Annotated in this window: 53 protein-coding genes and 2 pseudogenes (1 of these 55 cut by a window edge); 36 read left to right on the top strand and 19 right to left on the bottom strand. The window is 63.4% G+C overall.

Annotated elements, in window-relative coordinates; translation table 11 throughout:
• Window positions 1-135: the beginning of an efflux RND transporter periplasmic adaptor subunit gene (locus FXV83_RS20470; protein ID WP_148741204.1), read on the bottom strand. It extends 1,038 nt beyond the left edge of the window; only the first 135 of its 1,173 coding nucleotides appear in the window; it begins with the start codon at window positions 133-135; the stop codon falls past the left edge of the window.
• Window positions 136-535: 400 nt separating this feature from the next.
• On the opposite strand from FXV83_RS20470, the gene FXV83_RS20465 reads away from it, so the two are divergent.
• From FXV83_RS20465 to FXV83_RS20440, 6 genes are all read left to right on the top strand, one after another.
• Window positions 536-775: a hypothetical protein gene (locus FXV83_RS20465; RefSeq protein ID WP_148741203.1), complete on the top strand. Its 240-nt coding sequence runs from the start codon at window positions 536-538 to the stop codon at window positions 773-775.
• Between the two features lie 227 nt (window positions 776-1,002).
• On the top strand, window positions 1,003-3,549 hold the full coding sequence (locus FXV83_RS20460; RefSeq protein ID WP_148741240.1) for a TonB-dependent receptor: 2,547 nt from the start codon (window positions 1,003-1,005) through the stop codon (window positions 3,547-3,549).
• Window positions 3,550-3,568: 19 nt separating this feature from the next.
• A complete protein-coding gene (locus FXV83_RS20455; RefSeq protein ID WP_148741239.1) occupies window positions 3,569-4,258 on the top strand; it encodes a Fe2+-dependent dioxygenase in 690 nt (229 codons plus the stop codon).
• Window positions 4,255-5,277, top strand: coding sequence for a tonB-system energizer ExbB (gene exbB, locus FXV83_RS20450; protein ID WP_148741202.1), 1,023 nt, complete (start codon window positions 4,255-4,257; stop codon window positions 5,275-5,277). The genes FXV83_RS20455 and exbB overlap by 4 nt, the downstream gene beginning before the upstream one ends.
• Window positions 5,278-5,280: 3 nt before the next feature.
• Entirely contained in the window at window positions 5,281-5,754 is a 474-nt protein-coding gene (exbD, locus tag FXV83_RS20445) for a TonB system transport protein ExbD (protein ID WP_148741201.1), read from the top strand.
• A gap of 16 nt (window positions 5,755-5,770) precedes the next feature.
• Window positions 5,771-6,535, top strand: a complete 765-nt coding sequence (locus FXV83_RS20440) for a TonB family protein (RefSeq protein WP_148741200.1) — start codon at window positions 5,771-5,773, stop codon at window positions 6,533-6,535.
• Between the two features lie 24 nt (window positions 6,536-6,559).
• Here the strand turns inward: FXV83_RS20440 and FXV83_RS20435 are convergent, their stop codons facing one another.
• The 8 genes from FXV83_RS20435 to gntR all read right to left on the bottom strand — a co-directional run bounded on the left by FXV83_RS20435 (window position 6,560) and on the right by gntR (window position 14,277).
• Complete coding sequence (locus FXV83_RS20435; RefSeq protein ID WP_148741238.1) at window positions 6,560-6,982, bottom strand: hypothetical protein; 423 nt, start codon at window positions 6,980-6,982, stop codon at window positions 6,560-6,562.
• Between the two features lie 63 nt (window positions 6,983-7,045).
• Window positions 7,046-7,726, bottom strand: coding sequence for a site-2 protease family protein (locus tag FXV83_RS20430; protein ID WP_148741237.1), 681 nt, complete (start codon window positions 7,724-7,726; stop codon window positions 7,046-7,048).
• Between the two features lie 170 nt (window positions 7,727-7,896).
• Window positions 7,897-8,289, bottom strand: a complete 393-nt coding sequence (locus tag FXV83_RS20425; protein WP_148741199.1) for a GFA family protein — start codon at window positions 8,287-8,289, stop codon at window positions 7,897-7,899.
• The gene (locus FXV83_RS20420; RefSeq protein ID WP_148741198.1) at window positions 8,286-9,437 is read right to left on the bottom strand and encodes a serine hydrolase domain-containing protein; all 1,152 of its coding nucleotides are present in this window, start codon (window positions 9,435-9,437) and stop codon (window positions 8,286-8,288) included. The genes FXV83_RS20425 and FXV83_RS20420 overlap by 4 nt, the downstream gene beginning before the upstream one ends.
• Before the next feature lie 27 nt (window positions 9,438-9,464).
• A complete protein-coding gene (locus FXV83_RS20415; protein ID WP_148741197.1) occupies window positions 9,465-10,211 on the bottom strand; it encodes an SDR family NAD(P)-dependent oxidoreductase in 747 nt (248 codons plus the stop codon).
• Window positions 10,212-10,333: 122 nt separating this feature from the next.
• The gene (locus FXV83_RS20410) at window positions 10,334-11,065 is read right to left on the bottom strand and encodes an SDR family oxidoreductase (protein WP_148741196.1); all 732 of its coding nucleotides are present in this window, start codon (window positions 11,063-11,065) and stop codon (window positions 10,334-10,336) included.
• Window positions 11,066-11,223: 158 nt separating this feature from the next.
• Complete coding sequence (locus FXV83_RS20405; protein WP_148741195.1) at window positions 11,224-13,053, bottom strand: IlvD/Edd family dehydratase; 1,830 nt, start codon at window positions 13,051-13,053, stop codon at window positions 11,224-11,226.
• A gap of 123 nt (window positions 13,054-13,176) precedes the next feature.
• On the bottom strand, window positions 13,177-14,277 hold the full coding sequence (gene gntR, locus FXV83_RS20400) for an HTH-type transcriptional regulator GntR (protein ID WP_148741194.1): 1,101 nt from the start codon (window positions 14,275-14,277) through the stop codon (window positions 13,177-13,179).
• A 203-nt stretch (window positions 14,278-14,480) separates the two neighbouring features.
• Between gntR and FXV83_RS20395 the strand changes: the two genes are divergently transcribed.
• From FXV83_RS20395 to FXV83_RS20340, 12 genes and pseudogenes are all read left to right on the top strand, one after another.
• Window positions 14,481-15,548, top strand: a complete 1,068-nt coding sequence (locus tag FXV83_RS20395) for an ABC transporter ATP-binding protein (protein ID WP_148741193.1) — start codon at window positions 14,481-14,483, stop codon at window positions 15,546-15,548.
• A 50-nt stretch (window positions 15,549-15,598) separates the two neighbouring features.
• Window positions 15,599-16,918, top strand: coding sequence for an ABC transporter substrate-binding protein (locus tag FXV83_RS20390; RefSeq protein ID WP_148741192.1), 1,320 nt, complete (start codon window positions 15,599-15,601; stop codon window positions 16,916-16,918).
• 60 nt (window positions 16,919-16,978) lie between these two features.
• Window positions 16,979-17,935, top strand: coding sequence for a carbohydrate ABC transporter permease (locus FXV83_RS20385; RefSeq protein ID WP_148741191.1), 957 nt, complete (start codon window positions 16,979-16,981; stop codon window positions 17,933-17,935).
• Window positions 17,928-18,854, top strand: coding sequence for a carbohydrate ABC transporter permease (locus FXV83_RS20380; protein WP_148741190.1), 927 nt, complete (start codon window positions 17,928-17,930; stop codon window positions 18,852-18,854). Before FXV83_RS20385 ends, FXV83_RS20380 begins: the two co-directional genes overlap by 8 nt.
• A gap of 104 nt (window positions 18,855-18,958) precedes the next feature.
• Window positions 18,959-19,945: a D-erythronate dehydrogenase gene (gene denD / locus FXV83_RS20375; RefSeq protein ID WP_148741189.1), complete on the top strand. Its 987-nt coding sequence runs from the start codon at window positions 18,959-18,961 to the stop codon at window positions 19,943-19,945.
• A 24-nt stretch (window positions 19,946-19,969) separates the two neighbouring features.
• Window positions 19,970-20,959: a sugar kinase gene (locus tag FXV83_RS20370; RefSeq protein ID WP_148741188.1), complete on the top strand. Its 990-nt coding sequence runs from the start codon at window positions 19,970-19,972 to the stop codon at window positions 20,957-20,959.
• Window positions 20,960-20,971: 12 nt separating this feature from the next.
• On the top strand, window positions 20,972-21,622 hold the full coding sequence (eda, locus tag FXV83_RS20365) for a bifunctional 4-hydroxy-2-oxoglutarate aldolase/2-dehydro-3-deoxy-phosphogluconate aldolase (RefSeq protein ID WP_148741187.1): 651 nt from the start codon (window positions 20,972-20,974) through the stop codon (window positions 21,620-21,622).
• A gap of 58 nt (window positions 21,623-21,680) precedes the next feature.
• Window positions 21,681-22,850: an acetyl-CoA acetyltransferase gene (locus FXV83_RS20360; protein ID WP_148741186.1), complete on the top strand. Its 1,170-nt coding sequence runs from the start codon at window positions 21,681-21,683 to the stop codon at window positions 22,848-22,850.
• A 172-nt stretch (window positions 22,851-23,022) separates the two neighbouring features.
• Window positions 23,023-23,220: a hypothetical protein gene (locus FXV83_RS20355; protein WP_148741185.1), complete on the top strand. Its 198-nt coding sequence runs from the start codon at window positions 23,023-23,025 to the stop codon at window positions 23,218-23,220.
• A gap of 120 nt (window positions 23,221-23,340) precedes the next feature.
• Window positions 23,341-24,541 (top strand): annotated as a pseudogene (locus FXV83_RS20350) (CaiB/BaiF CoA transferase family protein).
• 700 nt (window positions 24,542-25,241) lie between these two features.
• Window positions 25,242-25,769: a carboxymuconolactone decarboxylase family protein gene (locus FXV83_RS20345; protein WP_148741184.1), complete on the top strand. Its 528-nt coding sequence runs from the start codon at window positions 25,242-25,244 to the stop codon at window positions 25,767-25,769.
• A 23-nt stretch (window positions 25,770-25,792) separates the two neighbouring features.
• Window positions 25,793-26,095: a nucleoside triphosphate pyrophosphohydrolase family protein gene (locus tag FXV83_RS20340; protein ID WP_148741183.1), complete on the top strand. Its 303-nt coding sequence runs from the start codon at window positions 25,793-25,795 to the stop codon at window positions 26,093-26,095.
• A 15-nt stretch (window positions 26,096-26,110) separates the two neighbouring features.
• Here the strand turns inward: FXV83_RS20340 and glsA are convergent, their stop codons facing one another.
• The gene (glsA, locus tag FXV83_RS20335) at window positions 26,111-27,958 is read right to left on the bottom strand and encodes a glutaminase A (RefSeq protein ID WP_148741182.1); all 1,848 of its coding nucleotides are present in this window, start codon (window positions 27,956-27,958) and stop codon (window positions 26,111-26,113) included.
• A gap of 151 nt (window positions 27,959-28,109) precedes the next feature.
• Window positions 28,110-28,331 (bottom strand): acyl-CoA carboxylase biotin carboxyl carrier protein subunit, encoded by a 222-nt coding sequence (locus tag FXV83_RS20330; protein ID WP_148741181.1) that lies wholly within the window; start codon window positions 28,329-28,331, stop codon window positions 28,110-28,112.
• A 94-nt stretch (window positions 28,332-28,425) separates the two neighbouring features.
• On the opposite strand from FXV83_RS20330, the gene FXV83_RS20325 reads away from it, so the two are divergent.
• From FXV83_RS20325 to FXV83_RS20305, 5 genes are all read left to right on the top strand, one after another.
• Window positions 28,426-29,400 carry an IclR family transcriptional regulator gene (locus FXV83_RS20325; RefSeq protein WP_187436028.1) on the top strand — a complete coding sequence of 325 codons (975 nt, stop codon included), beginning with the start codon at window positions 28,426-28,428 and terminating at the stop codon, window positions 29,398-29,400.
• A complete protein-coding gene (locus FXV83_RS20320) occupies window positions 29,330-30,889 on the top strand; it encodes an acyl-CoA carboxylase subunit beta (protein WP_148741179.1) in 1,560 nt (519 codons plus the stop codon). The genes FXV83_RS20325 and FXV83_RS20320 overlap by 71 nt, the downstream gene beginning before the upstream one ends.
• Window positions 30,890-31,224: 335 nt before the next feature.
• Complete coding sequence (locus tag FXV83_RS20315; RefSeq protein WP_148741178.1) at window positions 31,225-32,652, top strand: TadE/TadG family type IV pilus assembly protein; 1,428 nt, start codon at window positions 31,225-31,227, stop codon at window positions 32,650-32,652.
• 10 nt (window positions 32,653-32,662) lie between these two features.
• Entirely contained in the window at window positions 32,663-33,220 is a 558-nt protein-coding gene (locus tag FXV83_RS20310) for a TadE/TadG family type IV pilus assembly protein (RefSeq protein ID WP_148741177.1), read from the top strand.
• Window positions 33,220-33,873 carry a TadE/TadG family type IV pilus assembly protein gene (locus FXV83_RS20305; protein ID WP_148741176.1) on the top strand — a complete coding sequence of 218 codons (654 nt, stop codon included), beginning with the start codon at window positions 33,220-33,222 and terminating at the stop codon, window positions 33,871-33,873. Before FXV83_RS20310 ends, FXV83_RS20305 begins: the two co-directional genes overlap by 1 nt.
• 59 nt (window positions 33,874-33,932) lie before the next feature.
• Here FXV83_RS20305 and FXV83_RS20300 read toward each other — a convergent pair whose 3' ends face one another.
• From FXV83_RS20300 to FXV83_RS44140, 4 genes and pseudogenes are all read right to left on the bottom strand, one after another.
• Window positions 33,933-35,408 carry an FAD-binding oxidoreductase gene (locus FXV83_RS20300; RefSeq protein ID WP_148741175.1) on the bottom strand — a complete coding sequence of 492 codons (1,476 nt, stop codon included), beginning with the start codon at window positions 35,406-35,408 and terminating at the stop codon, window positions 33,933-33,935.
• 129 nt (window positions 35,409-35,537) lie between these two features.
• A complete protein-coding gene (locus FXV83_RS20295; protein WP_187436027.1) occupies window positions 35,538-36,803 on the bottom strand; it encodes a PD-(D/E)XK nuclease family protein in 1,266 nt (421 codons plus the stop codon).
• A 138-nt stretch (window positions 36,804-36,941) separates the two neighbouring features.
• Window positions 36,942-37,478: a DUF3732 domain-containing protein gene (locus tag FXV83_RS42865; RefSeq protein ID WP_235939920.1), complete on the bottom strand. Its 537-nt coding sequence runs from the start codon at window positions 37,476-37,478 to the stop codon at window positions 36,942-36,944.
• A 48-nt stretch (window positions 37,479-37,526) separates the two neighbouring features.
• Window positions 37,527-38,452: pseudogene (locus tag FXV83_RS44140) on the bottom strand (patatin-like phospholipase family protein); the annotation flags it as partial.
• Window positions 38,453-38,678: 226 nt separating this feature from the next.
• On the opposite strand from FXV83_RS44140, the gene FXV83_RS20285 reads away from it, so the two are divergent.
• The 3 genes from FXV83_RS20285 (at window position 38,679) to FXV83_RS20275 (ending at window position 42,012) form a co-directional block, all read left to right on the top strand.
• Complete coding sequence (locus FXV83_RS20285) at window positions 38,679-39,461, top strand: acetoacetate decarboxylase (protein ID WP_148741173.1); 783 nt, start codon at window positions 38,679-38,681, stop codon at window positions 39,459-39,461.
• Window positions 39,462-39,572: 111 nt separating this feature from the next.
• On the top strand, window positions 39,573-40,586 hold the full coding sequence (locus FXV83_RS20280) for a transporter (RefSeq protein WP_148741172.1): 1,014 nt from the start codon (window positions 39,573-39,575) through the stop codon (window positions 40,584-40,586).
• Between the two features lie 49 nt (window positions 40,587-40,635).
• Window positions 40,636-42,012, top strand: coding sequence for a carbohydrate porin (locus tag FXV83_RS20275; RefSeq protein ID WP_430648939.1), 1,377 nt, complete (start codon window positions 40,636-40,638; stop codon window positions 42,010-42,012).
• 6 nt (window positions 42,013-42,018) lie between these two features.
• Here the strand turns inward: FXV83_RS20275 and FXV83_RS20270 are convergent, their stop codons facing one another.
• The 3 genes from FXV83_RS20270 to FXV83_RS20260 all read right to left on the bottom strand — a co-directional run bounded on the left by FXV83_RS20270 (window position 42,019) and on the right by FXV83_RS20260 (window position 45,704).
• Window positions 42,019-43,308, bottom strand: a complete 1,290-nt coding sequence (locus tag FXV83_RS20270) for an MFS transporter (protein ID WP_148741170.1) — start codon at window positions 43,306-43,308, stop codon at window positions 42,019-42,021.
• A 130-nt stretch (window positions 43,309-43,438) separates the two neighbouring features.
• The gene (locus FXV83_RS20265; protein WP_148741169.1) at window positions 43,439-44,629 is read right to left on the bottom strand and encodes an acetyl-CoA C-acyltransferase; all 1,191 of its coding nucleotides are present in this window, start codon (window positions 44,627-44,629) and stop codon (window positions 43,439-43,441) included.
• A gap of 304 nt (window positions 44,630-44,933) precedes the next feature.
• The gene (locus FXV83_RS20260; protein ID WP_148741168.1) at window positions 44,934-45,704 is read right to left on the bottom strand and encodes an enoyl-CoA hydratase; all 771 of its coding nucleotides are present in this window, start codon (window positions 45,702-45,704) and stop codon (window positions 44,934-44,936) included.
• Window positions 45,705-45,861: 157 nt separating this feature from the next.
• Between FXV83_RS20260 and FXV83_RS20255 the strand changes: the two genes are divergently transcribed.
• Window positions 45,862-46,401 (top strand): PaaI family thioesterase, encoded by a 540-nt coding sequence (locus FXV83_RS20255; RefSeq protein ID WP_148741167.1) that lies wholly within the window; start codon window positions 45,862-45,864, stop codon window positions 46,399-46,401.
• A gap of 59 nt (window positions 46,402-46,460) precedes the next feature.
• Window positions 46,461-47,084 (top strand): TetR/AcrR family transcriptional regulator, encoded by a 624-nt coding sequence (locus FXV83_RS20250; protein ID WP_148741166.1) that lies wholly within the window; start codon window positions 46,461-46,463, stop codon window positions 47,082-47,084.
• A 138-nt stretch (window positions 47,085-47,222) separates the two neighbouring features.
• Here FXV83_RS20250 and FXV83_RS20245 read toward each other — a convergent pair whose 3' ends face one another.
• A complete protein-coding gene (locus FXV83_RS20245) occupies window positions 47,223-48,131 on the bottom strand; it encodes a LysR family transcriptional regulator (RefSeq protein WP_148741165.1) in 909 nt (302 codons plus the stop codon).
• Window positions 48,132-48,229: 98 nt separating this feature from the next.
• On the opposite strand from FXV83_RS20245, the gene FXV83_RS20240 reads away from it, so the two are divergent.
• The 8 genes from FXV83_RS20240 to FXV83_RS20205 all read left to right on the top strand — a co-directional run bounded on the left by FXV83_RS20240 (window position 48,230) and on the right by FXV83_RS20205 (window position 56,875).
• Complete coding sequence (locus tag FXV83_RS20240) at window positions 48,230-49,726, top strand: CoA-acylating methylmalonate-semialdehyde dehydrogenase (RefSeq protein WP_148741164.1); 1,497 nt, start codon at window positions 48,230-48,232, stop codon at window positions 49,724-49,726.
• A 118-nt stretch (window positions 49,727-49,844) separates the two neighbouring features.
• Complete coding sequence (locus FXV83_RS20235; protein WP_148741163.1) at window positions 49,845-50,990, top strand: isobutyryl-CoA dehydrogenase; 1,146 nt, start codon at window positions 49,845-49,847, stop codon at window positions 50,988-50,990.
• Complete coding sequence (locus tag FXV83_RS20230; protein WP_148741162.1) at window positions 50,987-52,054, top strand: enoyl-CoA hydratase/isomerase family protein; 1,068 nt, start codon at window positions 50,987-50,989, stop codon at window positions 52,052-52,054. The genes FXV83_RS20235 and FXV83_RS20230 overlap by 4 nt, the downstream gene beginning before the upstream one ends.
• On the top strand, window positions 51,964-52,977 hold the full coding sequence (gene mmsB / locus FXV83_RS20225) for a 3-hydroxyisobutyrate dehydrogenase (RefSeq protein ID WP_283811717.1): 1,014 nt from the start codon (window positions 51,964-51,966) through the stop codon (window positions 52,975-52,977). The genes FXV83_RS20230 and mmsB overlap by 91 nt, the downstream gene beginning before the upstream one ends.
• Complete coding sequence (locus FXV83_RS20220) at window positions 52,977-54,695, top strand: AMP-binding protein (protein ID WP_148741160.1); 1,719 nt, start codon at window positions 52,977-52,979, stop codon at window positions 54,693-54,695. Before mmsB ends, FXV83_RS20220 begins: the two co-directional genes overlap by 1 nt.
• 159 nt (window positions 54,696-54,854) lie before the next feature.
• A complete protein-coding gene (locus FXV83_RS20215) occupies window positions 54,855-55,334 on the top strand; it encodes a MaoC family dehydratase (RefSeq protein WP_148741159.1) in 480 nt (159 codons plus the stop codon).
• Window positions 55,335-55,888: 554 nt separating this feature from the next.
• On the top strand, window positions 55,889-56,221 hold the full coding sequence (locus tag FXV83_RS20210) for a hypothetical protein (RefSeq protein WP_148741158.1): 333 nt from the start codon (window positions 55,889-55,891) through the stop codon (window positions 56,219-56,221).
• Window positions 56,222-56,308: 87 nt separating this feature from the next.
• Entirely contained in the window at window positions 56,309-56,875 is a 567-nt protein-coding gene (locus FXV83_RS20205) for a hypothetical protein (RefSeq protein WP_148741157.1), read from the top strand.
• The last annotated feature ends 96 nt before the right edge of the window (window positions 56,876-56,971 follow it).

Here is a 56,971-nt window from a genome sequence, read left to right as displayed (position 1 = left end):
CGGGCGCGGCGGTCCCTTCTGGGCGGTCTGGGTTTTTCCGGCGCCGGGGCCGGCGAATTTCTGCCAGCCGTAGTAACCTGCGGAGGCCGCGGCCGCGACGATCAGAATCCAGAGGATCGGCCGTGTTTTTTTCATAGCGGCTCGCGTCGACTCGTAATGCCCAAAACGAACGAATTGTGGGTCAATCGAAGGGTTCCAAGGTTTGTATAATACACGCCAAGTTCCAGTGTAAACAGCACTATCAGTTGAGAATCCTAAACAATTGGAAAGCTTTGCACTGCTTGGGCAACCTTGTGCCGCAGCGGTGTGCAGTGCTGCATTTTCCCGCCGCGACCGATCCGCGTGTGCAGAACTTGAGAAATGCTCGGAGGCGGTGTCGCTGACCTGTCGAGCCGTCCGCAAAGCCGAAGGAGGTCCTGGCGAAGGGACACTTCGCACACTTTCGCGAGAACGGTTCTAAATCGTCCGCACGGTGTTTGGGTTGCCAAGGAAAACCGGCATCGTTCATATCGGCCCGCCACAACGGGAGCGCAGGATGGACGAACTGAACGGCAAGCTGATCGCGTGTCAGATCTTGATCACGGGACTGATCGCGCGCGTTGCCAACGAGCAGCGCGATCCCTTGCGCTTCCTGACCGACTTCCGCGACGAGATCAAAGCCGTCGTCAGTGGCATCAACATCGCCGGCATGGACAATTCCGATCGCGTGCGTGTGGTCGCGCAGCACGCCGTCGACGAATTGTTCTCGCTGATGAAGGCGCCAAGCAGCGATTGACAGCGCGAGCGCGTCGCCGAGTGTTGCGGTATCTTTCGCGCTGGTTTTAGAACGAATCCAAGTCTCGGTTTAGAACGATTTCAAACTGCAGTTTAGAATCGTTTTGATCTGGACTTATTCAAGCGTTCTCGCGGGTTGCTCGCATTGACCCGCTATTTTGCGGCCGATACCAACACCCCATCGTTCGTCGAAGTGAGCGAGCGAACAAGAAAATGGGGCGTGTTGTAATGGGGCAGGTGGTCGCACCGAAGTCGTTGCGTTCGGTAGCAGCGTTCGATTCGATGGATGAAAGATCGTCGGGTGGTTCTGGCAAGACGGTCTCGGCGGTTGCGAGCCTGATCGCAGTGGCGTCGGTGTCGACCGGCGCCCAGGCGCAGCAATCGAACCTGCCGCCGGTGACGGTCGACGCTCCCGTCGAGCGTCCGCGTCCGGCCGCCTCGAAGCCGACCGCCGAGCAGGTTCGTGCGCGCAATGCGCTGCGGCGCGCGGCGCAGCGGCAGCAGGCCGCAACGGCGCCGGTGGTCCCCACAAATGCACCGGCAGCGGACCGCAATCCCTATGCGGATCCCGCTGCGCCCTACAAGGTCGATCACGTGCAGGCCGGCGGCAAGTTCCCGGAGAAGCTGGTCGACACGCCGAAGTCGATCACGGTGCTGAGCAAGGAAGTGCTCGAAGACAAGAATGCGACGACGCTGAAGCAGGCCATTCTCAGCACGGCCGGTGTGACATTGGGCACGGGCGAGGGCGGCAACGCCTTCGGCGACCGCTTCTTCATCCGCGGCTTCGATGCCCGCAACGACATCTTCATCGATGGTGTGCGCGATTCCGGCGTCAGCGTGCGCGAGAATTTCTTCACCGAGCAGGTCGAGATTTTGCGCGGTCCCGGCTCGACCTTTTCCGGCCGCGGTATCGCCGGCGGTGCGATCAACATCGTCACCAAGCAGGCGACGACGGAGACGAGCTTCTACAACATGGACACCACGTTTGGCACCGATCACGCCAAGCGAGTGACGCTCGACGTCAACCAGGTGATCAACCCGACGCTCGCCGTTCGCGCCGGCGGCCTGTTCCAGGACGCCGATGTCGCGGGACGCAGCTATGTCACCGACAATCGCAACGGTGCTTTTGTCGCCACGACCTGGAATCCGACCGATGCGATCAAGGTCACCGGCAACTATATCCACACCGAATTGACCGGCATTCCCGATTTCGGCGTGCCTTATTATCGGCCGAGCACGTCGTCGACCGCCGGCGGCCCGTTCCCGGACTTCGGCGTCAACCGCAACAATTTCTACGGCTTCGTCAACCGCGACTTCTTCCGGACCGGGCAAGACATCGGCACCATCAATGCCGAGATCCAGATTACGCCCGACCTGATGCTCAGCAACAAGATTCGGGACTCGCGTTCGACCCAGAACTACATCGGCACCCTTCCCGAAGCGCCGTCGCTGAAAAATCCACTCTCGGCCTCGACGCTCAGCGCCAATCCGCAGAGTCGCTACCAGGTCACTGACGTGTTCGCCAACCAGACCGAGGCGACCTACAAGTTCAACGACGACGCCGGCTTCAAGCACACCCTGCTCGGCGGTGTGGAGTACGATCGCGAGCGCTCGTCGATCGACAGATACACCGGTCTCAGTTCCGAGCAGGCGACCGGCACACCCTTCAGCGGCAGCGGATCGAAGAGCGACGTCAGCGTGTTCAATCCGCAATACACCAATCTTCCGTTCCCAATACCAGGAGGCCTCACCGGCCTGCCGACCAAGATCAGCATCGACACTGTCAGCGGCTATGTCATGGACAGCGCGAACTATCGCGACATGGTGATCCTCAACGGCGGCTTCCGCTATGACGATTACAGCATCAAGACGTCAGGCTATGCGGCGAGCGGCGCCTTCGGTCAGCAGTCGGCGGAGTTCCTGATCCCGAACTTCAATCTTGGCCTCACCTTGAAGCCGTTGCCGAACGGCAGCGTCTATGTGGCGTACGCGACCTCGGCGAATCCGGTTGGCGCCGAGTTCGACGGCACCAGCACGGCCTATGGCGGCCTCAACCCGACCCTTGCCGGCGGCAACACCCAGATATTCGGGCCGGAGAAGAACAAGGCCATCGAGGTCGGCACCAAATGGGAGCTGTTCGACCGCCATCTGCTGCTGACGGCGGCGCTGTTTCAGACCGAAAAGGAAAACGCCCGCGAGTCGCAGAACGTCGGCAGTGCAGCCGCCGCCGCAGCGCTTGGATGTTCGTATCCCGCCGGAACGACGGGCAATATCTCCTGCATCACGGCCGGCGCTTCCTACCGCATCCGTGGCATCGATCTTGGCGTCGGCGGCAAGATCACAGACAAATGGAGCGTGTTCGGCGGTCTCGTTCTCATGGAGTCGGAGGTCACGAAGTCGCTGGCACGGCCGGCAAACACGATACTGTACACATCGAATGTCGGGCTGCCGCTCGCCAACATCGCGCATCAGTCGTTCAGCCTGCTATCGAAGTACCAGCTCAACGACACCTGGGAGCTCGGCGGACAGGCAGTGTACCGCTCGAAGATCTACGGCGGCACATTGCTCGCGGCCAACCAGGGCACGTCGATCCCGAGTTACTGGCGGTTCGACGCATTTGCGGAGGCGAAGATCAACGAGAACTGGAAACTTAAGCTCTTCGTCAACAACATCTTCGACAAGCGCTACTATGACGCGCTGTACCAGAGCGCTGCGCCGTTCGTGCTGGAGGCGCCGGGACGCGCCGCCTATCTGGTGCTCTCGGCGCGCTATTGAGAAGCTTCTACGAGGTACCATGCTGACATGCATCGAGGGCATCCTGAGCAAAGATGATGTGGCGGAGTTCCGCCGCATCATGGATGCCAGCGATTGGGAGGACGGTCGCTCCACCGCAGGCGCGCAGTCGGCAATGGTCAAGCGCAACGAGCAACTGCCGCCCGACAACGAAGTCGCGCGCAAGCTGGGCAACCGCATCATCTCGGCGCTGACGTCGAATCCGCGGTTCCTGGCCGCGGCGATTCCGCTACACATCTTCCCGCCGCTGTTCAATCGCTATGCGGCGAGCAGCGGCCACCATTTCGGCCTCCACGTCGACAATGCGATCCGCGGCGACCGTCTGACCGGCCTTCGCATCCGCACCGACCTGTCGGTGACGCTGTTCCTCGCTGAGCCGGAAGAGTACGATGGTGGCGAACTTGTGATCGAGGACAGCTACGGTTCGCACGAAGTCAAGTTGCAAGCCGGGGACTGCGTGCTCTATCCCTCGACCAGCCTGCATCTCGTGACGCCGGTGACCCGGGGAACGCGGGTTGCGTCTTTCTTCTGGCTTCAGAGCATGATACGGGACGATCAAGCCCGCAGCATGATCTTTGACCTCGACACCGCCATTCAGGCGCTAGTGAAACGGCTCGGGCGTGACGATCCCGAAACGGTCAAATTGACGGGCATCTATCACAACCTCATTCGCTACTGGGCCGAAGTATGAAGAGCACATCTTTCCAAGCAAGCCTTGTCCAAGCAGGCCTTGTCCGAGCAAGCCTTGCCGCAGCCGTGATGCTGGCGGCCGCCTGGCTCGCATCTCCCGTTTCTGCCCAGCAACAAGCCCGGCCGGCGGCGCCGGCGCCTGCGACGACCCAGCCTTCGATGGCCCAGCCATCGGCAGTCAGCCCCGCGCCTGCGCCTGCGACCTCGACGCCTGCGGAGCAGTCCGCGGCGCCTACCGCTCCGTCGGCGACGGCTGCTCCGGCGGCCTCGGCGCCGGACGCGGTGCCCGCCGATGCAGGCAGCCGTCCGCTGAAGTCGGCCGCGCCGGCCATGAAGGAACTGTCGCCCTGGGTGATGTTCATGTCAGCGGACATCATCGTGAAGGCGGTGATGATCGGGCTTGCGTTTGCCTCGCTGGTGACCTGGACCGTCTTCCTCGCCAAGTCGATCGAGCTGTCGGTTGCCTCCGCCAAGCTTCGTTCGGCGCTGAAGAAGGTTGCGGACACCCGCTCGCTCGCGGAAGCGCAGATGGCGCTCGGCTCCAAGGAGGGCGTGTTGCCGTCTTTCCTGGCCTCGGCGCTGCGCGAGGCGCGGATGTCAGCGGGCATCTCCAGCGACACCGGCATCAAGGAGCGTGCGGCCTCGAGCTTTGCCGAGATCGTGCGCGCCGAGGGGCGGCGCATCCGCATCGGCATGGGCGTGCTCGCGACCATCGGCTCGACGTCGCCCTTCGTCGGCCTGTTCGGCACGGTCTGGGGCATCATGAACAGCTTCATCGGCATCTCGAAGTCGCAGACCACGAACCTCGCCGTGGTCGCGCCCGGCATCGCCGAAGCGCTGCTCGCCACCGCGATCGGCCTCGTCGCCGCGATCCCTGCCGTCATCATCTACAATCACTTTTCGCGCGTGACGAAGAGCTATCTCGAGCTCGTCAGCCGTGCCTCGGGTGCAGCGGGGCGGCTGCTCTCGCGCGACCTCGATCGCAGCCATGGCAGCGTGCATTCGCGCGCGGCGGAGTGAACGATGGGCGCTTCGATCGCAGATAATGACGTCGATGACGACGATTTCTCTGAAACCCATGAGATCAACGTCACGCCGTTCATCGACGTCATGCTGGTGCTGCTGATCATCTTCATGGTCGCCGCCCCGCTGTCGACGGTCGACCTGCCGATCGATCTGCCGACGTCGACATCGACGCCGCAGAAGAAGCCGGACAAGCCAACTTACGTCACCATCAAGCCGGATCTCTCGGTGGCGATCGGGGAGAACTTCGTCAAGCGCGTCGATCTTGTCAGTGCACTCGACAACACGGCGGACATGAGCAAGGACAAATACATCTTCCTGCGCGCCGATAGAGCCGTGCCTTATGGCGAGCTGATGGAGGTGCTGGAGTTCCTGAACAAGGGGGGGTATTCCAAGGTCAAGCTGGTGACGCTGGAGGGTGTCCCGGGGGCTGCGCCGCCGCAGGGCGCGCCGCCGGAAGCACCGAAGCCGTGACGAAGGCCTAACGCCGATGTCCGATCTCGAACTGAAGCCCTCTCGGAAACTATGGGTCGCCGCCGCAGTGGGTGCGCTCGCGCTTCATCTGGGCGGAGCGGCGCTGGCGCTCGCCAATCTACGCGGCGACGAGCCGGACTTCATCGCTGATCCGCAGGGTATCGAGGTCGGCCTCGAGGCAATGTCGCCCAACGGTGAACCCAGCGAATTGCCGCCGGGGCCGGACTCCAACGAATCCGTGGCGTCCCCCGAGCTGACCGAACAGAAGGCGGAACTCAAGGAGAGCAGCCTTCCGAAGGACGTCCCGATGGAAGCCGAGCAGGCTGACCGGGCCGTGACGATGAACGAGACCAAGAAGCCGGTCGAGGAGGAAACCAAGGAGTCGGTTGTCCCCACCAACGCCTCGGTAGCTTCGCCCGCCGCGGAAGCGACGGCTATGCCGACCTCGGACGCCGAGAAGAAGAGCGACCGCTCCGTTCGCATTCGCCAAGGCTGGGAAAAGGACTTGGTCGCGCATCTCGACCGGCACAAGCGCTATCCCAAGGGCCTGTTCAAGGCCGCTGAACTCTCGGTTCGGCTGACGCTCGACCGGCTTGGGCATGTGGTCGCTGTCGCCATCGAAAAGGGCTCTGGCGATCCGGCCTTCGATGAGGCCGCCATCGGCATGGTAAAGCGCTCCGATCCCGTACCGACGCCGCCGCCGCTGGTCGCAGACGACGGGCTGACATTCGTCTTGCCGGTGATCTTCAGGAAGAACGAAAAGGCAGCGAGTAAGGGCTGAGGCCGCGATGCGGCGATAGCTTGGTCAGCGCCAGTAAAGCCGGATCCCGACATAGACCACGACAAGGCAGGCGAAAATCAGCGCCACTGGCAGCGGACGCTTCTGGCTCCCGCTAAACGTCGACGCCACGAAGGAGGCCGCCTTCTTCGGCTTCGGCGCCGGACGGCGGAAAGCGGTAACATTGTCCGCCGCCGGCTCGGGCGGGCGAGCGCGGACGTCCGGCGCGATTCCAGCGCCGCCCATCTCGGTATAGTAGGCCTTGTAGATCGCAGCCGTGGTGGCCTCGGAGGCCTCGCCTTCGCCCATCTGCGCCAGGAGAGTTTTGTAGCTGGCGAGGAATTCCTGGGCCTCAGGCGGCAGCGCGGACAACCCGTTGAGTTTGGCCATCATCTTCCAGGTGGCGAAATCAGCGCGAGCGCGGGTATCGGCGCGTCGCGCGATCAGCATATCGGCAGCTTTGACCAAGTCGGCCTCGGGCCCTTCGGCGTGTGTGCGGGTGTCGCGTTTCAACTACGCATTGCCGGTCAGAATGAGAACAGCCTGAATCACATAACCGGTCAACGTTCGTAGTATTGCTGAAATAACATCAAGATTTAGACCGAACTGGGAACCCGCCAAGGGTAGCAGGATCAGGAAGGCGATCAGGATCAGCATGCCGAACGGCTCGAGCCGCGCCAGTGGCAGGGCGAGCGGTCGGGGCAACAGCCCGACCGCGACCCGCCCGCCATCGAGCGGCGGGATCGGCATCATGTTGAAAACCGCGAGCACGGCGTTGATCAACAGGGCATTCTTGAGGTTGTCAAAGATCCATTGCGCCGAGTTGGCCGGCGCCCAGGGCAGCGCGTGGAGGGCGAGCGCCGCCACCAGTGCCAACAGGATGTTGGTGACCGGCCCGGCCAGTGCCACCCAGACCATGTCGAGCCTGGGGTTGTTGAGGTTGCGGAAATTCACCGGCACCGGCTTGGCATACCCGAACAGGAACGGCGAATGCGCAAACAGCAGCATCGCCGGCAGGATCAGGGTGCCGAACGGGTCGATGTGCCGGAGGGGATTGAAACTGACGCGGCCCAGCTGCGAGGCCGTGTTGTCGCCGAGGCGATGCGCGACGAAGCCGTGCGCAGCCTCGTGAAAGGTGATGGCGAGCACCAGCGGCAGCACCCAGACGGAAATGTCATAAATGGAAATGTTCACGGCTCGTCTGTCCCGGTTTTTTGCCTGCGGCCTTGCAGCCGTTCCAGCGAAACCGGCGGTGCAGCGACGCTTCAAGTCAACATAGGGTGGCAGGTTCCGGAATGCCACGCTGCAAATGATCGGCGAGGCCCGCGGCCTCTGCGTCGAGCCAGCGGCGGCGCCGGCGGAGCCTACGCAGGAATCGTCGTCGGATATTGCGTCAGACCGTCGTCGAGCTTCAGCCAGGCGAGCTTTTCCGAGACCCAGATGTGGTCGGTCGGCGCGAAGGCGTTGCGATCGTCGAAGGTCGCGAGCGCGACGCCCGCCAGCGTGCCATTGCGCCGCCAGGCGAACAGCCGCGTGCCGCAGCGCTTGCAGAACACGCGGTCGATGTTTTCCGAGGATGCATATCGCGCGGTCTCACCCTCGACCGTGAGCGCGCGCTGGTCGAACTGAGCGCGAGCGAAGTAGGGCGATCCCATCGCCTTCTGGCACATGCGGCAATGGCAGATGCGGACGTTCAGCGGTTCGCCCTCCGCCTTGAACCGCACCGCGCCGCACAGGCATCCGCCTTCCCGGATCATGCGACCCGCCACTCGGCGACCTGACGCGCCATGCTCCAGTTCAGATTGTCGAGATCGCCATCCATGCTCGAATTCCTCCGTCTGGCGTTGGTGAAGGCGGCCCAGCAGAAGCCGCCATGGGTCCGCACGGCAATCGTGCTGGTGCCCGGCAAACTACCATTGTGCCACCAATTGTCGAATTTGTTGACGCAGAAGCCCTTGGCATAGTTGGGGCTGTAGGCGGGCGCGGTGGTCATGACCTCGATCGTGCGCGGCCGCAGGATGTTCGCTGGCCTCGCGTAGCCGTCGACATGCATCAGAAACTGGACGAGATCCGATGGCGTCGCGATCCAGCCGCCATGGGAATCCATCCGCCTGACATTCATGTCGTAGGGACCTTCGCCCTGGCCGTAATAGGCGACCTCGCCGGCCTGGCGCTGGTCGCGCGTGTTGCCGGCGATAGTCATGTCGGCGACACCGCAGCGCGCCAGCACCTCGGCGCGGACGTGCTCGGCATAGGCTTGGCCCGTGAGCTTCTCGATGACGCGCCCCAGCACGCAATAGCCGAAATTGGAGTAGGCGTAGTGCTGGCCTGGCGGGCGGTCCAGCGGCCGGTTGGCGAGCGTCCACGCGATCAGCTGTGCATGATCCATCCGCGGATGCGTAAACATGGGATCGCGGTTGTCGTTGCTCCAGCCGCCGGCGGCGTGCGTCAGGAGATGCTCGAGCGTGATCTGGTCGATACTGGGTGAGTAGGGCGGCTGCCCATAGTCGGTGCCGAGCAGCGCGCCGGGACCGAACACCCGGTCCGTCAGCTTGAGGCGGCTCTCCTCGATTAGGCGGAAAAGCGTGACCGAGGTGATCATCTTGCTGACGCTGGCGATCCGGAACAGGTGCCGCGGCGTCACGGCCTCGTTCCGCTCGATATCGGCAAGACCGAAGGCGTCCTCGTGGACAACAGTGCCTGCATAGCCGATCGCAAAGGACAGCGCCGGCACGCCGTACTTGTCCATGAAGCTGTGCGCGAGCCGTGCCATGGCGCTGCGTTCAGCCGGCGAGGGCGAGCGGATGCTCGGCGGGTTCGGCGCGAGTTGCGCAAGCACATTGTGCGGAAGTAGCGGCAGCGCGGCCGCTGCGAGCTTGACAAAATCCCGACGCCCAAACCGCATGGTCCGCCCCCTCGGGCGGCCAATGTCTCAGTACGTCGCCCGTCCCCCGGAAATATCAAACACCGCGCCGGTGGAGAAGGCACAATCTTCGGATGCGAGCCACGCCACCATCGCGGCAAGCTCTTCCACCAGCACGAAGCGGCCTTTCGGAATCTTCGACAGCATGAAATCGATATGCTGCTGCGTCATCTGGTCGAAGATCGCGGTCTTGGCCGCCGCCGGTGTCACCGCATTGACCAGGATGTCATGCGCGGCGAGCTCCTTGCCGAGCGATTTCGTCAGCGCGATCAGGCCGGCCTTGGAGGCCGAATAGTGCGAGGCGTTCGGATTGCCTTCCTTACCGGCAATGGACGCGATGTTGACGATCCGCCCGTATCTCTGCTTGAGCATCGCGGGCACGATGGCCTTGCAGCAGATGAAGGGGCCGTCGAGGTTGATGCGCAGAACTTTCCGCCATTCCTCCAGATCGGTTTCCCAGACCGGCTTGTTGACGCCGGCGATGCCGGCATTGTTGACGAGGATCTCGACCTTGCCGAAGGCGCCAAGCGTCGCATCGCGCGCCTGCTCGACGCCGGCGGTGTCGGTGATGTCGACCTTGAAGACTTTGGTCTCGCCGCCGATCTCCTTTGCGGTTTTCTCGGCCAGCGGCGCATCGAAATCCCAGATCGCGACCTTGGCGCCGGAATCGACGAAGCGTTGAACGATGGCGCGGCCAAACCCCTGCGCGCCGCCGGTGACGATGGCGACGCGGCCGTTGAGATCGATCTTGTTCATGCGGAAATCCCTTCCCTATCCCTCATGGTGAGGAGCGCGCACTTGCGCGCGTCTCGAACCATGAAGCCCATGGTCCATCCCTCGAGACGGCGCTGGTCGCGCCTCCTCGGGATGAGGAGTGATCAGAGCATGTAGCCGCCGTCGACGACGAGGTCGACGCCGGTGGTGAACGCGCTTTCGTCACTGCCGAGATAGACCGCCATCGCCGCGATTTCGTCGGCGGTGCCGAGCCGGCCCATTTTCTGGCGGGAGATGAACATCTCCTTGCCCTGCGGACCCTGGGCGGCGGCGCGGTCGAGCATCGACGGCGTCTCGACGGTGCCAGGGCAGATGCTGTTGCAGCGGATGCCTTGTGTAATGAAGTCGAGCGCAACCGCGCGCGTCAGCAGCGATACTGCGGCCTTGGACGCGCTGTAGGCATAGCGGTTGGCTGGCGGCCGCAAGGCCGCGCAGGACGAGATGTTGACGATGCTGCCGCCGCCACCCGCCAGCATCGCCGGCAGGAACGCCTTGATGGTCCGGTGCATGGACTTGACGTTGAGGTCGAACGAGAAATCCCAGTCTTCCTCCGAGCAATCCAGAATGGTGCCGTGATGCACGAAGCCGGCTGCATTGAGCAGGATGTCGACCTTGCCGATGCGCTTGGCAAATGCGTTGACGTCGGCGGTGTTGCGAACGTCGAGCTTTGCGGTCTCGGCGATGCCTTCCTTCGCCAGGCTCGCGATGCCGCCTTCATTGATGTCGGTGGCGATGACGATTGCACCCTCACGCGCGAATGCGATGGCGCACGCACGCCCGATGCCTGCAGCTGCGGCGGTGACAACAGCGCGCTTTCCCTTGAGGCGGTCTGCCATTTTCTTGTTCTCCTTTTGAATTCGTCATTCCGGGGCGCGCCTCTTGGCGCGAGCTACGATGCGCGATTGCGCATCTGAGAATCCATTGTGCGGCGCGCTCTGCGGCCTGATGGATTCCGGGCTCGCGACTTCGCCGCGCCCCGGAATGACAGTGGCTGTCAGTGATTATCCCGCGCCACGCCAAATGCACCCGCGACGTTCTGGTAGCGCGTGGCGAGTTCCATGCAGGCGCCGGTCGACTGCTGACCGACGGTGTTGCGGTAGAGCTCCTGCCACGGCGTCTGGTTCGGCGGATGCTTGAATCCGCCATTGGCCATCAGCTCGGCGTGGCGCTTCTTCAACTCGTCGTCGGAAATCAGGATGTTGGCGCTGCCCTTGTTGAGGTCGATGCGGACCTGGTCGCCGGTCCTGAGGATCGCAAGCCCGCCATTGGCGGCGGCCTCCGGCGAGGCGTTGAGGATCGAGGGGGAACCCGAGGTGCCCGACTGGCGGCCGTCGCCGATGCAGGGCAGGGAGTGGATGCCGCGCTTGATCAGTGCCGCCGGCGGCTGCATGTTCACGACCTCGGCGCCGCCGGGATAGCCGATCGGGCCGGTGCCGCGAATGAACAGCACGCAGCGCTCGTCGATCTCGAGCGCGGGATCGTCGATCCGCGTGTGATAATCCTCCGGCCCCTCGAACACGACGGCGCGGCCCTCGAAGGCGTTGAGGTCCTTCGGGTTGCTGAGGTAGCGGTCGCGAAACTCCTTGGAGATCACGCTGGTCTTCATGATCGCGGAATCGAACAAATTGCCGCGCAGCACCAGGAAGCCGGCGTCCTTGACCAGCGGCTTGTCGTAAGCCCAGATCACGTCGTTGTCGGGTTTCGGCGCATTGGCGCAGTTCTCGCCGATGCCGCGGCCGTTCACCGTGACCGCGTCTTCATGGATGCGCTTGTGCTTCATCAGCTCGCGCACCACGGCGGGTACGCCGCCGGCCCGGTGGAATTCCTCGCCAAGATAGAAGCCGGCCGGCTGCATGTTGACCAGCAGCGGCACGTCGTGCCCGACTTTCTGCCAGTCGTCGATCGACAGCTCCACGCCGATATGGCGGGCCAGGGCGTTGATGTGGATCGGCGCGTTGGTCGAGCCGCCGATCGCCGAGTTGATCACGATGCAGTTCTCGAACGCCTTGCGGGTCAGGATGTCCGAGGGTTTCAGATCCTCCCAGACCATCTCGACGATGCGCTTGCCGGTCTCGTAGGAGATCTGGCCACGCTCGCGATAAGGCGCCGGGATCGCGGCGCAGCCCGGCAGCGAGAAGCCGAGGGCTTCGGCAAGCCCGTTCATGGTCGAGGCGGTGCCCATGGTGTTGCAATGGCCGACCGAGGGCGCGGAGGAAGCCACGATCTCCATGAACTGCTCGTAGTCGATCTCACCGGCGGCGAGCCGCTCGCGCGACTTCCAGACGATGGTGCCGGAGCCGGTGCGCTCGCCATTGTGCCAGCCGTTCAGCATCGGGCCGCCCGACAGCACGATCGCGGGCAGGTTCACGGTGGCCGCCGCCATCATGCAGGCCGGCGTGGTCTTGTCGCAGCCCGTGGTCAGCACCACGCCGTCCAGCGGATAGCCGTAGAGGATCTCGACCAGGCCGAGATAGGCGAGATTGCGGTCGAGTGCCGCGGTCGGGCGCTTGCCGGTCTCCTGGATCGGGTGGGTCGGGAATTCCATCGCAATGCCGCCGGCCTCGCGGATGCCCTCGCGGACCCGGTGTGCAAGCTCGATATGGTGGCGGTTGCAGGGGGAGAGGTCATTGCCGGTCTGGGCAATGCCGATGATCGGCTTGCCGGACTGAAGTTCCGCGCGGGTGAGGCCGTAGTTCAGGTAGCGCTCCATATAGAGCGCGGTCATGCCCGGGTTGTGCGGGTTGTTGAACCATTCCTGCGAGCGAAGGTGGCGGCGGCTGCCGTTGCTGGCGGGCGCATGCCCGTTGGTCGGCTTTTTTGTCATTGATCTCTCCTGCAATGCAAACGCACGGGCGTCGGTCCTATGGGTGTCGGCTTGTGCGATGCCCAACGGCGCGCGCGATAAATCGCAGGCCCGCTGGCGGGTGGTTTCCTCACAAATGCGATACTAGTCATGGCTGCTTGGTAACGCTACCATTTTGTTGGCGGCGCCTGCGCCGGAAGCGCCCGGCCTGCTGTCCGAACGCCGCGCCGGCGAACTCTGACGTTCGATCACCTTGAAGCCGAGGTCGAGCACCGGTTGCTCCGGGCGGCGGCCCTCGATCGCATCGATCAGCATGGTGGCGGCCATCCGGCCCATCTCGTAGCGGTTGGTGCGAACGCTGGTGAGGGTGGGGACGGCGGAGGCCATGAATTCCAGATCGTTGAATCCGATAATGGCGATCTGCTCGGGGATCGCGATCTCGCGGCGGCGGCATTCAAACAGCACGCCGAGCGCGAGGTCGTCATTGGCGCAGAACACCGAATCGATATCGGGCGACTTGGCCAGCAGATCAGTGAACAGCGCCCCGCCGAGCGTGACGGAGGTCGGCGTCGCCGTGGCAACGATCAGGCGCTGGTCGAACAGGCCCGCATCCTTCATGGCCGCCTGGTAGCCGTCGAGCCGCCGCTGCACCCGCGGGTCCATGCGCGCGCCGAGGAATCCGATTCTGCGATGGCCCTGTTCGAACAGGTGCGCAATCGCAGCGCGGGCCGCATCATAGTGCGAAAAGCCGATCATCATATCGACGGGATTGGGCCCGATTTCCATGATCTGCATGATCGGGCAGTCGGCCGCCTCCAGCATCGCGTGCGATTCCGCGGTCTGGTCGATGCCGGTGACGATCAGCCCGGCCGGCTTCTGCGCGAGAAACAGCCGCAGCAGTTTTTCCTCCTGGAGGATGCTGTAGCGTGTGTTTGACAGCTGGATCGAGTAACGGTTGCCCTCGGATGCATCGTAGATGCCGCGCAGCACGTCTGAGAACACGTTGTTGGTCAGTGACGGGATCAGGACGCCGATCACTTCGGTGCGATGCGACGCCAGCGCGCGCGCCGCGAGGTTCGGTACATAGCCGAGCTCCTTGGCCGCGCTTTCGACCCGCGCCCGCTTGGCGACCGAGAGCGCCTCGGGATTGCGAAAGAAGCGAGAGGCCGTGATCGGGCTCACACCGGCGTGCTCGGCGACTTCCGCCAGCCGGATTTTGCCTGACTTGGTGCGCTTTCGACCCATATATTGCTCTTAACACAGTCGATCCCGCAAACAAAGGAACGTTGACAGCGCTACCACCAACGACTAACCAAAGACAAATTGCCAAAACCGCGCAAACTGCCGACAATGTCGCCCGAGTAGGTCGGGCTTCGTTCGGTGAAGTCTGAAAAAACAAGACGGTGGCGGCGCGACAGCTGCGTCGTCGAGTCGAAGGAGGGAGCTAGATGTCGTCTGTGCAAATCCGCGACGTGCGGAAATCGTTCGGCAATTTTGAAGTCCTGCACGGAGTCTCGATCCCGATCGAGGATGGCCAGTTCGTCGTCCTGGTTGGCCCCTCCGGCTGCGGCAAGTCGACGCTTCTGCGCATGCTCGCAGGCCTCGAGAACATCACCTCCGGCACGATCTCGATCGGCGACCGCGTCGTCAACAATGTCCAGCCCAAGGAGCGGGATATTGCGATGGTGTTCCAGAACTACGCGCTTTATCCGCACATGACGGTCGGCGAAAACATGGGTTTCTCGCTCAAGCTGCGCAATGCCAGCTCCGACGAAATCAACAAGCGCGTCAAGCGCGCGGCCGAAATTCTAGCGCTGTCGCCGCTGCTCGAACGCTATCCGCGCCAGCTCTCCGGCGGCCAGCGTCAGCGCGTCGCCATGGGCCGCGCCATTGTGCGCGATCCGCAGGTGTTCTTGTTCGACGAGCCGTTGTCGAATCTCGACGCCAAGCTGCGCGTCGCCATGCGCACCGAGATCAAGGAGCTGCATCAGCGGCTGAAGACGACAACCGTCTACGTCACGCACGACCAGATCGAGGCCATGACCATGGCCGACAAGATCGTTGTCATGCACGACGGCATCGTCGAGCAGATGGGCACGCCGCTCGAACTCTACGACAAGCCGGAGAACCAGTTCGTCGCCGGCTTCATCGGCTCTCCTGCGATGAATTTCCTCAAGGGCCATGTGCGCGCCAACGGCGTTGCGACCTTCGAGGGACCGAACGGGGTCAAGCTGCCGCTGCGAAGCGCGCCGGCGGCGTCCGACGGCCGTCCTGTGGTCTTTGGCGTCCGGCCCGAACATTTCACCATCGCCGACGACGGTGCCGAAGCCGAGATCGTCGTGGTCGAGCCGACCGGTTCCGAAACTCAGGTGTTTGCAAAGCTCGGTGGCGAGCAGGTCGTCGCGGTCTTCCGCGAGCGTCACCAATTCAACCCCGGCGACAAGGTTCGGCTGAAGCCCGATCCGTCCGTGGTTCACTTGTTCGACGAGGCGACAGGGAAACGGCTCAATACGTAAGGCGAGCTGAATAAAGCAAGCTACAAAAAAAGCATCACAGGGAGGACACTATGCAAGACTTTACCCGCCGGGCTCTGCTTCAAGGCGGAACGGCACTGGCTGCCACCGGCGCACTGACCGGGCCGGCACTGTTCGAATTTGCAAAAGCCTGGGCGGCGGATTCGCCCTGGAAGGCCGAGGCGGGCGCCAAATTGACGGTGATGCGCTGGAAGCGCTTCGTGCCGGCGGAAGACGATGCGTTCAATGCCACGGTTGCCGCGTTCAAGGCCGCGACGGGTACGGACATGAACGTGTTCAGCGAGTCCTTCGAGGACGTGCAGCCGAAGGCGTCCGTGGCCGCCAACACCGGCTCGGGTCTCGACATGGCGTGGGGCCTCCACACACTGCCGCAGCTGTTCCCGACCAAGGTTCTGAAGATGAACGACGTCGCGGACTATCTCGGCAAGAAGTATGGCGGATGGACCGACGCCGCTGCCAAGACCTGCAAGAAGGGCGATGACTGGCTTGGTATCCCCGTCGCAACCGTCGGCGGCTATATGACTTACCGGAAGTCGGCGACTGACAAGGCCGGGTTCAAGGAGTTTCCGAAGGATTTCCCTGGCTTCCTCGAAATGTGCAAGGCCATGAAGGCGAACAACACGCCGGCCGGTTTTGCGCTTGGACACGCCAGCGGTGACGCCAATGCCTGGCTGCACTGGATCCTCTGGGGTCACAACGCCTGGACCGTCGACAAGGACGACAAGGTCATCATCAACTCGCCTGAGACGTTGAAGGCGCTGGAATACGCCAAGGCGCTGTCGGACACTTTCATCCCCGGCGTCGCCTCCTGGAACGATTCCTCCAACAACAAGGCGTTTCTTGCCGGCGAGCTCTTCTGCACCTCCAACGGTATCTCAATCTATGTCGCCGCGAAGGACGATGCGACCAAGAAGGATCTTGCGGAAGATACCTATCACGCGTTGTGGCCTGTGGGCCCGATCGGGAAGCCGACCGAGTTGCAGCTCACGGTTCCGATCCTCGCTTTCAACTTCACGAAATATCCGAACGCCGCGAAGGCCTTCACCGCGTTCATGCTGGAGAAGGAAAATTTCGAGAAGTGGCTGTCGGGCGCGCGGGGTTATCTGACCCACACGCTGAATGCTTACGATAGTGCGCCGGTGTGGACGGCGGATCCCAAGAACGCGGTGTTTGCCGAAGCCTCCAAGCGCGCGCTACCGGCGTCGGGCATCGGCACGCCGGGCGAGAAGGCTGCGACCGCGATCGCGGATTTCATCGTGGTCGACATGTTCGCCAACTACTGCACCGGGGCGAAGGACGCCAAGGGCGCCGTCACGGAAGCCGAGCGGCAGTTGAAGCGGATCTATCGCTAATGTCATGGAGCGGGCGGTTTCGCCGCCCGCTCATTTGCACTCCGATCAGGGATGTCGGGTATGGCTGATATCGCAGTTGCCCCCCGAGCCAAGCCTCAACTTCGCGAGGCGACCGCCTGGGAGCAGCTCAGGCACAACCGCAATTGGCTCGGTTTCTGGTTCATGCTGCCGGCCATGGGGTTCCTGATCTTCTTCCTGGCCTATCCGCTGGGGCTCGGCATCTGGCTGTCCTTCACCGACACCCGTATCGGTCGGGTCGGGCACTTCATCGCCACGGAAAATTATGAGTGGCTCTGGGATGATTCCATTTTTTGGCTGTCGGTGTTCAACACGCTGCTCTATACCTTCGTCGCCAGCGCGCTCAAATTCGCGATCGGACTGTATCTTGCGTTGCTCCTGAACGAGAATATGCCGTTCAAGGCGATGCTGCGTGCGATGGTCCTGATCCCCTTCATCGTACCGACGGTGCTGTCGGCGCTGGCCTTCTGGTGGATCTTCGATTCCCAGTTCTCGATCATCTCCTGGTCGCTGAAGCATCTCGGCCTGATCAGCCAGAACATCAACTTCCTCGGCGACACGACCTGGGCGCGGATCTGCGTGATCTTCGCCAATATCTGGCGCGGCGTGCCTTTCGTCGCGATCACGTTGCTCGCGGGGCTACAGACCGTGTCCCCGTCGCTCTACGAAGCCGCAACCCTCGACGGCGCCTCCAGCTGGCAGAGGTTCCGCTACATCACCTATCCGCTTCTCACCCCGATCATCGCAGTCGTGATGACCTTCTCGGTGCTGTTCACCTTCACCGATTTCCAGTTGATCTGGGCGATGACCCGCGGCGGTCCGGTCAACGCCACGCATCTGATGGCGACATTGTCCTATCAGCGCGCGATCATCGCGGGACAGTTGGGGGAGGGTGCCGCAATCTCCAGCGCCATGATTCCCTTCTTGCTCGCGGCCATCATGATCTCCTGGTTCGGCTTGCAGCGCCGCAAATGGCAGCAGGGAGAAAGCAATGACTGACCTGCCCACCAGATCCATCGATCTCAAAGCCGTACTGACTGCCTCTTCGCCGACGGCCGATCATAGCGAGGGCATGAGCTATCTGCAGTCGGTGCCGCGGCGGATCGTGACGCTCTATCTGCCGCTCACGATCATCGTCGTGATCCTGCTGTTTCCGTTCTACTGGATGGCGCTGACCTCGGTGAAACCGGACGAGCAACTGCTCGACATGGAGACCTACAGCCCGTTCTGGACCTGGAGCCCAACGTTCAAGCACTTCCACAAGCTGCTTTTTGAAAGCTATTACCCGCACTGGCTCTGGAACACGATGTATGTGGCGGTGTGCGCCACCGTGCTGTCGATCATCGCGAGCGTGCTTGCGGCCTATGCCATCGTGCGGCTGCGCTACAAGGGCGCCAATCTGGTCGGCGGCCTGATCTTCCTCGCGTATCTCGTGCCGCCCTCGATCCTGTTCATCCCGCTCGCCACCGTCGTGTTCCAGTACGGCCTGTTCGACTCGCCGATGGCCCTGATTCTGACCTATCCCACCATCCTGATCCCGTTCTCGACCTGGCTGTTGATGGGCTATTTCAAGACCATTCCCTTCGAGCTCGAGGAGTGCGCGTTGATCGACGGTGCAAGCCGCTGGCAGATCCTGATCAAGATCGTGCTGCCGCTCGCGATCCCCGGGCTGATCTCGGCTTTCATCTTCTGCTTCACGCTGTGCTGGAACGAGTTCATCTACGCGCTGACCTTCCTGCAATCGACCAGCAACAAGACGGTGCCGGTCGCGATCGTCAACGAGTTCGTGGATGGCGATATCTACCGCTGGGGCTCGCTGATGGCAGGCGCCTTGGCCGGCTCGCTGCCGCTGGTCATCCTTTACGCCTTCTTCGTGGAGCATTATGTGTCGGCGATGACCGGCGCCGTGAAGGAATAAGCACGGGGCATTGAGAGCGCGCCAAGGGAAACCGAAGCGAACGTGCCAGGAGCGGCGCGTTCCGGCCAATTAGCGCGTTCCGGCCAACAATAAGGAGTAGGCTCTTGCGCATTCTGGTTCTGGGCGCCGCCGGCATGGTCGGCCGCAAATTGTGTGAACGGCTGTTGCGCGACGGCCGTCTCGGCAAGAGCGACATCACCAAGCTGACCATGCACGACGTGGTCGAGCCGAAGAAGCCGGAAAAGGCCGGTTTTGCCGTCGAGACGGTGTCGGGCGACTTTGCCGTCCTAGGTGCGGCTGAAAAACTGATCGCCGGCCGCCCGGATGTGATCTTCCACCTCGCCGCGATCGTCTCGGGAGAAGCCGAGCTCGACTTCGACAAGGGCTACCGCATCAATCTCGACGGCACCCGGATGCTGCTCGATGCTGTCAGGCTCGCAGGCGGCGGTTACAAGCCGCGTGTGGTCTTCACCTCCTCGATCGCGGTGTTCGGCGCGCCGTTCCCGGACGCGATCGGCGATGAGTTCTTCCACACGCCGCTGCTCAGCTACGGGACCCAGAAGGCGATCGGCGAACTGCTGCTCGCCGATTATTCGCGCCGCGGCTTCCTCGATGGCATCGGCATCCGCCTGCCGACCATCTGCATCCGGCCCGGCCTGCCCAATAAGGCGGCATCGGGCTTCTTCTCCAGCATCCTGCGTGAGCCGCTCGCCGGCAAGGAGGTCGTGCTGCCAGTCTCCGAGGACGTCCGCCACTGGCATGCGACGCCGCGTTCCGCCGTCGGCTTCCTGCTCCATGCCGGCACCATGGATCTCGCCGCGGTCGGCCCGCGCCGCAACCTGACCATGCCGGGGCTCTCGGCCACGGTCGGCGAGCAGATCGCGGCGTTGAGGCGGGTCGCGGGCGACAAGGTCGCGGCCCGCATCAAACGGGAGCCGGATCCCTTCATCGTCGGCATCGTCGGCGGCTGGCCGCGTAATTTCAACCCAAAGCGGGCGCTCGAGCTCGGCTTCACCACCGCCGAGAAGTCCTTCGACGACATCATCCGCATTCACATCGAAGACGAGCTCGGCGGCAGTTTCGTCGCCTGATCTGTGACCGAGCGGGTAAAAGTGATGGCGAGCGTTGCTTGCATCGGCGAATGCATGGTCGAGCTCCGGCAGGCCCAGGGCGGGCATTCTGCTGGCCCGTCTAGCAGCGGACAAGGGCAGGGCGGTGGCCTGTACTCGCGCGGATTTGGCGGTGACACCCTCAACACGGCGGTCTATCTCGCGCGGCTCGAGGTCAAGGTCGATTATTTCACCGCGCTCGGCGATGACGCCTTGAGCGATGAGATGATTGCGGCCTGGACCGCGGAGGGGGTCGGGACCCGGCGCGTCGTGCGGCTACCGGGGAAGCTGCCCGGCCTCTACATGATCCAGCTGGATGCAAACGGCGAGCGGCAGTTCTTTCACTGGCGCGACAGCGCCGCGGCGCGCCGGCTGATGGATCTGCCGGAGACGGACGAGCTGCTCAACTCGCTGATGAGCTACGACATCGTCTATCTCTCCGCCATCACGCTGTCGATCTACGAGCCGGCCGGGCGCGAGCGTCTGTTTGCGGCGATCAAGCGTGCGCGCCTGCTCGGCACGCGCTTCGTGTTCGACACCAATTTTCGCGCGCGCGGGTGGCCCGATCGCGACGTCGCTCGCGAGGTTTTTGCGGCGGCCTTCGCCGCGGCCGATATCGTGCTGACCTCGACCGAGGATTTGCTCGCGCTCTATCCCGGCGAGAGCCACGAGCAGTTGATGGCGCGCATTCCCTCGCCGGAGCTGGTGTTCCGGCTCGCCGAGCCGGTGAGCCTGCTGCGCTTTCCCGGCGGCACGAGCAAGGTGCATGCCGAACCCATGACCAGGCCCGTGGCCGACACCACCGCCGCCGGCGACAGCTTTGCCGCGGCCTATATCGCGGCCCGGCTCGGCGGTTCCGATCCGGTCGAGGCCGCCCAGGCCGGACACCGGCTCGCCAGCCTCGTGATCTGCTATCCCGGCGCCATCATTCCGGGCTATGCCATGCCGCCGAAGAAACGCCACCGGCCGGCGGCGTCACGCCAGGCGACCAAGTAAAGAAGCGAAACGATGACCACGACTGCCCAACAAAACCACCTCGTCGCGCTGTTTCGGGACGCGACCGTCATCCCCGTTCTCACCATCGAGCGTATCCAGGATGCCGTGCCGCTGGCGCGCGCGCTGGTCGCCGGCGGCGTCCGCACGCTGGAAGTGACGCTGCGCACCCCTGTCGCGATCGAGGCGGCGAGGGCGATGATGGCTGAAGTGCCCGAGGCCAACGTCGGCATCGGCACGATCCTCAATCCGGCCGACTTCGCCCGTGTCGAGAAGCTCGGCGTCAAGTTCGGCATCAGCCCCGGTTTGACCCCCGATCTGCTGAAGGCCGCGGCCGACAGCGCCTTGCCGTTCGCGCCGGGCATCGCTACCGCCTCCGAGCTGATGATGGCGCTGGCCCACGGCCTCGACGTCGCGAAATTCTTCCCGGCCGAGCAGGCCGGCGGCATCAAGGGCCTGCGCGCGCTCGGCGGTCCCTTCCCGAACGTGCGGTTCTGCCCCACGGGCGGGATCGGCGAGGCCAATGCGGCGAGCTGGCTCGCCGAACCCAACGTGGTCGCGGTCGGCGGTTCCTGGCTGTGCCCGGCCGCGGAGATCAGGGCCGGCAACTGGGCCGGCATAACTGCCATCTGCCAGCGCACGCTGAAGGCCCTGAAAGCCGCGTGAAGTCTTGCCATCCTTGGGCTAAGACTTAGGTCAGTAAGAGATCCTAGGGAGAATGACCATGACCGCCAGCATCGTCGGATGGGCGCATACGCCGTTCGGCAAGTTCGACACCGAAACCGTCGAAAGCCTCGTGACCCGCGTTGCCAATGAGGCGATGGCCGATGCCGGTATCTCCGCCTCCGACGTCGACGAGATCGTGCTCGGCCATTTCAACGCCGGCTTCTCGCCGCAGGATTTTACCGCCTCGCTGGTGCTTCAGGCCGATCCGAAGCTGCGCTTCAAGCCGACGACCCGTGTCGAGAACGCCTGCGCCACGGGATCCGCCGCCGTTCACCAGGGGGTTCGCGCGATCGCCGCAGGGGCGGCCAGGATCGTGCTGGTCGTCGGCGTCGAGCAGATGACGCGAACGCCGAGCGCCGAGATCGGCAAGAATCTTCTGAAGGCGTCGTATCTGCCGGAGGACGGCGACACCGTCGGCGGCTTCGCCGGAGTGTTCGGCAAGATCGCCAGCTCCTATTTCCAGAAATACGGCGACCAGTCCGATGCGCTGGCGCTGATCGCGGCCAAGAACCACAAGAACGGCGTCGCCAATCCCTACGCCCAGATGCGCAAGGATTTCGGCTTCGAGTTCTGTCGTGCCGAGAGTGAGAAGAATCCTTACGTCGCCGGTCCTTTGAAGCGCACCGACTGCTCGCTGGTCTCCGACGGCGCTGCCGCCCTGGTGCTGGCCGATGCCGAGACCGCCAAGGGCATGAGCAAGTCGATCGGCTTCCGCGCCACTGCGCACGCGCAGGATTTTCTGCCGATGTCCAAGCGCGACATCCTCCAGTTCGAGGGCTGCACGGTCGCTTGGCAGCGCGCGCTCGAGAAGGCGGGCGTGGCGCTCACCGACCTCTCCTTCGTCGAGACCCATGACTGCTTCACTGTCGCCGAGCTGATCGAGTACGAAGCGATGGGGCTGACGCCGAAGGGGCAGGGCGCCCGCGCCATCAAGGAAGGCTGGACGCTCAAGGACGGCAAGCTGCCGGTCAATCCGTCCGGCGGTCTGAAGGCCAAGGGCCACCCGATCGGCGCCACCGGCGTCTCCATGCACGTGATGACGGCGATGCAGCTTGCGGGCCAGGCACCCGAGGGCATGCAGCTCAAGAACGCCACCCTCGGCGGCATCTTCAACATGGGCGGCGCCGCGGTCGCAAACTACGTCTCCGTGCTGGAGCCGCTGAAGTAAGTCTTGTAGGGTGGGTTAGCGAAGCGTAACCCACCATGACTGCTTCCGCGGAGAAAGAAGCAGTGGATTACGCCTCCGGCTAATCCACCTTACAGCCTTTGCGCCAGATCATGGTGGGCGCGCTCGGCTTTGCCCACCTTACGGCTCCTGATCGATTTGCAAGGAATGCATCATGAGCGACGACACACTCTCACTCGACCAACTCAATGATCGCATCGCGATCCTCGAGGACAATATCCGCCAGCTAATCGAGCAGGCCGCCGCCGCTTCGGGTGAGCAGAACGAGGCGCGCATCGCCGACCGCATCAATCAGCAGAACGACGAGCTCGATCGGCTCTTGAAGATCCGCGAATCCCGCCAGAAGAAATAGCGGCCGTTTCACCGCGCGGCGCATGGGGCCATACCCCGCCCGCCCTTGCGCCGCAGGCGCCGCTGCCGTTAGCTGGACCGATCGCGGGCCGATTTGAGCCCGCGCAATCGAGAGCAAACGATGGGGCCGCTAGAGGGCATCAAGGTCATCGACATGACGACCGTGCTGATGGGGCCCTATGCGACCCAGATGCTCGGCGACTACGGCGCTGATGTCATCAAGGTGGAATCGCTCGACGGCGACGTCACCCGCCTGATCGGCCCGATGCGCCCATGCCGGCATGGGTCCGGTGTTCCTCAACACCAATCGCAGCAAGCGCTCGATCTGCCTCGATCTGAAGAAGCCGGCCGGCCGCGAGGCCGTGCTGCGACTGCTGAAGGACGCGGACGTTCTTGTCTACAACGTCCGTCCGCAGGCGATGGCGCGGCTTCAGCTCGGCTACGACGTCGTCTCCGACATCAATCCGCGCCTCGTCTATGCCGGCGTGTTCGGCTTCGGCCAGGACGGGCCCTATGCCGCAAAACCCGCCTATGACGATCTGATCCAGGGCGCGACCGCGCTCCCTACGTTGATGGCGCAGACCGGCGACGGTGTGCCGCGCTATGTGCCGAACGCGCTGGTCGACCGCATCGTCGGCCTGACCGCCGTCGGCGCGATCTGCGCCAGCCTCGTGCATCGCGATCGCACCGGACGCGGCCAGCGCGTCGATATCCCGATGTTCGAGACCATGGCCGGCTTCGTCATGGGCGACCACATGGGCGGGCTCACCTATGAGCCGCCACTCGACAAGGGCGGCTATGCCCGCCACCTCTCGCGCGACCGCAGGCCCTACAAGACATCGGACGGCTATCTCAGCGTCATCGTCTACAACGACAAGCAGTGGGAGAACTTCTTCAAGGCGACGGGACGCGACGACCTTCGCGCCGATCCCAAATTCGCAACCTTTGCCGGCCGCGCCACCAATATCGACGTCGTCTATGCCGAGCTCGCCCGCATCTTCGAGACGCGCACCACGGCCGAGTGGATCGACCTGCTGACCAAGGCCGACGTGCCGGTGATGCCGATGCACGACCTCGCGTCGATCCTGCACGACGAGCATCTCGAAGCGACGAATTTCTTCCCGGTCGTGAACCATCCCACAGAAGGCCCGATCCGCAGCATGAAGGTGACGGCGACGTGGTCGGAGACCGAAGCCGAGCCGGTCCGGCTGGCGCCGCAGTTGAACGAGCACGGCGCGGAGATTCTGAAGGAGATCGGATACCGCGCGGATGAAATTGCTGCGATGGTTCGCGACGGAGTGACGCGGTCAGCGCCGGAGTAGGGGAGAAGCAATGACCAAGATTCTCTCATCCGTCATTCCGGGGCGCGGCGAAGTCGCGAGCTACGATGCGCAATTGCGCATCTGAGGATCCATCGCTCGGCATGTTCGGAGGATAAATGGATTCCGGGCTCGCGCCCCAAGCGGGCGCGCCCCGGAATGACAGCGGGGGAACCCCATGAGCTTCATCACAGACGTGTAGCAGGATTCGTCATTCGGGGGCGGTCCCAACAAAAACAACAATGGACCGAGCCTGGAACGGGATTCTGGGCCTGGCTCGTGCGAAAGCCACCCCGGAATGACGAAAGCTCTTGCTAACGCAAATCCAACTAACGCCCGTAGAACAGGATGCTGGCGATGACCAGCATCGCCGTCACCGCCAGCATGTGCGCGAGCGCTCCCGAGGCTGCCCCCTTGGTGGCTTCCCTCATGCCGTTTTCTCCCTAGACTTGGGCGCGACTCATCGTTGCGCGCGAGCGCAAGCGACGGCCATATTTTGTTACTCGGAACACCCCACTTCGAGTATCCGCTGCGATGTGTCCCCACGCAGCGAATATCGACCGTGCCAAGGTCGATCAGCAATGCGGCGGCATTTTGACTCGATGTTGTTGCTCCTGCGTCCCCGCGCGAATAGAGTTTCAGGGAACCGATACCGGTAACGACAATAAGCCTCAAAGGCTTAGGGAAAATCTTCAGGAAAATCATGGCCCGCATCAACTACAGCGACCCGTCCAAGGCCTCCGACCGCACCCGCGAGATCCTCGACAAGAACCGCAACGCCAACATCTTCCGGATGATGGCGCATTCGCCGAGCTATTTTGAGCAGTACTGCCGGCTCGGCGGCGCCATCCGTCACAAGGGCGAGCTCGATCCGGTCGTGCGCGAGCTTGCGATCACTCGCACCGGCATTTTGTGCGAGGCGCCATACGAGATCGTCGCGCACAAGCGCATCGGCAAGAATGTCGGCGTCACCGACGCGCAGAACGAAGCGCTCGAGAACTGGCAGGCCGCGACTTGCTTCAATGAGGTGCAGCGCGCGGCACTCGCTTTCACCGACGAGATCGTGAAGCTGAACAAGCCGACGGACGCCACCTTCAAGGCGATCGCGTCAAAACTGACTCCAGGTGCACTGGTTGAGCTGCAACTGTCGGTCGGCTTCTACATCATGACCTCGAAATTCCTGGAGACTTTTGAGATAGATCTTCAGCCGGTCGCGGAAGTGGTGGGTTGAACCGAAAACGCCGAGAGAAGCCGATGACGATCGATGAATATGCGGCCTGGGCCGCTGGCGTTGCGAAAGTCGATGAGCATCCGTCGAACGAGCGGTTGTCCTATCTCGGTCTTGGCCTCGCCGGTGAGGCCGGCGAGGTCGCTGATCATATCAAGAAGCTGTTGCGCGATGGCTGGCTCGATCAGGCGGGTCTCGTCAATGAGCTCGGCGATGTCATCTACTACTGGGCCTGCCTGTGCGCAGCGACTGGCCAGAAGCCGTCCGAATTGCTCAAGGCAAGCTCGCAGCGGATCAACCGGCGGCTGAGCGAGGCGGCGAGCCGCTGAGCTGTACCGGCCAGCTCACGTCGACGTCAAAATATCCACCTTGGCGTTGGCGACGATCAGGCGATCGGCCAGGAGCTGCGCCAGATTGCGCATGATGCGCTCGCTGGCATGCGGGTGCTGCTTGCGGAAGCGCTCGAAGGCTTTGAGAGGCACTTCGAATGCGGTCGCTGCCATGTCGGCGAACACATCGGCGGAGCGGGTGGCTTCCAGCAAGGCCATCTCGCCAAACGCCATGCCGGCAGTCAGTGTCGCCAGCCGCACGCCGTCGGGCAGCGTGACATGCACGGCGCCGCTGCGCAGGAAGAACAGGGAATCGGCGGGATCGCCGGCCGCCACGATCTTTGCGCCGGATTGATAGGTGCGGACGGTGCAGAGCGAGGCGAGGTCCGCCAGCTCGTTGTCGCCAAGCCCCGCAAGTAACGGCTGCTCGGCAAGCTCGGTGGTCTCGTGAAAGTCGATCGAGCCGCCATAGCGGTAGACGATCTGGTCTTCCGCCCATTCGATCGCGGTGTCGAGCAGGTAGAAGTCGCGGACATTCTTCAGTTCGGCGGTCCATTCCCGCAACGTGTTCCACTCCTTCGAGGCGCGCTTGACGCCGGAGATGATCACGGTGACGTTCAGCGCTGCGAGCTCTTCGAAGGCTTCGGCCACCAGCCGTGCGCCGGCGCGCGTGGTGGAGGTGACGCGGTGCAGGTCGAACACCACGAATTGCGGCCGCGGCCGGCCCGCCAGCCGGCGCGAGACATAGTCGACCGCCGAAAGCGACAGCGTGCCGACCAGTTCGATCACCCGCACCTCCTGCTGATGGGCCGCCAGGATCTCGCGCTCCTGCGGCCGGCGCACGCGCCGCGACGGGCTCTTGCCGATGTCGTAGTCGGCGATAACCGCGTTGCGGGCGTCGTCGCTGCGGTTGAGCATGTGCAGGTCGTAGTGCGAGGATAGCGCTTCGCAGACCTTGATGCCGCGCACGCTGTTGCCGTGCTTGTCGAGTCTTGGCGAATAGCTGCCGAGCCCGAGGCGCGCGGGCAGGGCCGCGAGAATGCCGCCGCCGACGCCGCTCTTGGCGGGGATGCCGATCCGGTAGATCCATTCGCCGGCATAATCGTACATGCCCGACGACGTCATCACCGACAGCGTGCGCGAGATCGCGTAGGGCGTCAGCACCTGCTCGCCGGTGACCGGGTTGACGCCGCGATTGGCGAGCGTCGCCGCCATCACCGCGATATCGCGCGCCGTCACCAGCACCGCGCATTGCCGGAAATAGACATCGAGCACATCAGCAACGTTGTCCGAGATCACCGCATTGGTCTTCAGCAGGTAAGCGATGGCACGGTTGCGGTCGCCGGTCTGGCTTTCCGATGAATAGACGGCTTCGTCGACGGCGAGATCGCGCCCCGCAAACCGGCCGAGCGCGAGGCGGATCTGCTCGAAGGCGTCAGCGCCCTTGCTCGCCTGGATCAGCCCGGTGCAGGCGATCGCGCCGGCATTGACCATCGGGTTGAAAGGATGGTTCTCGGAATTGAGCCGGATCGAGTTGAAGGGATCGCCTGACGGCTCGACGCCGATCGCGCTCTCGACCTTGCCTGCGCCGAGCAGGTCGAGCGCCAGCGCGAACACGAACGGTTTCGACATCGACTGGATGGTGAAGGGCACCCGGCTGTCGCCGACCTCATAGACATGGCCGTCCAGCGTCGCGAGGCTGATGCCGAAATACGCAGGGTCGGCCTTGCCCAGCTCGGGGATGTAGTCGGCGACTGCGCCCGAGGTCTCGGCTGAGAATTCGTTGAGGCAAGTGTCCAGAAACCGCAGCAACGGCGGTCTCGATCGGGTCCAGGCGGAGCTCGAAGGTGGTAGCGGTTTCATCGCCTGCTGTTGTGCAACGCAATCAGGGCACGCGCAACCCGCTGGCGTCCGATGGGCCATCCGTGGTGGCGCCCAAGCGCAAGACGCCGTGCACCATCGCAATGTCATGTGTTTCAGATTGTCGCCGGCCACAATCGGCAACGGTGCGCGCTTAACTCGCAACGATCGCGATGGCCTGGCCTTCGGCGACGACATCGTCGAGTTTCACCAGCAGCGATTTGACCGTGCCGGCCGCGGGCGAGGACACCGGTATCTCCATCTTCATCGCCTCGACCACCACAATCTCGTCGCCATCTGCCACTGTTCCTCCAACTTGCACGGGAGTTGCGCAGATGCGTCCCGCGACTTCAGTGACGATCTTAATTTCTGGCATGCCATCGCCTTTTTGTTGTCGTCGCAAAATGACTGAGGTAGCGTCGTCTGCAAGCGGAATTTAATTCCGCACAGCGGAACAACTGGTAGGGAACATGGGACGACGTTCAGAGCGGTTGAGTAGGCAAGGTGCGCTCGCTGGCGATGCCGGTGAAGGTGATGTGATCCAGGTGGTCTCGCGCGCGTTCGACGTGTTGCGATGCTTCGAGGGCCATGAGGCCCGGCTCGGCAATCTCGAAATTTCAAATCGCTGCGGCCTGCCGCGCTCGACGGTGTCGCGGCTGACGCACACGCTGACGCGGATGGGCCAACTGGTCTATTTGCCGCGCGACCAGAAATATCGCATCGGCCCAAGTGCGGTGGCGATGAGCGCCTCGATGATGAAGGGCGCGCAGCTGCGCAGCATGATCCGGCAGCGGCTCCAGGAAGTCGCCGAGCAATTGCCGGGCACGGTCGGCTTCGTCGTGCCCGATCGCTTTCATCTGGTCTATCTCCAGTTCGCGCGCTCGGCGACCGCACTCGGCCTGCACGAGGGCACCGGCAGCCGCATCTCGATGGCCTCGACCGCCGCGGGCGCGGCCTACACCGCGGCGATGGCGCCGGAGGTCGGCGATGCCTTCATTGCGGAAATGGAACGGGAAGCCCCCGAGGCTGCCAAGATCCTGCGGCCCCGTATCGAGGCCAACCGGCAGTCCTTGCGCGAGCGCGGCTATGTCGTGGCCTGCGGCCTGTGGAGCCCGCACATCAACGGGCTCGCGGTGCCGATCTGGTCACCGCAATACCAGACCTTCGTGGTCATCACGATCGGACTTCTCTCCGCGATGTACGACGAGCAGCGGCTGCATGCTGAAGTCGCACCGCTGATGATCGAGCTTGGCAGGTCGCTCGGCAGCTTGCTTGAGGGCACGGAAGGCGACGTCTTCAACAACCGTCTCGCGCGCAAGCCGATCGCGATGGCCGTGCATAACAATAATAAGCCGATCAATTCGGAGGCAGTGAATGAACTGGAAGCCGGAACTCGACGAGCTCGCCCGGCGCGAGGGCTTCGCGCGGGAGATGGGCGGCGTTGACAAGGTCAGGCGACAGCATGACCAGGGCCGGCTGACTGTTCGGGAGCGTATCGACAGACTGATCGACAAAGACAGCTTTCACGAGATCGGTGCTGTCTCCGGCGTCGGCGAATACGATCCAGCGGGCGAGCTCAAAAGCGTGACGCCGGCGAATTGTGTGTTCGGCCGCGCGCGCATCGAGGGCCGCACCGTGGTGGTTGTCGGCGACGATTTCACCGTCCGCGGCGGCTCCGCTGATGCGTCGATCTCGGCAAAGCCGCTGATGGCGGAGGAGATGGCGCACGGTTTCCGCCTGCCCGTTGTCCGCATCATCGAAGGCTCCGGCGGCGGCGGCTCGGTCAAGACCATCGAGACCAAGGGCGCGGCGAACCTTCCGGGCGGCATCGGCGGCACGCGCTGGTACCGCTTCACGACGGAGAATCTGGCGCGCGTGCCCGTGGTCGCGCTGGGACTGGGGTCGGTCGCCGGCCTCGGCGCGGCGCGCCTTGCCGCCAGCCACTATTCCGTCATGACCAGGAAGTCCGCGATGTTTGTCGCAGGCCCTCCGGTGGTGAAGGCGCTGGGGCAGGACCTCTCGAAGGAGGAACTGGGCGGCGCCGATATCCAGACCCGCGCCGGTGCGATCGATCATGCCGTCGAGACCGAGGAGGAGGCCTTTGCCTGCGCGCGGCGCTTCCTCTCATACCTGCCGTCATCGGTCTACGAGTTGCCGGCGACCTTGCCCTGCGCCGACAATCCGGAGCGCACCGAAGAGGCGCTGATGAACGTGGTGCCGCGCAACCGCAAGCAGGTCTACAAGATGCGCCCCATCATCGACGCCGTCGTCGATAAGGGCTCGTTCTTCGAGGTCGCGTCCAATTTCGGCAAGCCGATCATCGTTGGCCTGGCGCGGCTCGAGGGCAGGGCGGTGCTGCTGCTCGCCAGCGACAGTTTTCACTACGGCGGCTCCTGGACCGCGGATGCCTGCCAGAAGGTGGTGCGCTGGGTCGACTTCGCCGAGACCTTCCATCTGCCGATCGTCTATCTGATGGATTGCCCCGGCTTCATGATCGGCCTCGACGCCGAGAAAGCGGCCACCATCCGCCACGGCGTCCGCGCCATGGCGGCGGTGAACCAGACCACGGTGCCCTGGTGCACGGTGATCCTGCGCAACGCCTTCGGCGTTGCCGGCGTGGTGCATCAACCGGCCGACCGGTTCTCGATCCGTTACGCCTGGCCGTCGGCCTATTGGGGCTCGCTGCCGCTCGAAGGCGGCATCGAAGCCGCCTACCGCGCCGATATCGACGCGGCCGAGGACAAGGCGGCCAAGCTGAAGGAAATCGAGGATCGCCTCAACAAGCTTCGCTCGCCGTTCCGCTCCGCCGAAAAGTTCTGGATCGAGGAGATCATTGATCCCCGCAAGACGCGGTCGCTCTTGTGCGAGTTCGCACGGCTTGCGGAGCCGCTGCGCAAGCCGGGCCCGCCCGCGAATATGTCGATCAGGCCGTAACCCAGGGACGGTGACCCTGTGGCAATGCCTCCGGCGTCCGCCCGCATGGTGGCCATCGCCGCCGGCGCGCACCGCTTGCGCCACCGCCCTACCTCCAGCCAGCCATTCTCGCCGAGCCCGTTTAGTTGGCGTTAATGATGCCTTCTCAATATGACACATCTCAATCTGTCGCCTCCATGTTTATGGATTGCCCGTAAGCGTTGATTAAGGGGGCTATAGCCATATTTCCGCCGTGACGAGCGAGGGGTCGGCGGCGAGACCTGACCATCTCCTCCGGTCGCAAGTGTTCAGGGAATGGTCTCTGCCGCAGCGACGGCAATCAGGATGAAGGTCATATGCTCCGCCGCGCAGTGCTTCGTTTCGCGAGAGATCGGAAGGCCAACATCGCCGTCATTTTCGCGCTCATGTTGGTTCCGATCATCTTTCTCCTCGGCATGACGCTCGACTACACGCAGGCCGTGCGCAAGCGGGAGCAATTGAACGCAGCCGCCGATGCGGCCGCAATTGCAGCCGTGAGGCCGGCGATGCTGACCCAGACCGACTCCACCGTAGTCCAGGCGACCGCGGCAGCCGTCTTTGCAGCGAAGGCGAATCTTCCCGGTCTGTCGGCGGTGCCGACGCCGACGATCACCGTCACGGATTCCGGCCTCGCGCGGAGCATCACGGTCTCCTACGTCGCCGAGGCCATCAACAATTTCCCCAGCGTTCTCGGCAAGCAGACCTGGCAGGTCAACGGCTCGGCGACGGCGAAGGCGTCGAGCGCGCCCAACATGAACTTCTATCTGCTGCTTGACGATTCGCCGTCGATGGCGATCGCTGCGACGCAGGCCAATATCGACAAAATGATCGCGGCCACGACGGCCCAGCCCAGCTATGCGAGGAATTGCGCGTTTGCCTGCCATGAGGCGCATCCCAACAACGCAAATCCCAGCTCGACGAACAAGGACAATCTCACCGTCGCGCGTGCGAACAACATCGTGCTGCGCATCGATCTCGTGACGAACGCCGTTACGCAATTGCTGCAGGGACCCTGGACGTGCCCGCAGTCGGGCGTTTCGGGCGGCGTCATGCAGTGCATGGCGGCGCTCAACAACACGACCTACAAGGCTGCCATCTACACCTTCGACTATGCCCTCAACACGATCCAGACGCTGACCACCCCGGCCACCGCGGCCACGAAGATCCCCAACATTCAGCTCCTGACGGTCGACCACCAGAACTGTCCCGTTCTCAACGGCTCGGGCGGCTGCGTCTACACCACCGACTACGGCACGGATATCTCGAAGGGGCTGACGGACGTCAACGCCGTGATGCCTACGCCGGGCACCGGCACCAATCAGGCGGGCGATACGCCGCAGGAGGTGGTCTTCCTCGTCACCGACGGCGTCGAGGACAAGCTCATCCCGAAGACGGGAGGCACCTGCGACCCCAATGCCACCTACGCGCTTCCGGCAGCGAACTCGACGACCTTGCGATGCCAGCAACCGCTCAACACGGCGATCTGCACGACGATCAAGAACCGCGGCATTCGCATTGCGGTCCTCTACACCGAGTATCTGCCGCTGCCGACCGAAAGCTGGTACAACACCCGCATCGCGCAGTTCAACAGCCCATCCTCTTCGACCGGCACGATCGCGACGCGGCTGCAATCATGCGCGTCGCCCGGCCTCTACTCAAACGTTCAGAATGGTGGCGACATCTCCAAGGCACTGACGGACCTGTTCCTCAAGGTTGCGTCCAGTACGGCCAGCCTAGTGCAATAGGGGAAGAGCCATGCTCGGATCAGACGCAACAACGAAGAGGCGCCGCAACCGCTGCGCTGCGTTCGCTCGCGACAGCAAGGGCGCTACGGCCGTCGAATTCGCTCTCGTCGCGGCGCCGTTCCTCGCTCTCGTCATCGCGCTCATGCAGACGTTTCTGGTCTTCTTTGCCCAGCAGATGCTTGAATCCGTGGTACGCCAGTCGGCGCGCCTCGTCATGACCGGGCAGGTCCAGTCCGCGCAACTGACGCAGGCGACCTTCAAGCAGAAGGTCTGCGATCAGATCGTCATCCTGTTCAGTTGCAGCGGCCTGATGATCGATATGCAGGTCGCAACATCGTGGTCTAGCGCCAACACGGCTACGCCCGCCCTGACCTTCGACGGCTCGGGCAATGTCACCAACACGTGGCAGTACAATCCGGGCAATGCCGGCGACATCGTCGTTCTCCGCGTCATGTACGTTTGGCCGGTCGTGCTGGGGCCGCTCGGTTTCAACCTCTCGAACCTCGGCAATGGGAATCGGCTGATCATGTCGTCCGCCGCGTTCCAGAACGAGCCAGGAGCTTCCTGATGATCGGCGCCCTGTCATCCCGCATCCGGGACCTGTTGAGCGATGTTCGCGCCGTTGCGGCGACGGAGTTCGCCATCGTGACCCCCTTCATGCTGGTGCTCTATGTCGGCGGCGTCGAACTCGGCAACGGGCTCGCCATGAACGTCAAGGTCAGCGCCACCGCGCACAGTGTCGCCGACATGATCTCGCAGAACACGGCAGTCACTGCGACCCAGATGGACGGCATCCTCGCGGCAGCAACCGCCATCATGGCTCCGTATCCCGTCAATAACGGCAGCACGTCCTTGATGACGATTACGGTTTCGGAAGTGTCGACCGACTCCTCGGGCAACGCGACGGTGCAATGGAGCAAGTCGACGAGCACGTCGGGGGCGAGAGCTGTCGGTCAGCAGATGACCTTGTCCTCCTTTACCGCCCCGGGCGGCACCAGCAATGCCAATATCTCGCTCATCCTCAGCGAGGTGTCCTACGACTACGCGCCCAACCTCGGCTTCACGATCGCCGGTACGGTCAGGCTGACCGACAGCTACTATCTGTTCCCGCGCTGCTCGACCAACAGCCCGGCCACGTCGAGCTTTCCCTACTATGACGTGAAATATCCGGCGACGACGACCTGCACATGCGTGCAGCATTTGCAGCAGAAGACCTGCTAGCGTCGCCAAGCGGCGAGGAATGCAGGCTGTGAGGCGCGGCTGAAGCTGCCCGGCGTCGATCACAGCCGCAGCACCTTACCGGGATTCATGATGTTCTGTGGATCGAGCGCGCGCTTTATGGTTCGCATGATGTCGAGCTCGGTCTTCGAGCGGTAGTGACTGAGCTCGTCGAGCTTGTCCATGCCGATGCCGTGTTCGGCCGAGATCGAGCCGCCCATGGAGGCGATGAGATCGTTCACGGCGCGCGTGATGGCGCCCTTGTATTGGGTCAGCGTCGGCTGATCCATTCCCTTGGGGCCCATGAACGAAAAATGCAGGTTGCCGTCTCCGATGTGTCCCAGCGGATAGGGTCGAATGCTCGGGAGAATGTCGAGCACGGCCTTGATCCCCTTGTCGATGAACTCAGGAATCCTGGAGATCGCCACCGATACGTCAAAGCTCAGCCCCGGCCCCTCGGCTCGTTGGGCCTCGGCGACACTTTCGCGGATGCGCCACATGTTGCGTGATTGATTTCCCGTTTGCGCGATCGCCGCATCGAGCACGCGGCCGGCCTCGAGTTGATCGGCGAGAAACTGCTCCATCTTCTCGGACATGCCTTCAGTGCCGTCCTGGCGCGCTCGCGCGGACGACCATTCAAGCAGGAGGTACCATGGCGTATTCGCCTTGAGAGGATCCTGGGTGCCGGGAATATGGCGCAGCACCATGTCGATGGCGCTGCGGCTCATCAGCTCGCAAGAGCCAACATTGTCCTCGGAGGCCGCATGCGCTTCGGACAGGATCTCCAGGGCAGCGCGGGGATCGCGCACAGCCAGCCACGACGTGCAGACGTCCTTGGGCGCGGGCCAAAGCTTGAGAACGGCCTTGGTGATAATGCCCAGCGTCCCTTCGGCGCCCATGAAGAGATGCTTGAGGTCGTAGCCCGTGTTGTCCTTCTTGAGGGCGCGCAACCCGTCCCAGACGTCGCCATTGGCCAGCACGACCTCGAGCCCCAGCACGAGATTGCGGGCATTGCCATAGCGGAGCACCTGCACGCCGCCGGCGTTCGTCGACAAATTGCCGCCGATCATGCACGAGCCCTGGGCGCCAAGGCTGAGGGGCAGGAACCTGTCGTGCTCGGCCGCAGTCTCCTGAAGCGTTTGCAGCACGCAGCCGGCCTCGACCGTCATCGCGTAACCCACAGGGTCGACGTCGATAACGCGGTTCATGCGGCCGAGCGACAATACGATGCCGGTGTGCGCAGGCCAGGGCGTGGCTCCGCCCATCAGCCCGGTGTTGCCACCCTGCGGCACGATCGCGACGCCGTGCTCATGGCAAAGCCTGACCACTTGCGAGACTTCCTCGGTGCTGGCGGGACGAACGACGGCACCGGCACCTCCAACCAGCAATCCGCGCCAATCCGTCACGAACGGCTGCTTGCCGTGTTTGTCCTCAATAAAACCCTTCTCGCCGACGATCGCGCGCAATGCATCGCGTATCTGGGCTGTTAGTAGGGTAGTCGGGATAATCGGTTCGGACGACGATATTGCAGCCGGCATTTGCTTCCCCTGGTACATCTTGGTGTGTACTGCGCACGTGACGTGCTCAGGGTATTGTCCACGTTTGGGCCGTGGAGTCTAATGGCAATATGGCGAGAACCTGGGACCAGGCGGCCCCACTTGCGCCCATCACTGGCGCCGCAACCTCTGGCGGGCCGTGGTCTTCTCCTCCTCCGAGAAAATGTCGCTCCACTGTTCGTCTAGCGCCAACGATTCGATCGCGAGATCTAGACGATCTTCCATAGCCAAACGCGTAAAGCCGTCGGAGACGGGATGGGCAATCAGATACTTTGCCGCTCCAATCGCGCCACGCCGCTCCATAAGTTCAAGCATTCTAGCCGGCCGATACCCGAATTCGGCGCACTCCTGATATATTCTCATCAATGCTTGCCTCAACCCTTGCTCGCGGTCGAGATAAGCGGCAGCAGGCCTCACTTCCAATTGGGGCGTGAATATTCGCTTTAGTGATTCGGCATTGGCAATGATCCAGTCAGCGAGGGCCTTTACTTGTTGTAATCCCTCTAAGACCTTCCCCCTTTGCTCTCCAAAGGACCGCCGTGGATCGATGCCAGGTGTCCGACCGCGTATAAAAAGAGACTTCCCAGACGGTAGCTCATCAAAGTCGGTGCCCTCCAGTAGGCCGGATTTCTGGACGAGACCCAATTTGGTACGTAAGCCGGTGAATTGAATGTTTGCATACTTCCAAGCTTCGCTAGAGCCATATTCGTGTTTGAGCTTCACTTTCGGAAAGCCATCCGGAAGCGACAATCCTTCAAATGTCTTGGTCAGAGCTTTAGGGCCATCGCTCGAGGCTTTCACGGTCAAGCCGGGCACCACTTCGACTGCGAGAGCCGCATATTCTTCCGAAAAGGACCGCTTCTCGGGAACCGTGATTGGTGTCCACAAATCTCCTTGGCGCTTTCCACAAATTGCTTCCAGTAGGGAAATGCGGGCTGCAATTCGACCGTCTAGCTCTTCGTCTTCAATCCCCTCGTCGCGGCGCTTTTGAAGAAACTCAATGATCTCTTCAATTCCAATGCATGCATCAAACACATCACTTTGATGTGACTCAAGTCGCCACTTTGGCGCAATGAGTATTGCGCAAGCCGATCTAGTTCCCAGCCGGGCCCGATATTCAGAAACCTCGGAAGCGTAGCTCTCGACCTGACCGGGCTGAAAATCGGAGGTTACCTTGTTTTCGATGAGGACGCAGGCCGCGAGTTCATTGTCGACGTCAAACCAACCGAGCCGTACGTCGGTTTGTCGACTATCTTGCAGCCTTCGCGGTGATTTCTCTAAGCGAATGTCTTCAATTTGAGGTACATCGAATTTGCGAGCAACAGCCGTCAAAAACCAGTTTCTAAATTGACGGGACGAGAACAACTCCTCGACCAAACAATTGTCCAAGTCGCGCTCTCGTACGCGATCGCGAAATAAAGAATCTACCATAAGCACTAGCCCTTACCGCAATTAGCATCAGATCCCCAACCGTACGCGAGCATCGGTCGAATTGCCTGAATCTTCCTACGTTGGCTATTGCGTCGGCAGCCAAGCAGAAGGAATTAGAAAGTCCGCTTCTCCACGCCAATTTGCGACCTCTTCGACGCCGTCGATTTCGCCCCACGCGTGACGATCTGCGTGGTCAAGAATTATGATTTGAAGTCGCGCTTTGAAGCTCTTATGGGCGCGCGCGAGTGCTCTAAAAATCTGACGGGTGCTCTCTAGATCGTCCAGGTGTCGTGTAGAGCGCCTGCGGTCAACCTTGGTGCTGGCATCTTGGTTTTGTAGGACTTCCTCAAACGTGTCTGACGGAAAATAGACCTGGCTGGGCTGATCAATCACCAGGAAGGTGGGGACCGGGTTATGACTTTCGCGTTTTAGGAAGATTCCGTGCAATGCAAGAATTGTCGCGAGGTGGTAAGCCATCCAGTTTTCGCCACTGCCAATCTCCCATAGGAAATCTGGCTTAGCCGCTCCCTGATTCACAAATTTAACATTCAATTCGCGCTCGTCGAGCAAGGGGCGGCCTGTCGCGCCAGAAACACGAAGCTCTTCGACGAAACGCTCGATATATCTGGAGATTGCATCCCGTGCCCTCTCTTCTCTTTCTCGGCGGCTCGCCTTGAGCGCGCGATCCTCGTCGGACAACTGCGCGTCGGGAAGCTTCGCCAGCGCCTTGTAGAGCTGGACCTTGAGATTGTGGGTGCGGCGATAGACGTCGGTATTGTGGCGCGTGCGCGAGGAATACATGATGTCCTTGTGCCGGGCCATCACGTCCTGGATCGAGCGCGGCAGCACGCCGCGGGCGCTGAACAGGTCGACCTGGAACACCAGCGAGTTGAGGTCGTCCTCCTGGTCGAGCAGGTGCTGCAGCGGCGTGTTGGAGACGATGCCGCCGTCCCAGATGATCGGTGCCGATCCGCACCATCGGCAGTGCCGGCGGCAGGGCGCCGGAGGCCATGATGTGCTCCGGCCCGATCTCGTCATGGGCGTTGTCGAAATAGATGAAATTGCCCGAGAGCACGTTCACCGCGCCGACCGCGAAGCGGACCTCTCATTGATGAGGTCGAAGTCGACCAGCTCGAGCAGCGTCTCCTTTAGGGGCGCGGTGTCGTAATAGCTGGTCGCGGTCCTGGCGCCGACCGGACTGAACCAGGGATTGACCTGGTGCGGCGTGAAGAAGCCGGGCTGGCCGAACGCCGAGGTCATGTACGCGCTGACGAAATTGCGCGCCTGGCGGAACACGTCGCCGTCCGGCGTGTAGTGCCAGATCTTGCGGTTGGTGATGCGCTCCAGAAGATGCGGAGCTGATCGAGCCGGTTCTCCGGCCTGTTGCCGGCAATGATGGCCGAGTTGATCGCGCCGATCGAGACGCCGCAGACCCAGTCGGGCTCGATGCCCGCCTCGTGCAGCGCCTGATAGACGCCGGCCTGGTAGGCGCCGAGCGCGCCGCCGCCTTGCAGCACCAGCGCGACGCGGTCGCAGCGCTCGGGCCGCCAGCCCCGTGAGGGCGGCTGATGTGTCTGATATGTGCGGGCGTCCATGGCCGATGCCTCCTGCTTGGGCCGGACGATTACGTCCCGCGGTGACGGCGTGATGACAATTTCCGCACTGCTGCATCACCGGCATGCACGGCGGCGCGGGCGACATGGCGGCAGGTCACGCGTCTGACGGAAATCCATCACATCGCAGTCAATGAGGCCGTCTAGCAATTTGGGTCTAAGCAGAAGCTGCCGGGCAGGCATCACAGACATCAACAGGAGACCAGCGATGCGCAGGGAAGATTTGCTGAGACTTCCGTCCATGCCGGCCGCCGGACCGAGCTATCCGGCCGGTCCTTATCGCTTCGTCGACCGCGAATTCCTCGTCATCACCTACGAGACCGACCCCGACCTGATCCGCGCCGGGCTGCCCGAGCCGCTGGAGCCGATCGACCAGGCGATCGTGCACTACGAATGGATCAGGATGCCGGATTCCTCCGGCTTCGGCAGCTACACCGAATCCGGTCTCGTCATCCCAGCGCGCCTGCACGGCGAGGAGGTGAACTTCGTCTCGCAGATGTATCTGGACGACGATCCGCCGATCGCGGCGGGCCGCGAGATCTGGGGCTTTCCGAAGAAATACGCGCATCCAAAGCTTGAGATCGTCAAGGACACGTTGACGGGCACGCTGGAATATGCCGGCCAGCTCGTCGCCATGGGCACGATGGGCTACAAGCACGAGAGCATGGCCGGCAACGGCGATCTCACCCGCGCGACGCTGTCGAAGACGCAAGTTAATCTGAAGATGATCCCCGGCGTCGACGGCCGTCTCGAAATCTGCCAGCTCGTCGCGATCAACCTCACCGACATCGTGCCGAAGGGTTCGTGGATGGGGCCCGGCCGTCTGCATCTGGTGCCGCACGTCAATGCGCCGGTTGCCGATTTCCCGGTTCGCCGCGTCGTCGGCGCGCATCACTACATCGCCGACCTGACGCTGCCGTTCGGCCGCGTGGTGCATGACTACATCAGGGAAGCCGAGGCGGTGGCCGCGACGGGGCTGGCCGCGGAGTAGGGCGGCATCATCAAACTGTAACAAAGCCGTAATTGAGTATCGCGCGTGGATCCGGAAGGTGCCGTCGGCCATCTTCCGGAACGGGGCATTTGTGGACGGTTAGGGTTGGCCATGGCTGATGCGGCAAAGCTTGTCAGCGCGATTTCGGATGCGCCGTCCATCCCCGGCCTGGTCTGGGCGTTCCGGCTGCACGGCGACGGCAGCGCCGAGGCACTGGCGATCGACCAGCCGATCGAGTTTAGCCATGACGGCCGGCTCTGGCTGCATTTCAACCTGACCGACGCGCGCGTGCGGCCCTGGATCGCAGCCTCGCATCTGCCGCCGCTCGCGCGCGAGCTCTTGCTGTCCAACGACACCTTCCAGCAGCTTCACGTCATCGACCATTGCGTCTATGGCGTGTTCTCCGATCTCGTGCGCGACATCGACAGCGCGACGGAGGAAACCGCGTTCCTGCGCTTCGCCATGACCGAGCATCTCCTCGTCAGCGGCCGTCATCAGGCCCTGTGCTCGGCGGACGCGACGCGCAGGGTGCTCGAAGGCGGCTACCGCGTCGACAATGTCGCTCATCTCCTGGAGAAGATCGTCGACGAGGTCGCCGACACCCTGGACCGGATGGCCGACAAGCTCGGGCAGGAGATCGACGACATCGAGGAGCGAATTCTCGCCGATGTGGCCAAGCCGGAAATGCGCCGCACGCTTGGCCGGCTGCGCCGGACCTGCGTCAGGCTGCATCGTCAGCTGACCGGATTGCGCGTGCTGTTTCACCGCCTCGACCAGAAGAATACCGACCACCTTTCGCCCGCCTTGCGAATCCACGCCGGCAAGCTGGCGCAGCGGCTCGACGGGCTCGATCACGACATCGTCGAGCTGCGGGAACGCAGCCGACTGCTCGAGGAGGAGCTGCGCTTCAAGAACGAGGAGGAAAGCAATCGCCACCTCCACACGCTCTCGATCGTGACGACGCTCTTGCTGCCGCCGACGCTGATCACCGGTATCTTCGGCATGAACACCAAGGGCCTGCCGCTCACAGATGTCGAGACCGGATTCCTCTGCGCCGCCGGCCTGATGGCAAGCTCGGTTGGCCTCGCCTACCTGTTCATGCGGCGCACGGGCATCTTCAAATAGCGCACGCAAGCCGGTATCAGCCGTGAATGGGACTGCCCAGAGATCTCGGTTGCGAAGTTCGCTCGCAGCAGCGCTGGCCTGCACGCTGGCGAGCAGCAGCGCGCTCGCCGGCGCCAAGGACGAAAGCGCGGCCGCATGGCTGGCGCCAGAATGGTTCAACGCGTGGCATGACGGGCTCGCAGACAAGGGTCTGAACTTCGGCGCCACCTATATCGCCGACAACATCGGCAATGTGTCGGGCGGTGTCGCTCGCGGCGCCATCTATTTCGGCCGCCTCGATCTCTCGGTTGACGCCGATCTCGACAAGCTGGCCGGCTGGACCGGTGGCCGTTTCTACGCCAATGCCTTCGTCATCTACGGTCGCGGGCTCTCCCGCAACTACGTCCAGAATCTCGCGACCATCAGCGAAATCGAGGCGCTGCCAGATCAACGGCTCTACAACGCCTATTTCGAGCAGAGCTTCTTTGGCGGCAGGCTGAATATCAGGGCCGGTCAGCAGGCAGCGGATGTCGAGTTCTTCGACAGCCAGACCGATGATCTCTTCATCAACGGCACGTTCGGCTGGCCGGCGATCAAGGCCTCGAACTTGCCGGCCGGCGGGCCGGCACCGCCGATTGCGGTGCCCGGCATCCGCGTCAAGTCGGCGTTGACGGACCAGATCACCGCTTACGGCGCGGTGTTCAATGGCGACCCGTCAGGCCCGGGCGAGGCCGATCCGCAACTGCGCGACCATCACGGTCTCGCATTCCGCGTCAATGATCCGCCGTGGGTGATCGGGCAGGTCCGGTTCAACTACGACATCGATATTGGCGGACGCCCGCTCGCCGGCAATTTCACGCCCGGCGCCTGGAAGCATTATGGCGCGTTCGACAGCCAGCGCTTCACGGGGGAGGGCATCTCGATCGCCGATCCCGGCGGGTCCGGCATTCCGGCAAAGCTTCGCGGCAATTACGGAATCTTTGCGGTCATTGAGCAGGTGCTCTACCGTCCGCCGTCGGTCACCGAGAACAGCACCTCGGCCTCGATCCCGGGCGTCACCGCCTTCGGCCGCATCGCCTACAGCCCGCCGGACCGCAACCTGATCGACCTCTATCTGGACGGCGGCATCGGCTTTGTCGGCTTTGTCCCGGGACGTCCGCTCGACCGCTTCGGCGTGGCGGCGGCCTACATGCGGATTTCGAACAGCGCGCGTCATCTCGATGTCGACACCCAGCTCTTCACAGGCGTCCAGGGCCCGGTGCGAAGCAACGAGACCTTGATCGAGATGATCTATGAGGCGCACATCAAGCCGGGCTGGCTAATCGCGCCGTACTTCCAGTATGTGTTCCGTCCTTCGGGTGGCATCCCGATCCCGAACGATGCGACTGGCACATTGCGGATCGGTGACGCCGCAGTGTTCGGCGTCACCAGCACGATCAGGTATTAGGCCGGCTCACGCCGCTGCCGGCTTTAGTTTCGGCTGCCGCGACAGCGCCAGCACGATCAGCGAGGCGAACACGCAGAGCGCGCCGGCAATGAAGAAGGCGGGCAGGTAGCTTTGGAGCAGCGTGCGCGACAGGCCCGCACCGAACGCGGCGGTGCCGGCGCCGAGCTGGTGGCCGGCAAAGATCCAGCCGAACACCAGATTGGCGCGCTCGGGGCCGAATTTCTGCGCAGTGAGGCGCACGGTCGGCGGCACCGTGGCGATCCAGTCGAGCCCGTAGAACATCGCGAAGACCGACAGGCCGTAGAACGAGAAATCGCTGAAGGGGAGGAAGATCAGCGAGAGCCCGCGCAGGCCGTAGTACCAGAACAGGAGGTAGCGATTGTCGTAGCGGTCCGACAGCCAGCCCGACATGATGGTGCCAAAGAAGTCGAAGATGCCCATTGCAGCCAGCAGGCTTGCGGCCTTCACCTGCGGGATGCCGAAATCGAGGCACATCGGGATCAAATGGACCTGGACGAGCCCGTTGGTCGAGGCGCCGCAGACGAAGAAGGTCGCAAACAGGATCCAGAACGCGCTCGACTTCGAGGCGTCGCGCAGCGTGCCGAGCGCCACGGCCGTGATCGAGCCATGGCTGACGGGCGGGGCGGGCAGGGGCTCGGTGCCTTTGTCGCCGAACGGACGCAGGCCCAGATCGCTCGGGCGGTCGCGCATCATGAGCAGCACCGCGAGCGCGGAGACGCCGAGCATGATGCAGACGAAGCCGAGCGCGAGGCGCCAGCCGAAGCGTTCGGTAAGGCTTGCGAGCAGTGGCAGGAACACCAGCTGGCCGGTGGCGACGCTCGCGGTCATAATGCCGACCACGAGGCCGCGGCGCGCGGCGAACCAGCGCGTAGCGATGGTTGCGCCCAGAACCAGCGCGGTCATGCCGGTGCCGATCCCGATCACGACGCCCCACAGCGCCACCAGCTGCCAGACCTCGGTCATGCCGAGCGAGGCGACCAGCGCCGAGACGACGATCAGCTGTGCAGTCAGCGTGACGTTACGCAGGCCGTAGCGATTGAGCAGTGCTGCGGCAAACGGCGCCATCAGCCCGAACAGGATGAAGCGGATCGACAGCGCCGAGGAGATTTCCGCCGTGCTCCAGCCGAACTCCTTCTGAAGGGGAACGATGAACACGCCGGGCGCGCCGACCGTGCCGGCGCTGATCAGCGCAGCGAAGAAGGTCACGCCGACCATCACCCAGCCGTAGTGGAGATTGCGGCGGCCGAGCGATGCCGCGAGCCGGTTCGAGATCATTGGGCCTCAATTTTGATGGCAGGCCCTTTGGACGACCTGCGCGAGCTTGCAGAATGGCATGAGAATCGTCTGTCGGAAATGACAGAGTGCCCTCATTTTCGGACGTTCACGTCAGCAGGTCATCAGCAGGTCAGACGCGCTCCACGGCGATCGCGGTGGCTTCGCCGCCGCCGATGCAGAGCGCCGCCACGCCGCGCTTGAGGTTCTGCGCCTCCAGCGCATGCAGCAGCGTCACGATCAGCCGCGCGCCGGTGGCACCGATGGGATGGCCAAGCGCGCAGGCGCCGCCATTGATGTTCAGCCTGTCGCGGGGAATGCCGAGGTCGCGCTGCGCCGCCATCGCCACCACGGCGAAGGCCTCGTTGATCTCGAACAGGTCGACGTCGCCGGCACTCCAGCCGACCTTGTCCAGCAGCTTGCGGATCGCCGGGATCGGCGCAGTGGTGAACCATTGCGGCTCCTGGCTGTGGGTGGCGTGGCCCTTGATCACGGCCAGCGCCGGCAGGCCGTTGCGATCGGCGAGCGATCGCTTCGTCAGGACCAGCGCGGCGGCGCCGTCGGCGTTGGCCGAGGAGGCCGCCGGCGTGATGGTGCCGTTGGCGCGGAACGCCGGCTTCAGCCCGGGAATCTTTGCCGGGTCGACCTTCAGCGGATGCTCGTCATTGGCGACGACGCGCGGGCCGGCTTTCTCGGTGAGCGTGATTGGCGCGATCTCGGCCTTGAACGTGCCGCCCTCGACCGCCTTGCGGGCGCGACTCAGCGTTTCCATCGCATAGGCGTCTTGGTCCTTGCGGGTGAACTGATAGGCTTCGGCGGTGGCCTCGCCGAAATCGCCCATCGAGCGGCCGGTCTCGTAGGCGTCCTCAAGCCCGTCCATCATCATGTGGTCGATGACACGGTCGTGGCCCGCGCGGTAACCGCCGCGCGCCTTTGCCAGCAGATAGGGTGCGTTGCTCATGCTCTCCATGCCGCCGGAGACGACGATGTCGGCCGAACCGGCGCGGATGATGTCGTGCGCCAGCATCGTCGCCTTCATGCCGGAGCCGCAGACCTTGTTGATGGTGGTCGCGCCGGTGGCATCGGGAAGCCCAGCCGCGCGCGCCGCCTGTCGCGCCGGGGCCTGGCCCTGGCCGGCCGGGAGCACGCAGCCCATGAAGACCTCGTCGACCTTTTCGGGCGCCAGTCTTGCACGCTCCAGCGCTGCGCCGATCACGTGCGATCCGAGCTTGTGCGCGGCCAGCGGCGACAGCTCGCCCATGAAGCGGCCGAGCGGGGTGCGGGCGGCGGAGACGATGACGACGGGATCGGCGGCTTCGGCCATGGCGGGGCTCCCTGTGATAGACTTTGAGATTATGACCATCATATGATGCGGCGCAAAAAATGCAACCGCACCCGGCATGAGAAATTGTCGTGAGTCGGATGAGATTTGTTGATTGCGAGCTGTAGGTGCCTCAGCAGCGTCGTCCCGGACAAGCGCGCCTCAAGCGCGCGCCGATCCGGGACGCATAGCCATAGGGAGAAGTTTGGCGAAGACTTGTGGTGACGGTCATGGCTTTCGCCAGGACGACACCGAGGAGGCGGTTGGCAGCGGCGCAGAAGGGCGCCCACTGTGTCGAGCGGCAACCCTACCGCTTCCGATCCACAAACGCCTGCATCAGCCGCGTCGGCTCGTCCGTCAAAAACGACTCGCCGAACACTTTGACGCTCAGGTTCACCGACTCCGTCAGCGGCAGTTCCTCCCACTGGCGCAGCAGCGCCTTCTGCGAGCGGAGCGCCTCGGGGGCGCATGCGAGCAGCGCCTCTACGGTGTGCTCGACAGCCGCATCCAGCCCGCCTTCCGGCGCGACCTTGTCGATCAGTCCCCACGCCAGTGCCGTCGGCGCGTCGACGTTTTGCGCCGTCATCACCAGCCAGCGCGCCCGCGCCCAGCCGATCAGGCGCGGCAGCAGCGCGGCGTGGATCACCGAGGGGATGCCGACGCGAACCTCCGGCATGCCGAAATGTGCATCATGTGCGGCGATCCGGAAATCGCAGGCGGCCGCGACTTCGAGCCCGCCGCCGAGGCACCAGCCCGGCATGCGCGCGATCACAGGGGCAGGGAAGGCGCGCACGGCTTCGCAGAGATCGCGCAGGCGGCTGATGAAGGCTTCGGCCGACTTTTGATCGAGCTTCGCCATCTCCTTGATGTCGGCGCCGCCGATCATGCTTTTCTCGCTCTGGCCGCGCAGCACCGCGACGCGAATGCTGCGGTCAGTTGCGAGCTGCTGCAGGCCTTCGCGCACCGCGTCGGTCACGGGGGAGCCGAGGATGTTGAGCGGGCCTGCATTGCAGATCGTGACATGAACGACGCCGCGCGCATCGCGCGTCACGCCGCAGTGGTGATTGAGCATTTCCATAATGAGATCTCGAAGTTTTGTGGACGTGCGCGGCGGTTGCGCCGGTCGCGGCTACTTCCGGGCCGAAACGCTGGGCTTGTCAAGCGGGCGGCGAAGACGGAGTTGCCCGCGCAAAGTCCGCGACATAGTATGATAAAAATCATTCAAAGAGGCTGACATGGCCGACATCGATCAACGCGAACTGTTTTCGCCGGCGCAGCGGCGCCAGCGTGTGGTGGATTGGCAAGCGCCAGCGCCGGTTGCGAAGGCTGTGACGGGGCTTTCGGGGATGGACGCCATGCTCGGGATCCGCGACGGCCACCTGCCGCCGCCGCCCTTCGCGAAGCTGCTTGGCTTGACCATGGCCGTGGTCGAGCCGGGGCGGATCGTCATGGAACTGGAGCCGCGCGAGGACCTCGAAAACACCATCGGCCTCCTGCACGGGGCGACCGCCGCGGCGCTGCTCGATACCGCCATGGGATGCGCGATCTCGACCAGGCTGGAGGCCGGGCAGGGCTCCGTCACGCTGGATCTCAAGCTGACATTCCTGCGTCCGCTCTCGGTCCGCTCCGGGATGATCTCCGCCGAAGGCAAGGTGATCAAGCTGGGGCGCCAGACCAGCTACTGCGAGGGCTTCGTCCGCGACGGCAAGGGCGCGCTCGCGGTCCATGCAACTGCAACGTTTTCCATGATCCGCGACAACCTAACATCAAATTAATGCACACATTTCGGCATTTGCGTGTTATGAGATGACCTCCGACATCCAATGAGCACCGCATGCGCTACTCCCGGGAACACAAGCAGGAAACCCACGACCGCATCGTGAAGAAAGCCTCGGTGCGGCTGCGCGAAAAGGGTGCCCATGGCATCGGCGTCGCCGACCTCATGAAGGAGGCGGGCCTGACCCATGGCGGCTTCTACGCGCATTTCGATTCCCGCGAGGCGCTGGTGATTGAGGCTTTTGCCTACGCCATGGACCGCTCGATGGAGCACTGGCGCAAGCAGTCCGATCAGGTTGCGCCCGAGAAGCAGCTCAGCCAGATCGTCGAGACCTATCTCTCGACGCTGCATCGCGACAATCCCGGTCACGGCTGCTCGATTCCGGCGCTGGGCGCGGAGATCGCCCGCGAGAGCCCGAAGACACGCAAGGCGTTTGCCGGCAAGCTCGATGAGATGATCGAGACGATGGCGGACTGCATTCCCGGCCAGCCGCGCAAGGCCGCACGCAAGCAGGCGATCGCGACGCTCGCCACCATGGCCGGCACCATGCTTCTGGCGCGCATAGCCGGCGCCAGCGAACTGTCGGATGAAGTGTTGAAGGCCGGCAAGGACAGCGCTCTCGATGGTGCGCGGCGGGAGCCGGCGAAACCGGCGAAGAAGCCGCGCGAGAAGCAGAATTAGGCCGAGATGCTGTAGGGTAGGCAAAGGCGTCCTTGCGCCGTGCCACCAACTCGCCGTGATTGCAACAGAAGCGGTGGGCACGCCACGAGCCGCGCATTCGCGCGTCCCGTCGCTTTGCCCACCCTGCGCGGCCCGAATTCACCGCCCCGCGAACAACGCCCGCTCGCGCTCCACGATCTCACAGATGTAATCGGCCACTGCGCGGATCCTTGCGAGGTCCTTGCTGTCGGCGTGCATCAGCATCCAGAAGGTGCGGGTTATCGAGACGTCTTCCGGCAATACCGCAATCAGCTGCGGATAGTCACTCGCCATGAAGTGCGGCAGCACGGCGATGCCGAAGCCGGCGAGGGTGGCGTTGAGCTGCGCGATCAGATTGGCGCTGCGCAGGCGAGCCGAAATCCGCGGTGAGACCTGTGGCAGATAGTCGAGCTCCGGCGTGAACAGCAGCTCCTCGATGTAGCCGACGAAGCGGTGCTGCGGCAGGACCTCGCGCGAGGTGATTTTCGGGAAGCGGTCGAGATAGGCCGGAGCAGCGTAGAGGCCGAGGCTGTAATCGAGCAGCTTGCGCCCGACGATACGGCCCTCTTTCGGCATTGTCAGGCTGATGGCGATATCCGCTTCACGCTTGGAGAGACTGAATAGCCGCGCGGTGGCCACAAGTTGCAAATCGAGATCGGGATACCGGTCGGCGAACGGCGCCAGCCGCGGCGCCAGAAAGGCGGTGCCGAAGCCATCAGGAGCGCCGATCCGGACCGTGCCGGTCAGCCGCGCCACCGAACCGCCAACCTGCTCCTGGTTGGCGACGATGGTCGATTCCATGGCTTCCGCGCTGTCGGCGACGCGCTGGCCGGCTTCGGTGAGGAGGTAGCCGGTCTTGCGCCGGTCGAACAGCTTGGCCGAGAGGTGCCTTTCCAGCCGGTCGACGCGGCGGATCACGGTCGCATGGTCGACGCCGAGCTGTTTTGCCGCAGCCGAGACCGAGCCGCCCCGCACGATGGCCAGCACGAAGCGGAAGTCGTCCCAATCGATCGCGCCTTGATCCAGCATTTTCGCACATCTATGGTGCATTATCTCAGACTTGAATCCTATAAAATGCAGGTCGATAGGATTTGTCAAAGCGGATCAGGCCTGAAGGAGATCATTCCATGCGTTCAGTCGGACATTTCATCGGTGGCAGGGAGGTCAAGGGCACTTCGGGCCGCACCGCCGACGTTTTCGAGCCGATGACCGGTGACGTCCAGGCCAAGGTGGCGCTGGCGTCGAAGGCCGAAGTCCGCGCCGCGGTCGAGAACGCCCGCGCCGCGCAGGGCGAATGGGCTGCGACCAACCCGCAGCGCCGCGCCCGCGTGATGACGAAGTTCGTCGAGCTGGTGCAGCGCGACTATGACAAGCTCGCCGAGCTGCTCGCGCGCGAGCACGGCAAGACCGTGCCCGACGCCAAGGGCGACATCCAGCGTGGCCTCGAGGTCGCGGAATTCGCCTGCGGCATCCCGCATCTGATGAAGGGCGAGTACACCGAGGGCGCCGGCCCCGGCATCGACATCTATTCCATGCGCCAGGCGCTCGGCGTCGTTGCCGGCATCACGCCGTTCAATTTCCCGGCGATGATTCCGATGTGGAAGTTCGCGCCTGCGATCGCCTGCGGCAACGCCTTCATTCTGAAGCCGTCGGAGCGCGATCCCGGCGTGCCGATGCTGCTGGCCGAACTGATGATCGAGGCGGGCTTGCCGGCCGGCATCCTCAACGTCGTCAATGGCGACAAGGAAGCGGTCGACGCCATCCTCGACGATCCCGATATCAAGGCCATCGGCTTTGTCGGCTCCACGCCGATCGCGCAGTACATCTATGAGCGCGCAGCCCAGACCGGCAAGCGCTGCCAGTGCTTTGGCGGCGCCAAGAACCACGCCATCATCATGCCCGATGCCGACATGGACCAGGCGGTCGACGCCCTGATCGGCGCCGGTTACGGCTCTGCCGGCGAGCGCTGCATGGCGGTCTCGGTTGCCGTGCCGGTCGGGAAGACCACCGCCGACCGCCTGATGGACAAGCTGATCCCGCGCGTCGAGAGCCTCAAGATCGGCACCTCGATCGATCCGTCGGCCGATTACGGCCCGCTGGTCACGCGCGAGGCGGTCGAGAAGGTCAAGAGCTACATCGACATCGGCATCAAGGAGGGCGCGACGCTCGCCGTCGACGGCCGCGGCTTCAAGATGCAGGGCTACGAGAGGGGCTTTTATCTCGGCGGTTCGCTGTTCGACAACGTCACCAAGGACATGCGGATCTACAAGGAAGAGATCTTTGGCCCGGTGCTCTCGGTGGTGCGCGCGCACGACTACAAGGAAGCGCTGGCGCTGCCGTCCGAGCATGACTACGGCAACGGTGTCGCGATCTTCACCCGCGACGGCGACGCCGCCCGCGACTTTGCCGCCAAGGTCAATGTCGGCATGGTCGGCATCAACGTGCCGATCCCGGTGCCGATCGCCTACTACACCTTCGGTGGCTGGAAGAAGTCGGGCTTCGGCGATCTCAACCAGCACGGCCCGGACTCGGTTCGTTTCTACACCAAAACCAAGACGGTGACCTCGCGCTGGCCGTCCGGTGTCAAGGAAGGCGCGGAGTTCTCGATCCCGCTGATGAAGTAGTTCCTCGGCCGTCATTGCGAGGAGCCCTTGCGACGAAGCAATCCAGCATCTTTCCGCGGAGACAGTCTGGATTGCTTCGCTTCGCTCGCAATGACGAGAGAAAAATGAGCAGCCCACCATGCAATTCGCTCTGAACGAGGATCAGGTTGCGGTTCGCGACATGGCGTTGGCATTTGCGGCTTCGAGGATCGCGCCGCATGCGCTGCGCTGGGACGAGGAGAAGCATTTCCCGGTCGAGGTGATGCGCGAGGCAGCCGCGCTCGGCATGGGCGGCATCTACATCCGCGACGATGTCGGCGGCTCCGCGATGACGCGGTTCGACGCGGCGCTGATCTTCGAGGCGCTGGCGACGGGCTGCCCGACCACCGCGGCCTTCATCTCCATCCACAATATGGCGTCCTGGATGATCGATGCCTATGGCAGCGACACCCAGCGCCAAAAATGGCTGCCAAAGCTCTGCACCATGGAGCTGATCGCGAGCTACTGTCTGACCGAGCCGGGCGCCGGCTCAGATGCCGCCGCACTGCGCACCCGCGCGGTGCGCGACGGCGATCATTACGTGCTCAACGGCCAGAAGCAGTTCATCTCCGGCGCCGGCGGTACCGACCTTTTGGTCGTGATGGTGCGCACCGGCGGCGACGGCCCGGGCGGCATCTCGACGCTCGTCATTGATGGCAAGACGCCAGGCGTCTCTTACGGTGCCAATGAGCGCAAGATGGGCTGGAATGCGCAGCCCACCCGCGCGGTGATATTCGAGAACGCCCGCGTGCCGGTGGCCAACCGGCTAAGCGAAGAGGGCGTCGGCTTCAAGATCGCGATGGCCGGCCTCGACGGCGGCCGCCTCAACATCACGGCGTGCTCGCTCGGCGGCGCGCAAGCAGCGCTCGACAAGGCGCGCACCTACATGAAGGAGCGCAAGGCCTTCGGCAAACGGCTCGACGAGTTCCAGGCGCTGCAATTCCGGCTCGCCGACATGGCGATCGAGCTCGAGGCCGCGCGCACTTTCCTGTGGCGCGCCGCAGCTGCACTTGATCGCAAGGACCCGGACGCCACCATGCTCTGCGCGATGGCGAAGCGGTTCGGCACCGACGTCGGCTTCGAGGTCGCCAACCAGGCGCTCCAGCTGCACGGTGGCTATGGCTATTTAAGCGAATACGGCATCGAGAAGATCGTACGCGATCTGCGCGTGCACCAGATCCTCGAAGGCACCAATGAAATCATGCGGCTCATCGTGGCGCGCAAACTGATCGAGGGCGCGCGATGACGGTGGTGGAAGAGGGCGATCTGGTCGTCCGCATCGAGGGCGCGGCCGGCGTCATCCGGCTCAACCGTCCCAAAGCCATCAATGCCGTGACGCTGGAGATGTTTCGCGACATCGAGAAGGCGCTCGACCGCTTCGAGAGCGATCCGGCCGTCGCCGTGATCCTGCTCGAAGGCGCCGGCGAGCGTGGCCTGTGCGCCGGCGGCGACATCCGCGCGCTCTGGGAAAGCTCGAAGGTGAACGGCGATCTCGGCAAGACCTTGTGGCGTGAAGAATACATTCTCAACGCCCGCATCAAGAAATTTCCAAAACCCTATATCGCGTTCATGGACGGCATCGTGATGGGCGGCGGCGTTGGTCTGTCCGCGCATGCGAGCCACCGCGTCGTCACCGACCGCACCAAACTTGCGATGCCCGAAGTTGGGCTCGGCTTCTTTCCCGATGTCGGCGGCACCTGGCTGCTGTCGCGCTCGCCCGGCGAGATCGGCACCTATTTCGGCCTGACCGGCCAGAACATGAACGGGCCCGACGCGATCCACGCGAAATTTGCCGATTGGGTGGTGCCGGCAGCGAATTGGCCGGAGCTGCGCGAGGCGCTGACGAAGGTCTCTCAAAGTGTGACCGCGGCCGATGTGGGCAAGCTGATCAACGGCTTTGCGAGCGGCGAGGCCTCTGGTCCGGTGGCGGCAAAACAGGTGTCCATCGACGCGCTGTTCGGCTTCGACCGCATGGAAGACATCATCGCCGCGCTCAGGCGCGACGGCTCCGAATTTGCGCAGGCGACGCTGAAGACGCTCAGCGAGAAATCGCCGCGCGGCATGGTCGTGACCTTGAAACTGCTGCGGCTCGCACGGACCGCGTCGAGCCTGGAAGAATGCCTGGTGCGCGAATATCGCGCCGCGCTGGAGGTGTTCCGCAGCGACGATTTCCGCGAGGGCGTGCGCGCCGCGGTGATCGACAAGGACCGCAATCCGACCTGGTCGCCGCCACGCATCGAGGACGTCACGCCGGACATGCTGGCGCCGTATCTCGCCGAGATTGGCTCCGACGAATTGAAGTTCAACTAATCAACGAAGCGCATCAACGGGAGGACAACGAGATGGCCACGATCGCATTCATCGGTCTCGGCAACATGGGCGGCCCGATGGCGGCCAATCTGGTCAAGGCCGGCCACAAGGTGGTGGCCTTCGACCTCGTCGAGGCCTCGCGCGCGCAAGCCAAGGCCGACGGTGCGGACATTGCCGAGAGCGCGGCCGGCGCGGTGAAGGGCGCCGATGTCGTCGTCACCATGCTACCGGCCGGCAAGCACGTGCTCGGCGTCTGGAACGAGGTCGTCCCCGCCATGGCCAAGGGTGCGCTGATCATCGACAGCTCGACCATCGACGTCGAGAGCGCCCGTCAAGCGCACGCGCTCGCCGCCAAGCACGGCGTGCTGTCGGTGGACGCGCCGGTCTCCGGCGGCACCGGCGGCGCCAAGGGCGGAACGCTCACCTTCATGTGCGGCGGCGACGAGACGGCATTTGCGGCCGCCAAGCCCGTGCTCGAAAACATGGGCAAGAAGATCGTGCATTGCGGCGGCGCCGGCGCAGGGCAGGCGGCAAAGATCTGCAACAACATGATCCTCGGCATTTCCATGATCGCGGTCAGCGAAGCCTTTGCGCTGGGCGAGAAGCTTGGGCTCTCGCATCAGGCGTTGTTCGACGTCGCCTCGACATCTTCAGGTCAGTGCTGGTCGTTGACGAGCTATTGCCCGGTGCCGGGCCCGGTGCCGACCTCGCCCGCCAACAATGACTACAAGCCGGGCTTTGCTTCCGCGCTGATGGTGAAGGATCTGACGCTGGCGCAGGACGCTGCAAAGGCCACAGGTGCGGCGACACCGCTCGGCAAGCATGCGCAGGAGATCTATCAGTCTTTCGACGCAGCCGGGCAGGGCGGGGTGGATTTTTCCGGAATTATCAAGCACGTTAGGGGGCTGGCCGGGAAAGCTTGATGATGACATTTCAGGAAGCGCGTGCGTTTCTGCTCGAACACCGCACGGATTACGAGGCCGCGGTCAGAGGCTTCCGCTGGCCCGATCCGGTTCCCTTCAATTGGGCGCTCGACTGGTTCGACGCCGAGTTGGCGGGAAATGCGGAGAGCAAGGATCGGCCTGCGGTCTGGATCGTCGATGCCGCGCAGGACCGTCAGACCAAGCTCTCTTTCGCAGCGCTGTCGCGCCGTTCCAGCCAGGTCGCAAATTTTCTCCGCGCGCAGGGATTGAAGCGCGGCGATCATCTCCTGCTGCTGCTCGGCAACGTCGTGCCGCTGTGGGAGACCATGCTCGCGGCGATAAAGCTCGGCGTCGTCGTGATCCCCGCCACCACGCTGCTCACCGCCGACGAGCTGCGCGACCGGCTCGACCGCGGCAAGGCGAAGGCGGTAGTCGCGGCAGAGGACCAGGTCGCGAAGCTTACGAGCCTCGGCTCCGAGAATGTCTGCCGCATCGTTGTCGGCGCTGTGTCCGATGGCTGGCTTTCATATGATGATGCGGCGGAAGCCCCTGAGAGTTTCTCGCCGGACGGCCCCACCAACCCCGACGACCCGATGCTGCTCTATTTCACCTCGGGCACGACGGCAAAACCAAAGGTGGTCCGGCACAGCCAGCGCAGCTACCCCGTGGGTCATCTCTCCACCATGTACTGGATCGGGCTGAAACCCGGCGACGTCCACCTCAACATTTCCTCGCCCGGCTGGGCCAAGCACGCCTGGAGCTGTTTTTTCGCGCCGTGGAACGCCGGTGCAACCGTGTTTGTGGTCAACCAGCCGCGCTTCGACGCGAAAGGCCTGCTCGCAACCATCGGCCGCTGCGGCGTCACCACGCTGTGCGCGCCGCCGACGGTGTGGCGCCTGTTCATCCAGGAGAACCTCGCTTCCTTCAAGGTTGCCTTGCGCGAGGTCTGCGGCGCCGGCGAGCCGCTCAACCCTGAAGTGATCGACCAGGTGCAGGCCGCCTGGGGCCTCACCATCCGCGACGGTTACGGCCAGACCGAGACCACGGCGCTCGCGGGCAATTCCCCGGGGCAGACAATCAAGGTCGGTTCGATGGGCCGCCCGCTGCCGGGCTATCGCGTGCAGATCAGCGACGCCGACGGCAACCCTTCGAAGGAAGGCGAGGTGACACTGGTGCTGGGCTCGAACCGTCCCGCCGGCCTGATGCAGGGCTATCAGAGCGATGATGGCGGGCTGTCCGGCGCGGAAGGTGCGCTCTATAGCAGCGGCGATGTTGTGTTCGCGGACGACGACGGCTATCTCACCTTCGTCGGCCGCTCCGATGATGTCTTCAAATCTTCCGACTACCGCATCAGTCCGTTCGAGCTGGAAAGCGTGCTGCTCGAGCACGAACTCGTTGCAGAAGCCGCGGTGGTGCCGAGCCCGGATCCGATCCGGCTCGCGATCCCGAAGGCCTTCGTGCTGCTGAGTTCGGGCGCAGAGCGTTCGCCGGAGACCGCGCTCTCGATCTTCAGGCATCTGCACACGCGCCTTGCGCCATTCAAGCGCATTCGCCGCCTCGAGATCGTCAGCGAATTGCCGAAGACGATCTCGGGAAAAATTCGCCGCGTCCAGCTGAGGCGGTTAGAGCGCGACGATGACCGCAATGACCCCCTGCGCGGCCGCGAATTCCGGGAAGAGGATTTCCCGGAGCTGTCGAAAACCAGGGGTGAGACCTAAGTGAACGAAGTGAGTTCGTCGTTCCGGGGCGATGCGCAGCATCGAGCCCGGAATCCATTTCGCTGCAGAGATTGCCGCCGAATGGATTCTCAGATGCGCAATTGCGCATCGTAGCTCGCGCTTCGCGCGCCCCGGAATGACAGCGATTGGAGCGACTAAATGAACGAAGTCTGGAAGAAGCCGCCGATCACACTCGACGCCTATCAAGCCATGGTCGGCAAGGAGGTGGGCGTATCGTCGTGGCATCTGGTCGATCAGCCCCGCATCGATACCTATGCCGACGTGATCGAGGACCACCAGTTCATCCACGTCGATCCCGAGCGCGCGAAGAAGGAAACCGCCTTCGGCACCACCATCGCGCACGGCTTCCTGACGATGTCGCTGCTGTCGATCATGTCCTACGAGGTGATGCCGGTCATCGCCGGCACGACGATGGGCGTCAATTACGGCTTCGACAAACTACGCTTCATCTCGCCGGTGCGATCGGGCAAACGCGTCCGCGGCCGTTTCGTGCTGGCGGAAGCCAAATTGCGCAAGCCCAACGAATTGCAGTCGCGCACCAACGTCACGGTGGAGATCGAAGGCGAGGACAAGCCCGCGCTGGTGGCGGATTGGCTGGGGCTGATCTATTTCGCCTGACCTGAGGTGTCGCTGCCGGGCTTGACCCGGCAACCCATCGCTGCTCAAAAGCTGTCACTCGCGCGGAGCTCTTCCCCTCTCCCCCTTGTGGGAGAGGGTGGCTTCGCGAAAGCGAAGCCGGGTGAGGGGTATCTCTCCGCGATCTCGGCTGTGGCGAGATACCCCTCATCCGGCGCCGTAGCCGACGGTACGCGTCGGCGTCCCTTTTTAAGAACGGCGGCCGTAGGCCGCCTACGCCACCTTCGCCCACAAGGGGAATGTGTAGCAAAGAAAAGCCATATAGAAATCAAATAGTTGGGATTTTGGTATCCCTGTAGTATCCCCAACAGAAGCGCTAGAACGGTGCCAGGAGGGATGTGGCGCCATGTCCGCCCACTTCGAATCTATCATCAGCCCCTGGGAGCAAGGGCCGCCGCTTGCGAGATGCGTAGCGGAAAAAGCTAATTCTGTTCGATAGGCTCAGCGAAGCGCTTCGAAGAGTTCAGCGCGACGGGGTTTTGTCGGGCAGCACGGCAAGCGAGCGTTGTCATCGGTACATCTCGGGAGCGATCCAGATGGGCGAACAGGAGCGCATCGTCCGAGCGCTTGAGCAGATCACTGCGCAGGTGCGTCAATTGCCCCCGTTGAATGATTGGGTCAACGCGTATGGCACGGGAGATGCGGTAAGCAGCGATGCAGCGGCCTTCATTGCCGATGTCTCGTCGGCCACAATCCGGCGTCGCGCGACCGAAGCTGCGGCATGCGGCAAGCCACTTGGCGTTTTAATCGCGAATTCGATCTGGCTCCTCTCCACGAGGAGATTGATCAATTGGATTCGAGACCACGAAGGCGAACACGCGGCACTCTGCGCGATGACGCAACGCGGGCGAAGAAATTCACCCAAATGAGCGCGCCGCTGCAAGCTTCACCACGAAATGAGCGCGCGGCGCCAGAGCCACCCTTCCAATTGTGCGATGACGACATAGCATCTCACCATGGCACCTCGGAAGACGACAACGGTTGAGCTCGAAACCACCCTCGCGGAATTGCGTTCGCGCCATTCGGCGCTCAACGAACGAAAGGCGGAAGCCCAATCTGCCTTCGAACAAGCGAAAGCGGATCAGGAGAGATTCTACCTCGAAGCCGACATCAACGACCATGGCACGATCACGAGACTTGAAAGTGCGCTTGGCGCGGCAACGCTACGGCTGTCCAGCCTTAGCGAGGCATGCGCAGCGGTTGCAGCTCAGATCGCTGATGCAGAGCAGAGGATAGCTGCCGAGGCTGAGCGCGAAAAGCGAGAGGCCGCGGCAAAGGAGATCTCGGCTACGGCCGACGCACTTCAAGAAGGTCTCGAGTCGGTGCTCCGCGAATTGCGCAGTCTCGGAGAGAGCCTCGTCCCAATCGAGCACTTGTCGCTTGAGACCTTTAACTTTGGTCATTTCCTCCGGAAAACAGCCGGGGAGATCGAGGCCGCGTCGGGCATCACGCCGCCTCTCCTGCGTGGCGTGGCGAGAGCCGTCGAGCGGGGCGAAGCGAAGATCCCGAGTCGACCCGCGTGATGGATGAGAACTTGCCGTCTGCTGAGAACGACGACGGGCCAAAGAGGTCGGCACCCAACGTGAGCGTACCGTCTGATTGCGGAATCCGAGGCAAAG

It is taken from the genome of Bradyrhizobium hipponense (assembly GCF_008123965.1).
GTDB lineage: Bacteria > Pseudomonadota > Alphaproteobacteria > Rhizobiales > Xanthobacteraceae > Bradyrhizobium > Bradyrhizobium hipponense.
This window is presented reverse-complemented; position numbering and strand designations above follow the sequence as displayed.

Coding starts and splice junctions, on each gene's coding strand:
- FXV83_RS20235 (WP_148741163.1), top strand. CDS start 49,845: ATGCAATTCGCTCTGAACGAGGATCAGGTTGCGGTTCGCGACATGGCG.
- glsA (WP_148741182.1), bottom strand. CDS start 27,958: ATGAAACCGCTACCACCTTCGAGCTCCGCCTGGACCCGATCGAGACCG.
- FXV83_RS20460 (WP_148741240.1), top strand. CDS start 1,003: ATGGGGCAGGTGGTCGCACCGAAGTCGTTGCGTTCGGTAGCAGCGTTC.
- FXV83_RS20240 (WP_148741164.1), top strand. CDS start 48,230: ATGCGTTCAGTCGGACATTTCATCGGTGGCAGGGAGGTCAAGGGCACT.
- FXV83_RS20250 (WP_148741166.1), top strand. CDS start 46,461: ATGCGCTACTCCCGGGAACACAAGCAGGAAACCCACGACCGCATCGTG.
- FXV83_RS20390 (WP_148741192.1), top strand. CDS start 15,599: ATGCAAGACTTTACCCGCCGGGCTCTGCTTCAAGGCGGAACGGCACTG.
- FXV83_RS20245 (WP_148741165.1), bottom strand. CDS start 48,131: ATGCTGGATCAAGGCGCGATCGATTGGGACGACTTCCGCTTCGTGCTG.
- FXV83_RS20455 (WP_148741239.1), top strand. CDS start 3,569: ATGCTGACATGCATCGAGGGCATCCTGAGCAAAGATGATGTGGCGGAG.
- FXV83_RS20280 (WP_148741172.1), top strand. CDS start 39,573: ATGGCTGATGCGGCAAAGCTTGTCAGCGCGATTTCGGATGCGCCGTCC.
- FXV83_RS20410 (WP_148741196.1), bottom strand. CDS start 11,065: ATGGCAGACCGCCTCAAGGGAAAGCGCGCTGTTGTCACCGCCGCAGCT.
- FXV83_RS20300 (WP_148741175.1), bottom strand. CDS start 35,408: ATGCCGGCTGCAATATCGTCGTCCGAACCGATTATCCCGACTACCCTA.
- FXV83_RS20355 (WP_148741185.1), top strand. CDS start 23,023: ATGAGCGACGACACACTCTCACTCGACCAACTCAATGATCGCATCGCG.
- FXV83_RS20205 (WP_148741157.1), top strand. CDS start 56,309: ATGGCACCTCGGAAGACGACAACGGTTGAGCTCGAAACCACCCTCGCG.
- exbB (WP_148741202.1), top strand. CDS start 4,255: ATGAAGAGCACATCTTTCCAAGCAAGCCTTGTCCAAGCAGGCCTTGTC.
- FXV83_RS20465 (WP_148741203.1), top strand. CDS start 536: ATGGACGAACTGAACGGCAAGCTGATCGCGTGTCAGATCTTGATCACG.
- FXV83_RS20370 (WP_148741188.1), top strand. CDS start 19,970: ATGGCGAGCGTTGCTTGCATCGGCGAATGCATGGTCGAGCTCCGGCAG.
- FXV83_RS20425 (WP_148741199.1), bottom strand. CDS start 8,289: ATGATCCGGGAAGGCGGATGCCTGTGCGGCGCGGTGCGGTTCAAGGCG.
- eda (WP_148741187.1), top strand. CDS start 20,972: ATGACCACGACTGCCCAACAAAACCACCTCGTCGCGCTGTTTCGGGAC.
- FXV83_RS20255 (WP_148741167.1), top strand. CDS start 45,862: ATGGCCGACATCGATCAACGCGAACTGTTTTCGCCGGCGCAGCGGCGC.
- FXV83_RS20385 (WP_148741191.1), top strand. CDS start 16,979: ATGGCTGATATCGCAGTTGCCCCCCGAGCCAAGCCTCAACTTCGCGAG.
- FXV83_RS20220 (WP_148741160.1), top strand. CDS start 52,977: ATGATGACATTTCAGGAAGCGCGTGCGTTTCTGCTCGAACACCGCACG.
- FXV83_RS20340 (WP_148741183.1), top strand. CDS start 25,793: ATGACGATCGATGAATATGCGGCCTGGGCCGCTGGCGTTGCGAAAGTC.
- FXV83_RS20215 (WP_148741159.1), top strand. CDS start 54,855: ATGAACGAAGTCTGGAAGAAGCCGCCGATCACACTCGACGCCTATCAA.
- FXV83_RS20360 (WP_148741186.1), top strand. CDS start 21,681: ATGACCGCCAGCATCGTCGGATGGGCGCATACGCCGTTCGGCAAGTTC.
- FXV83_RS20230 (WP_148741162.1), top strand. CDS start 50,987: ATGACGGTGGTGGAAGAGGGCGATCTGGTCGTCCGCATCGAGGGCGCG.
- FXV83_RS20415 (WP_148741197.1), bottom strand. CDS start 10,211: ATGAACAAGATCGATCTCAACGGCCGCGTCGCCATCGTCACCGGCGGC.
- FXV83_RS20305 (WP_148741176.1), top strand. CDS start 33,220: ATGATCGGCGCCCTGTCATCCCGCATCCGGGACCTGTTGAGCGATGTT.
- FXV83_RS20380 (WP_148741190.1), top strand. CDS start 17,928: ATGACTGACCTGCCCACCAGATCCATCGATCTCAAAGCCGTACTGACT.
- exbD (WP_148741201.1), top strand. CDS start 5,281: ATGGGCGCTTCGATCGCAGATAATGACGTCGATGACGACGATTTCTCT.
- FXV83_RS20285 (WP_148741173.1), top strand. CDS start 38,679: ATGCGCAGGGAAGATTTGCTGAGACTTCCGTCCATGCCGGCCGCCGGA.
- FXV83_RS20260 (WP_148741168.1), bottom strand. CDS start 45,704: ATGGAAATGCTCAATCACCACTGCGGCGTGACGCGCGATGCGCGCGGC.
- FXV83_RS20435 (WP_148741238.1), bottom strand. CDS start 6,982: ATGCTGATCGCGCGACGCGCCGATACCCGCGCTCGCGCTGATTTCGCC.
- FXV83_RS20265 (WP_148741169.1), bottom strand. CDS start 44,629: ATGGCCGAAGCCGCCGATCCCGTCGTCATCGTCTCCGCCGCCCGCACC.
- FXV83_RS20310 (WP_148741177.1), top strand. CDS start 32,663: ATGCTCGGATCAGACGCAACAACGAAGAGGCGCCGCAACCGCTGCGCT.
- FXV83_RS20395 (WP_148741193.1), top strand. CDS start 14,481: ATGTCGTCTGTGCAAATCCGCGACGTGCGGAAATCGTTCGGCAATTTT.
- FXV83_RS20405 (WP_148741195.1), bottom strand. CDS start 13,053: ATGACAAAAAAGCCGACCAACGGGCATGCGCCCGCCAGCAACGGCAGC.
- FXV83_RS20440 (WP_148741200.1), top strand. CDS start 5,771: ATGTCCGATCTCGAACTGAAGCCCTCTCGGAAACTATGGGTCGCCGCC.
- FXV83_RS20320 (WP_148741179.1), top strand. CDS start 29,330: ATGAACTGGAAGCCGGAACTCGACGAGCTCGCCCGGCGCGAGGGCTTC.
- FXV83_RS20330 (WP_148741181.1), bottom strand. CDS start 28,331: ATGCCAGAAATTAAGATCGTCACTGAAGTCGCGGGACGCATCTGCGCA.
- FXV83_RS20325 (WP_187436028.1), top strand. CDS start 28,426: ATGGGACGACGTTCAGAGCGGTTGAGTAGGCAAGGTGCGCTCGCTGGC.
- FXV83_RS20210 (WP_148741158.1), top strand. CDS start 55,889: ATGGGCGAACAGGAGCGCATCGTCCGAGCGCTTGAGCAGATCACTGCG.
- FXV83_RS20315 (WP_148741178.1), top strand. CDS start 31,225: ATGCTCCGCCGCGCAGTGCTTCGTTTCGCGAGAGATCGGAAGGCCAAC.
- FXV83_RS20270 (WP_148741170.1), bottom strand. CDS start 43,308: ATGATCTCGAACCGGCTCGCGGCATCGCTCGGCCGCCGCAATCTCCAC.
- gntR (WP_148741194.1), bottom strand. CDS start 14,277: ATGGGTCGAAAGCGCACCAAGTCAGGCAAAATCCGGCTGGCGGAAGTC.
- FXV83_RS20345 (WP_148741184.1), top strand. CDS start 25,242: ATGGCCCGCATCAACTACAGCGACCCGTCCAAGGCCTCCGACCGCACC.
- FXV83_RS20420 (WP_148741198.1), bottom strand. CDS start 9,437: ATGCGGTTTGGGCGTCGGGATTTTGTCAAGCTCGCAGCGGCCGCGCTG.